The sequence below is a fragment of the Streptomyces sp. CNH189 genome (assembly GCF_000527195.1).
The window spans coordinates 56,332-110,131 of the sequence record NZ_AZUS01000019.1 but is presented as its reverse complement, the minus strand read 5'-3'; the positions used below and the strand labels follow the sequence as shown (position 1 = coordinate 110,131).

At 72.9% G+C, this 53,800-nt stretch carries 63 protein-coding genes and 1 pseudogene (1 of these 64 cut by a window edge); 33 read left to right on the top strand and 31 right to left on the bottom strand.

All coding sequences use genetic code 11. The features are described 5' to 3' along the window. Positions 1-1,322, bottom strand: partial view of a DUF4139 domain-containing protein gene (locus B100_RS0124560; protein ID WP_051490052.1) — the 5' portion only. It extends 748 nt beyond the left edge of the window; only the first 1,322 of its 2,070 coding nucleotides appear in the window; it begins with the start codon at positions 1,320-1,322; the stop codon falls past the left edge of the window. Positions 1,323-1,385: 63 nt separating this feature from the next. Then, on the bottom strand, positions 1,386-1,571 hold the full coding sequence (locus B100_RS37020) for a hypothetical protein (protein WP_158686750.1): 186 nt from the start codon (positions 1,569-1,571) through the stop codon (positions 1,386-1,388). Positions 1,572-2,744: 1,173 nt separating this feature from the next. Between B100_RS37020 and B100_RS0124550 the strand changes: the two genes are divergently transcribed. Then, a complete protein-coding gene (locus B100_RS0124550; protein WP_024887062.1) occupies positions 2,745-3,095 on the top strand; it encodes a DUF1330 domain-containing protein in 351 nt (116 codons plus the stop codon). A gap of 151 nt (positions 3,096-3,246) precedes the next feature. Beyond that, complete coding sequence (locus B100_RS0124545) at positions 3,247-3,696, top strand: SRPBCC family protein (RefSeq protein WP_024887061.1); 450 nt, start codon at positions 3,247-3,249, stop codon at positions 3,694-3,696. Positions 3,697-3,755: 59 nt separating this feature from the next. On the opposite strand, the gene B100_RS37015 is transcribed toward B100_RS0124545, so the two are convergent. Continuing rightward, entirely contained in the window at positions 3,756-3,920 is a 165-nt protein-coding gene (locus B100_RS37015; RefSeq protein ID WP_158686749.1) for a hypothetical protein, read from the bottom strand. Between the two features lie 144 nt (positions 3,921-4,064). On the opposite strand from B100_RS37015, the gene B100_RS0124535 reads away from it, so the two are divergent. Then, positions 4,065-4,442, top strand: a complete 378-nt coding sequence (locus B100_RS0124535; RefSeq protein WP_024887060.1) for a transglycosylase family protein — start codon at positions 4,065-4,067, stop codon at positions 4,440-4,442. A 163-nt stretch (positions 4,443-4,605) separates the two neighbouring features. Here the strand turns inward: B100_RS0124535 and B100_RS0124530 are convergent, their stop codons facing one another. Continuing rightward, complete coding sequence (locus B100_RS0124530; RefSeq protein WP_106967081.1) at positions 4,606-5,310, bottom strand: DUF4328 domain-containing protein; 705 nt, start codon at positions 5,308-5,310, stop codon at positions 4,606-4,608. Between the two features lie 205 nt (positions 5,311-5,515). Between B100_RS0124530 and B100_RS0124525 the strand changes: the two genes are divergently transcribed. The 4 genes from B100_RS0124525 to B100_RS0124510 all read left to right on the top strand — a co-directional run bounded on the left by B100_RS0124525 (position 5,516) and on the right by B100_RS0124510 (position 8,263). Further along, positions 5,516-6,289: an SDR family oxidoreductase gene (locus tag B100_RS0124525; RefSeq protein ID WP_024887058.1), complete on the top strand. Its 774-nt coding sequence runs from the start codon at positions 5,516-5,518 to the stop codon at positions 6,287-6,289. A 66-nt stretch (positions 6,290-6,355) separates the two neighbouring features. Next, positions 6,356-6,727: a nuclear transport factor 2 family protein gene (locus B100_RS0124520; protein ID WP_024887057.1), complete on the top strand. Its 372-nt coding sequence runs from the start codon at positions 6,356-6,358 to the stop codon at positions 6,725-6,727. Between the two features lie 193 nt (positions 6,728-6,920). Continuing rightward, positions 6,921-7,760, top strand: coding sequence for a MerR family transcriptional regulator (locus B100_RS0124515; RefSeq protein WP_024887056.1), 840 nt, complete (start codon positions 6,921-6,923; stop codon positions 7,758-7,760). Positions 7,761-7,855: 95 nt separating this feature from the next. Continuing rightward, positions 7,856-8,263 carry a cytidine deaminase gene (locus B100_RS0124510; RefSeq protein ID WP_024887055.1) on the top strand — a complete coding sequence of 136 codons (408 nt, stop codon included), beginning with the start codon at positions 7,856-7,858 and terminating at the stop codon, positions 8,261-8,263. Positions 8,264-8,336: 73 nt separating this feature from the next. Here B100_RS0124510 and B100_RS0124505 read toward each other — a convergent pair whose 3' ends face one another. Together B100_RS0124505 and B100_RS0124500 are read right to left on the bottom strand one after the other, a co-directional pair. After that, entirely contained in the window at positions 8,337-8,765 is a 429-nt protein-coding gene (locus B100_RS0124505) for a glutaredoxin domain-containing protein (protein WP_024887054.1), read from the bottom strand. 16 nt (positions 8,766-8,781) lie between these two features. Continuing rightward, complete coding sequence (locus B100_RS0124500) at positions 8,782-9,795, bottom strand: LacI family DNA-binding transcriptional regulator (protein ID WP_024887053.1); 1,014 nt, start codon at positions 9,793-9,795, stop codon at positions 8,782-8,784. A 300-nt stretch (positions 9,796-10,095) separates the two neighbouring features. Here B100_RS0124500 and B100_RS0124495 point away from each other — a divergent pair, with 300 nt between their 5' ends. The 4 genes from B100_RS0124495 (at position 10,096) to B100_RS0124480 (ending at position 14,952) form a co-directional block, all read left to right on the top strand. Next, positions 10,096-11,403 carry an extracellular solute-binding protein gene (locus B100_RS0124495; protein ID WP_024887052.1) on the top strand — a complete coding sequence of 436 codons (1,308 nt, stop codon included), beginning with the start codon at positions 10,096-10,098 and terminating at the stop codon, positions 11,401-11,403. Positions 11,404-11,492: 89 nt separating this feature from the next. Continuing rightward, positions 11,493-12,488 (top strand): carbohydrate ABC transporter permease, encoded by a 996-nt coding sequence (locus B100_RS0124490; RefSeq protein WP_024887051.1) that lies wholly within the window; start codon positions 11,493-11,495, stop codon positions 12,486-12,488. 12 nt (positions 12,489-12,500) lie between these two features. Beyond that, positions 12,501-13,424: a carbohydrate ABC transporter permease gene (locus tag B100_RS0124485; RefSeq protein WP_024887050.1), complete on the top strand. Its 924-nt coding sequence runs from the start codon at positions 12,501-12,503 to the stop codon at positions 13,422-13,424. A gap of 88 nt (positions 13,425-13,512) precedes the next feature. Continuing rightward, on the top strand, positions 13,513-14,952 hold the full coding sequence (locus B100_RS0124480) for a GH1 family beta-glucosidase (protein ID WP_024887049.1): 1,440 nt from the start codon (positions 13,513-13,515) through the stop codon (positions 14,950-14,952). Positions 14,953-15,012: 60 nt separating this feature from the next. Here the strand turns inward: B100_RS0124480 and B100_RS0124475 are convergent, their stop codons facing one another. Then, positions 15,013-15,681 carry a maleylpyruvate isomerase family mycothiol-dependent enzyme gene (locus B100_RS0124475; protein ID WP_024887048.1) on the bottom strand — a complete coding sequence of 223 codons (669 nt, stop codon included), beginning with the start codon at positions 15,679-15,681 and terminating at the stop codon, positions 15,013-15,015. A gap of 199 nt (positions 15,682-15,880) precedes the next feature. Continuing rightward, a complete protein-coding gene (locus tag B100_RS0124470; protein ID WP_024887047.1) occupies positions 15,881-16,621 on the bottom strand; it encodes a class I SAM-dependent methyltransferase in 741 nt (246 codons plus the stop codon). A gap of 183 nt (positions 16,622-16,804) precedes the next feature. Here B100_RS0124470 and B100_RS0124465 point away from each other — a divergent pair, with 183 nt between their 5' ends. Continuing rightward, the gene (locus tag B100_RS0124465) at positions 16,805-17,452 is read left to right on the top strand and encodes a hypothetical protein (protein WP_024887046.1); all 648 of its coding nucleotides are present in this window, start codon (positions 16,805-16,807) and stop codon (positions 17,450-17,452) included. Here the strand turns inward: B100_RS0124465 and B100_RS0124460 are convergent. Further along, positions 17,368-17,757, bottom strand: a complete 390-nt coding sequence (locus tag B100_RS0124460) for a hypothetical protein (RefSeq protein WP_024887045.1) — start codon at positions 17,755-17,757, stop codon at positions 17,368-17,370. The genes B100_RS0124465 and B100_RS0124460 overlap by 85 nt on opposite strands. A 188-nt stretch (positions 17,758-17,945) precedes the next feature. Between B100_RS0124460 and B100_RS0124455 the strand changes: the two genes are divergently transcribed. Then, entirely contained in the window at positions 17,946-19,340 is a 1,395-nt protein-coding gene (locus B100_RS0124455; protein ID WP_024887044.1) for an amidohydrolase family protein, read from the top strand. Positions 19,341-19,476: 136 nt separating this feature from the next. Beyond that, positions 19,477-20,370 (top strand): MmyB family transcriptional regulator, encoded by an 894-nt coding sequence (locus tag B100_RS0124450; RefSeq protein WP_106967079.1) that lies wholly within the window; start codon positions 19,477-19,479, stop codon positions 20,368-20,370. 112 nt (positions 20,371-20,482) lie between these two features. Here the strand turns inward: B100_RS0124450 and B100_RS0124445 are convergent, their stop codons facing one another. Beyond that, positions 20,483-20,782: an Atu4866 domain-containing protein gene (locus B100_RS0124445; RefSeq protein ID WP_024887042.1), complete on the bottom strand. Its 300-nt coding sequence runs from the start codon at positions 20,780-20,782 to the stop codon at positions 20,483-20,485. Between the two features lie 227 nt (positions 20,783-21,009). Here B100_RS0124445 and B100_RS0124440 point away from each other — a divergent pair, with 227 nt between their 5' ends. Continuing rightward, positions 21,010-21,759 (top strand): Atu4866 domain-containing protein, encoded by a 750-nt coding sequence (locus B100_RS0124440; RefSeq protein ID WP_024887041.1) that lies wholly within the window; start codon positions 21,010-21,012, stop codon positions 21,757-21,759. Positions 21,760-21,891: 132 nt separating this feature from the next. On the opposite strand, the gene B100_RS0124435 is transcribed toward B100_RS0124440, so the two are convergent. The 5 genes from B100_RS0124435 to B100_RS0124415 all read right to left on the bottom strand — a co-directional run bounded on the left by B100_RS0124435 (position 21,892) and on the right by B100_RS0124415 (position 24,441). Beyond that, the gene (locus tag B100_RS0124435; protein WP_024887040.1) at positions 21,892-22,347 is read right to left on the bottom strand and encodes a hypothetical protein; all 456 of its coding nucleotides are present in this window, start codon (positions 22,345-22,347) and stop codon (positions 21,892-21,894) included. Next, positions 22,331-22,822 (bottom strand): RNA polymerase sigma factor, encoded by a 492-nt coding sequence (locus tag B100_RS0124430; RefSeq protein WP_024887039.1) that lies wholly within the window; start codon positions 22,820-22,822, stop codon positions 22,331-22,333. Before B100_RS0124430 ends, B100_RS0124435 begins: the two co-directional genes overlap by 17 nt. 91 nt (positions 22,823-22,913) lie before the next feature. Continuing rightward, complete coding sequence (locus tag B100_RS0124425; protein WP_024887038.1) at positions 22,914-23,540, bottom strand: class F sortase; 627 nt, start codon at positions 23,538-23,540, stop codon at positions 22,914-22,916. Next, a complete protein-coding gene (locus B100_RS0124420) occupies positions 23,537-23,899 on the bottom strand; it encodes a hypothetical protein (RefSeq protein WP_024887037.1) in 363 nt (120 codons plus the stop codon). Before B100_RS0124420 ends, B100_RS0124425 begins: the two co-directional genes overlap by 4 nt. A 131-nt stretch (positions 23,900-24,030) precedes the next feature. Then, a complete protein-coding gene (locus tag B100_RS0124415; RefSeq protein ID WP_024887036.1) occupies positions 24,031-24,441 on the bottom strand; it encodes a RidA family protein in 411 nt (136 codons plus the stop codon). 127 nt (positions 24,442-24,568) lie between these two features. Here B100_RS0124415 and B100_RS0124410 point away from each other — a divergent pair, with 127 nt between their 5' ends. After that, positions 24,569-24,895 carry a winged helix-turn-helix transcriptional regulator gene (locus tag B100_RS0124410; protein ID WP_051490056.1) on the top strand — a complete coding sequence of 109 codons (327 nt, stop codon included), beginning with the start codon at positions 24,569-24,571 and terminating at the stop codon, positions 24,893-24,895. 204 nt (positions 24,896-25,099) lie between these two features. Beyond that, positions 25,100-25,585, top strand: coding sequence for a VOC family protein (locus B100_RS0124405; RefSeq protein WP_024887034.1), 486 nt, complete (start codon positions 25,100-25,102; stop codon positions 25,583-25,585). A 90-nt stretch (positions 25,586-25,675) separates the two neighbouring features. On the opposite strand, the gene B100_RS0124400 is transcribed toward B100_RS0124405, so the two are convergent. From B100_RS0124400 to B100_RS0124390, 3 genes are all read right to left on the bottom strand, one after another. Next, the gene (locus B100_RS0124400; RefSeq protein WP_024887033.1) at positions 25,676-26,572 is read right to left on the bottom strand and encodes an NAD-dependent protein deacetylase; all 897 of its coding nucleotides are present in this window, start codon (positions 26,570-26,572) and stop codon (positions 25,676-25,678) included. 154 nt (positions 26,573-26,726) lie between these two features. Further along, on the bottom strand, positions 26,727-27,890 hold the full coding sequence (locus B100_RS0124395) for an AI-2E family transporter (protein ID WP_024887032.1): 1,164 nt from the start codon (positions 27,888-27,890) through the stop codon (positions 26,727-26,729). Positions 27,891-27,998: 108 nt separating this feature from the next. After that, complete coding sequence (locus B100_RS0124390; protein ID WP_078541161.1) at positions 27,999-28,634, bottom strand: TetR/AcrR family transcriptional regulator; 636 nt, start codon at positions 28,632-28,634, stop codon at positions 27,999-28,001. Positions 28,635-28,734: 100 nt separating this feature from the next. On the opposite strand from B100_RS0124390, the gene B100_RS0124385 reads away from it, so the two are divergent. Further along, entirely contained in the window at positions 28,735-29,610 is an 876-nt protein-coding gene (locus tag B100_RS0124385) for an alpha/beta fold hydrolase (RefSeq protein WP_486585697.1), read from the top strand. A gap of 3 nt (positions 29,611-29,613) precedes the next feature. On the opposite strand, the gene B100_RS0124380 is transcribed toward B100_RS0124385, so the two are convergent. Together B100_RS0124380 and B100_RS0124375 are read right to left on the bottom strand one after the other, a co-directional pair. After that, positions 29,614-30,132 carry a DinB family protein gene (locus tag B100_RS0124380; RefSeq protein WP_106967078.1) on the bottom strand — a complete coding sequence of 173 codons (519 nt, stop codon included), beginning with the start codon at positions 30,130-30,132 and terminating at the stop codon, positions 29,614-29,616. 7 nt (positions 30,133-30,139) lie between these two features. Further along, on the bottom strand, positions 30,140-30,766 hold the full coding sequence (locus B100_RS0124375) for a class I SAM-dependent methyltransferase (RefSeq protein ID WP_024887028.1): 627 nt from the start codon (positions 30,764-30,766) through the stop codon (positions 30,140-30,142). 88 nt (positions 30,767-30,854) lie between these two features. Here B100_RS0124375 and B100_RS0124370 point away from each other — a divergent pair, with 88 nt between their 5' ends. Next, on the top strand, positions 30,855-31,454 hold the full coding sequence (locus tag B100_RS0124370) for a helix-turn-helix domain-containing protein (protein WP_024887027.1): 600 nt from the start codon (positions 30,855-30,857) through the stop codon (positions 31,452-31,454). A 91-nt stretch (positions 31,455-31,545) separates the two neighbouring features. On the opposite strand, the gene B100_RS0124365 is transcribed toward B100_RS0124370, so the two are convergent. From B100_RS0124365 to B100_RS0124355, 3 genes are all read right to left on the bottom strand, one after another. Continuing rightward, positions 31,546-31,830 (bottom strand): GlsB/YeaQ/YmgE family stress response membrane protein, encoded by a 285-nt coding sequence (locus tag B100_RS0124365; RefSeq protein ID WP_024887026.1) that lies wholly within the window; start codon positions 31,828-31,830, stop codon positions 31,546-31,548. A gap of 64 nt (positions 31,831-31,894) precedes the next feature. Next, positions 31,895-32,731 (bottom strand): endonuclease/exonuclease/phosphatase family protein, encoded by an 837-nt coding sequence (locus B100_RS0124360; protein ID WP_078541168.1) that lies wholly within the window; start codon positions 32,729-32,731, stop codon positions 31,895-31,897. A gap of 166 nt (positions 32,732-32,897) precedes the next feature. Further along, on the bottom strand, positions 32,898-34,022 hold the full coding sequence (locus B100_RS0124355) for a serine hydrolase domain-containing protein (RefSeq protein WP_024887024.1): 1,125 nt from the start codon (positions 34,020-34,022) through the stop codon (positions 32,898-32,900). A 150-nt stretch (positions 34,023-34,172) separates the two neighbouring features. Here B100_RS0124355 and B100_RS0124350 point away from each other — a divergent pair, with 150 nt between their 5' ends. Next, positions 34,173-34,832 carry a TetR/AcrR family transcriptional regulator gene (locus tag B100_RS0124350; RefSeq protein ID WP_024887023.1) on the top strand — a complete coding sequence of 220 codons (660 nt, stop codon included), beginning with the start codon at positions 34,173-34,175 and terminating at the stop codon, positions 34,830-34,832. Positions 34,833-34,877: 45 nt separating this feature from the next. Here B100_RS0124350 and B100_RS0124345 read toward each other — a convergent pair whose 3' ends face one another. After that, positions 34,878-36,023: a DUF6596 domain-containing protein gene (locus tag B100_RS0124345; protein WP_024887022.1), complete on the bottom strand. Its 1,146-nt coding sequence runs from the start codon at positions 36,021-36,023 to the stop codon at positions 34,878-34,880. 8 nt (positions 36,024-36,031) lie between these two features. Further along, the gene (locus B100_RS0124340) at positions 36,032-36,439 is read right to left on the bottom strand and encodes a YciI family protein (protein WP_024887021.1); all 408 of its coding nucleotides are present in this window, start codon (positions 36,437-36,439) and stop codon (positions 36,032-36,034) included. A 1-nt stretch (position 36,440) separates the two neighbouring features. Between B100_RS0124340 and B100_RS36595 the strand changes: the two genes are divergently transcribed. The 4 genes from B100_RS36595 to B100_RS0124320 are packed head-to-tail and all read left to right on the top strand — an operon-like array spanning position 36,441 to position 38,755. Then, a complete protein-coding gene (locus B100_RS36595; protein WP_486585700.1) occupies positions 36,441-37,100 on the top strand; it encodes a cation:proton antiporter domain-containing protein in 660 nt (219 codons plus the stop codon). Positions 37,101-37,138: 38 nt separating this feature from the next. Beyond that, on the top strand, positions 37,139-37,738 hold the full coding sequence (locus tag B100_RS0124330) for a sulfite oxidase-like oxidoreductase (RefSeq protein WP_024887019.1): 600 nt from the start codon (positions 37,139-37,141) through the stop codon (positions 37,736-37,738). Further along, positions 37,708-38,463 (top strand): ferredoxin reductase, encoded by a 756-nt coding sequence (locus B100_RS0124325; protein ID WP_024887018.1) that lies wholly within the window; start codon positions 37,708-37,710, stop codon positions 38,461-38,463. Before B100_RS0124330 ends, B100_RS0124325 begins: the two co-directional genes overlap by 31 nt. Before the next feature lie 19 nt (positions 38,464-38,482). Next, positions 38,483-38,755: a DUF6510 family protein gene (locus tag B100_RS0124320; protein ID WP_024887017.1), complete on the top strand. Its 273-nt coding sequence runs from the start codon at positions 38,483-38,485 to the stop codon at positions 38,753-38,755. 124 nt (positions 38,756-38,879) lie between these two features. On the opposite strand, the gene B100_RS0124315 is transcribed toward B100_RS0124320, so the two are convergent. Next, entirely contained in the window at positions 38,880-39,356 is a 477-nt protein-coding gene (locus tag B100_RS0124315) for a VOC family protein (RefSeq protein ID WP_024887016.1), read from the bottom strand. Between the two features lie 132 nt (positions 39,357-39,488). Continuing rightward, entirely contained in the window at positions 39,489-40,406 is a 918-nt protein-coding gene (locus B100_RS0124310) for an NADP-dependent oxidoreductase (protein WP_024887015.1), read from the bottom strand. A gap of 553 nt (positions 40,407-40,959) precedes the next feature. Here B100_RS0124310 and B100_RS0124305 point away from each other — a divergent pair. From B100_RS0124305 to B100_RS0124290, 4 genes are all read left to right on the top strand, one after another. Beyond that, positions 40,960-41,529 carry an ABATE domain-containing protein gene (locus B100_RS0124305; RefSeq protein ID WP_024887014.1) on the top strand — a complete coding sequence of 190 codons (570 nt, stop codon included), beginning with the start codon at positions 40,960-40,962 and terminating at the stop codon, positions 41,527-41,529. 263 nt (positions 41,530-41,792) lie between these two features. Continuing rightward, complete coding sequence (locus tag B100_RS0124300; RefSeq protein ID WP_024887013.1) at positions 41,793-42,722, top strand: NmrA family NAD(P)-binding protein; 930 nt, start codon at positions 41,793-41,795, stop codon at positions 42,720-42,722. A gap of 155 nt (positions 42,723-42,877) precedes the next feature. Beyond that, a complete protein-coding gene (locus B100_RS0124295) occupies positions 42,878-43,351 on the top strand; it encodes a VOC family protein (protein ID WP_024887012.1) in 474 nt (157 codons plus the stop codon). Positions 43,352-43,439: 88 nt separating this feature from the next. Then, positions 43,440-44,903 carry a dihydrolipoyl dehydrogenase family protein gene (locus B100_RS0124290; protein WP_024887011.1) on the top strand — a complete coding sequence of 488 codons (1,464 nt, stop codon included), beginning with the start codon at positions 43,440-43,442 and terminating at the stop codon, positions 44,901-44,903. On the opposite strand, the gene B100_RS0124285 is transcribed toward B100_RS0124290, so the two are convergent. Continuing rightward, positions 44,888-46,201, bottom strand: a complete 1,314-nt coding sequence (locus B100_RS0124285; RefSeq protein ID WP_024887010.1) for a DUF2254 domain-containing protein — start codon at positions 46,199-46,201, stop codon at positions 44,888-44,890. The two genes, B100_RS0124290 and B100_RS0124285, sit on opposite strands and share 16 nt — an antisense overlap. Before the next feature lie 168 nt (positions 46,202-46,369). Here B100_RS0124285 and B100_RS0124280 point away from each other — a divergent pair, with 168 nt between their 5' ends. The 3 genes from B100_RS0124280 to B100_RS0124270 all read left to right on the top strand — a co-directional run bounded on the left by B100_RS0124280 (position 46,370) and on the right by B100_RS0124270 (position 48,946). Then, on the top strand, positions 46,370-46,549 hold the full coding sequence (locus B100_RS0124280; RefSeq protein WP_024887009.1) for a hypothetical protein: 180 nt from the start codon (positions 46,370-46,372) through the stop codon (positions 46,547-46,549). 197 nt (positions 46,550-46,746) lie between these two features. Further along, positions 46,747-48,168, top strand: a complete 1,422-nt coding sequence (locus tag B100_RS0124275) for an amino acid permease (protein WP_024887008.1) — start codon at positions 46,747-46,749, stop codon at positions 48,166-48,168. Positions 48,169-48,415: 247 nt separating this feature from the next. Continuing rightward, complete coding sequence (locus tag B100_RS0124270) at positions 48,416-48,946, top strand: hypothetical protein (protein WP_024887007.1); 531 nt, start codon at positions 48,416-48,418, stop codon at positions 48,944-48,946. A gap of 48 nt (positions 48,947-48,994) precedes the next feature. Here B100_RS0124270 and B100_RS0124265 read toward each other — a convergent pair whose 3' ends face one another. Then, positions 48,995-49,513, bottom strand: a complete 519-nt coding sequence (locus B100_RS0124265) for a hypothetical protein (protein WP_024887006.1) — start codon at positions 49,511-49,513, stop codon at positions 48,995-48,997. A 275-nt stretch (positions 49,514-49,788) separates the two neighbouring features. Then, positions 49,789-51,099: pseudogene (locus tag B100_RS34240) on the bottom strand (hypothetical protein). Between the two features lie 235 nt (positions 51,100-51,334). On the opposite strand from B100_RS34240, the gene B100_RS0124255 reads away from it, so the two are divergent. Then, complete coding sequence (locus tag B100_RS0124255) at positions 51,335-51,577, top strand: DUF6411 family protein (RefSeq protein WP_024887005.1); 243 nt, start codon at positions 51,335-51,337, stop codon at positions 51,575-51,577. 18 nt (positions 51,578-51,595) lie between these two features. On the opposite strand, the gene B100_RS34235 is transcribed toward B100_RS0124255, so the two are convergent. Further along, entirely contained in the window at positions 51,596-52,219 is a 624-nt protein-coding gene (locus tag B100_RS34235; RefSeq protein ID WP_158686748.1) for a dihydrofolate reductase family protein, read from the bottom strand. A 205-nt stretch (positions 52,220-52,424) separates the two neighbouring features. Here B100_RS34235 and B100_RS0124245 point away from each other — a divergent pair, with 205 nt between their 5' ends. Continuing rightward, positions 52,425-53,666, top strand: coding sequence for a SpoIIE family protein phosphatase (locus tag B100_RS0124245; RefSeq protein WP_024887004.1), 1,242 nt, complete (start codon positions 52,425-52,427; stop codon positions 53,664-53,666). The last annotated feature ends 134 nt before the right edge of the window (positions 53,667-53,800 follow it).

Genomic DNA, 53,800 nt, shown 5'->3' with positions numbered 1-53,800 from the left:
AAGAGCCGGCCCCGGCGGTCCACCGGTTCGTCCGGACCGCTCAACACGAGAGCCGTGTAGTCGAGTTCGGCGTCGTCCGGCTGGGGCGGGCCCGGTACGGGCGGGGGCGGGGGAGCGGCCGGGGCCGCACCGGCGGCCGGCGGTGCGGGCGCCTTGGGCGCCGCTGCCGCGCGGGCGGCGGAGGGCCCCGCGCCGGGACGCGCCCGCCCACGCGGCCGGTTCGGGGCGGCGGACTGGGCGTAATCGGCGAAGCCCAGGGGAGCGGCGCCGTACGCGGCGCCGGGGGCGGGCAGCGCGGAGGGCGCCGGAGGCGGCGGGGGAGGCGGGGAAGGCGCGTCGTACGCGGCACCCACCGCCATGGCGCCCGTCGGGAGTTCGGTCCGCGGTCCGGGACCCGCCGTGTCGTACCCGGAGAACAAGTCGGTGAGCCCCGCCGGTGGTTCACGCCAGCCGGACGGCGCGGGGGCGGGCTGGCTGCGTCCGATGCGGACCGACCGCAGCCGGGGCAGGTCGGTACGGCGGCGCAGGTCGGCCGTGGCGAAGGCGACGCGCACGCCGGTCCAGTCCTCGCCGCTGCGCTGGGCGACCGAGGCGCGCAGCACCAGCCGCCCGCCGTCCTCGCCCTGACGGTGGGCCAGACGGTACGTCGGCACCCACACGGCGCCGGGAACGCCGTACTCGATCTCCACCTCCACCTCGGACTCGCCCTGCTCCTCGCCGGCGCCGGCCAGCGTCAGTACGGCGCGGTACGAGGAGGCGACCCCTGACCGCGGGGCGTCGGTGCCGGCCCGGTCCAGCCGGTCGTGGGCGACGTCGACCTCGTGGCCGGCGCGCCGCAGTTCCTCCTCCAGCTCGCGAAGCGTCGCGTGCAGACCGGTCAGGCGCTCGTCGACGAAGTCGGCCAGCTCCAGCCAGGCGTCCACCGGGGTGCGGCGGTGCGGATCGTCCCGCTTGCGGCCGGGCGGGACCGGGCGCAGGCCGGCGACCTCCTCGATCCGCTTCAACTGCCGGTCACGACGGGCCTCCACGGCCTTGTACGCGTCCACCAGCCGGTCGACCTCACGCCGGGCCTCGTCGACCGCGTCCGCGTCGACGACCTCCGCCTCGGCCTCCGCCCGCGCCTCGGTGACCCGGACGCCCGGCGCGGAGAGGACGCGGGCGCGCACCGAGTGGGGGTCCAGCGAGCGCGGCAGTCCCGTCACCCGGACCCGGCCGTCCGCCGGGACGGTGCCACGGGCGACGCGGCGGCAGAGCGCGCCCTGCGCGTAGACCACCACAGATTCCAGTGCCGACGCCCATGTCGGTGCCGTGCCAGCCGTCATGTCTTCCCCCGAGCAGCCGTGTCCGTGCCGAGGGCAGCCTACGCCGTGACGGTCCGCACCGGATCACCAGACAAGACACCAGTAGGTGCCGTGGTGGCCGATGCCGATCCGGCTCTCCCACGGCACCAGCGCCGGGTCGGGCCGGCCCACGGCGGACATCGTGCAGGCCGGGTCGCCGACCGTCCCAGCGGCGGCCATGCGCTGCGCGGCGGCCGTCGCCGCGGGGGAGGTGTACCACCTGGTGGTCACTTGCGCGTGCGTACCGGACGGCTCGGGCTTCGGCGTCGCGGGCGGCTTGGGCTCGGGTGTGGCGGTGGATGTCTTGGGGGGCTTCGGCGGCGTGGACGTGGAGGTGGCTGTGGACGCGGGTGCCTTGGTCGGCTCGGCGGTGGGCGCGGTGGGCGCGGTGGTGCGGGTCGGCGCGGGCGGCGCGGTTGTCGGGGTCGGCTTCGGTTCCGGCGTCCGGGCGGTGGCGGAGGGCGGCAGGTGCGGCCCGGGAGAGGCGGCCGGCGGAAGCGCCGGGGCGGGCGGCTTGGGCACGCGCGTCCGCGACCCGGGTGGCGGGGGGATGCGCGGTCCCGGCTGCGTCGCCCCCGGGGGCACCGCCGGTGCGGTGCGGGGGACCTGCGGGGTGCCCGCGTCGGCCCCGCCGGTCGCTGCGGGCGGCTGCGGCGCCGGAACCTGACCGGACGGCGCGGCCTCGGACGGGGGCCGCTCCTCCTGAGGTGCCGGTGGCCGGCTGCCCGCGCCGCCGTCCGGAACGGCCGGCCCGGTCCCCGTGCCCTGGTCCGGGGCGCCCGGCGACGCGGTCCGCCCCTGACCCGGCGGCACCGGCCCCGGCGGCACCGGCCCCGGCGGCACCGGCCCCGGCGTCGAACCGCGGCTCGGTTCGGCCGGCCGGCCGGGGCGGGACGCAGTCGGCACGGGCGCCCTGGTGCCCGTGGGCGTCGGTTCCGCCGTGCCCGACGGAGAGGTCTCGGACGTCAGCGTCGGCAGCGGGCCCAGGGTCGGCAGGGTCAGATCGTGCGAGGCGGACGGCGTGGGACTGGGCGTGCCGTCGTCCTGCGCCACCCACGCCCACACACCGGCGCCGCCCAGGAGCAGCACAGCGGCACCGCCGGCGATCCACGGGGCGCGCCGGGGCGGGCGTCGGTGACGGTTCATGGACCCACTGTGCTACGCGCCCCGACAGGCCGCCTGTCGCATCGTCCGCCTGCTGTGCCACCTGTCCGGTCAGTGCGCTCGTCCGGGTGACGGACCCCGTTCCCCGGTCGCCGCCCAGGGCCCCACCCGGCAGGGTGCGCCGCCCGCGCCCTTACCTCTCAGGTCATCGACCCGGCCCCCGTCCAAGTGCCACGATCACCGCGTACCCGACCGACGCACCCCGCGCGTCACCCGCACCGACGCACCGTGGAGGACACCATGCCCGCCTACGCCATCGCCCACCTGCGCCCGGCCGCCCCGCACCCCGACATCGCGGAGTACATCGAGCGCATCCCCGCCACGTTCGAGCCGTTCGGAGGCCGCTTCCTGGTGCACGTCACCCAGCACGAGGTGAAGGAGGGCACCTGGCCCGGGAGCCTGGTGGTGATCGGCTTCCCGGGCATCGACCAGGCACGGCAGTGGTGGGACTCGCCCGCCTACCGGGAGATAGCGCCGCTGCGCTCCCGGCACATCGAGGGCGACATCGTCCTCGTCGACGGCGTCCCCGACGGCTACGACCCCACCGCCACCGCGGACGCCATGCGGAGGGAACTCGCCGCCGCCGACTGATCTCCGCCCGCACTCACCGGTTACCGCCGGAGCCGAGCCCGGCGGCGGCGGGATCCCGCCGCCTGGGCAGGTCCTGCACGTCCGGTTACCGTGGGAATGACCCCTTTGTCCGGGGCCCTTCCCCGGAGCACCTGGGAGTGGGAGAGAGACCATGAGTAATCAGTTCGAGGTCGTCGTGGACATCGACCGGCCCATAGAGGACGTCTTCGGCTATCTCGCCGACGGCCGGCACGACCCCGAGTTCAGCCCGCGCGTCCTGACGATCGAGAAGAGCCCGGACGGCGACACCCATGTGGGCACCGTGTTCCACAGCACCGTCAAGGACGCCGGAATGCGTTCCCAACGGGATTTCGAAATCAGCGAGTTGACCGCGCCCACTCGGTTGCGCTGGCATGAGGTGTCGCACAACTCCATCACCGCGAAGGAGGGCGGGTACGACCTCGAGCCCACGGCGGACGGCGGGACCCGGCTGCGCCTGTTCAACGTGCTCGAAGGACACGGCGTGGGAAAGCTGCTGCTCCCGCTGGCGGCCGGTGCGTCCCGCAAGGACGCCCCCGCCTTCGGCCGCCGTATCAAGGAAGCCGTCGAATCCTCCACCTGACCGACTGGCCCACCGTGACCCGCCGGGGAGTCATGTGTCCGGCGGATCTCGGACCGGGGTCAGGAGCCGTCCGAGACCAGCACCCAGACGGCCATCATCAGCAGGAACGTGAACACCGCCAGGGCCGGGAGCCCGAGGATCGCGGTGACCACACCCCAGCGGGTCCGGCCCTGCGGCGCCTCCGCTCCGTCCGGCCCCGCCATGTCGCCCTGTGTCGCAGCCACGAACTCACCTCTCGCATAAGGGAATGAGAGGCAGGCTAGACCAAGCGGGGCCCGCCCGGAGGGCGGACGCCTCCTACTCCGACCGGCGTAAGGAGCCGTCGGCCGGCATGCCGACACACCCTTCGGTGACGTAACAGTGGGCGTATGACATCGAGACGAAACGCCTCTCAGGTCACCGGGCGCCGTGCGCGCGGATTCCGCGCGGGGGCCGCCGTGATGGTTCTGGCCGCCGCGACCGCCCTCGGCACGGCCTCGGAGGCGGCCGCCTCCGTGGCGGGCCGCTCCGGACCGGACTGGGACGCCATCGCCCGGTGCGAGTCGGGCGGCAACTGGAAGGCCAACACGGGCAACGGCCACTACGGCGGTCTGCAGTTCTCGCAGTCCAGCTGGGTCGCGGCCGGCGGGCTCAAGTATGCCTCGCGCGCGGACCTGGCCACCCGCAAGGAACAGATCGCCGTGGCCGAACGTCTCGCCGAGCTGCAGGGGATGTCGGCCTGGACGTGCGCGTACGCGGGACGCTAGGCGTCCCCTCCCGAGGTGGAGCGCCGTCGTCCCTCGCCCGACACCCGACGCCGTGACCGGCCGCGAAACACCCTCGCCGGACGCCGGCGTCCCGGTGCGGGTGCCGGCCGCCCGGCGAGGTGGCGTTCCGCGGTCGAGGTGGCGTTCGTGCGGGTGAGGTGGTTCAGCCGACCGGCAGGCCCGGCCCCGTCAGTGCCTTGGCGTTCTGAGCGGCCGTCAGCCTGCGGACGAACAGCACGGCCAGCACGGCTGCGCCGATGTCGAGGAGCGATCCGGTGATCAGCCACCCCGTGGCGTCATGGACCGCCTGGGGGCTCCCGGCGTCGTCGTACCGCTGGCTCGCCAGACGGTCGAACAGTTTCGACGCGATCCACACCCCCCACCAGGAGTTGAGCAGGCTCTGATGGCGCACCGTGCCGCTGTAGGGGTTGGGCTCGCCGGCCCGCAGCACGTCGAGGGCGATGCCGCGCGGGATCCACAGGTTGGCGAACGGGATGAACCAGCCGCCGATCGCCCAGCCCGCCGACCGGCGCTGCGTGTCGGGAGCGAACACCTCCGCGTTCTGGCGCACCCGGTGGAACCAGATGATGAACACCGTGGCCGTCGCCAGCATTGCCAGCAGGTAGAACATGCTGGTGCCGGCCATCGCGGTATCGGCCCGGTCGACGGCCGTCAGGTCGACGTCCCCGGCGCCGGAGGTGATCCGGTCCATCTGTGACCGCATGAAGAACGCCGCCGCCATGTTCAGCACGTCGGCGAGTATCACCACGCCGAGCAGCGCGGTCACGGCGTGCGAGAGACCCACGGGCGAGCGCAGGAACGGACCGGACACAGGCATCGGCGCCATGGGCATGGGTGGATGAGCCATGGAGGACCCCCCTGAAAAGGTGATGGAAATGTGGCGCACCCTCCCCAGGACGCCACGCGACGATCACAAACGAGTGATCAGCTTCCGAACCTTATCCCCACACCCGTGCCGCGTGTCCATGACTATTCCCGCAGGTCCCGTCCCCGGTGCCGTCGACGAGGGGACGCTTGAGTCTCCCCCGGGGAGAGGGTCCAGGGTGGCGGACATGAACGACACCGATCTCGAAGGGCGCGTCGCCGTGGTGGCCGGCGGCAGCAAGGGCACCGGACTGGCGACCGCGCGGCGGCTGCGGCAGGCGGGCGCGAAGGTCGTCACCATCGCCCGTACGGCACCCCGGGCGGGCGACGCGATATTCGTCCAGGGCGACCTGGGGACCGCCGAGGGCGTGGCCGCGTCGGCCGCCAAGGTCACCGAACGCGTCGGCGCCCCGGACGTCCTCGTCCACATCGTGGGCGGATCCGACGCACCGGCCGGAGGCTACGCGGCCCTCGACGACGCGTTGTGGGCACGGGAGCTGGAACTCAACCTGCTGTCCGCCGTCCGGCTCGACCGCGCCCTGCTTCCCGGCATGGTGGCCCGCGGCTCCGGCGCCGTCGTGCACGTGACCTCCATCCAACGCCGGATGCCGCTGCACGACTCGACCCTGGCGTACGCGGCGGCCAAGGCCGCCCTCACCACGTACAGCAAGGGACTCGCCAACGAAGTGGCGCCGGCGGGGGTGCGGGTCAACTCGGTCGCCCCGGGCTTCATCCGCACCGACGGCGCCGAGGGCATGCTCACCCGCCGCATGAAGGAGGGCGGCATCAGCCGCGAGGCCGCCCTCGACGAGCTGATGCGCGTCCTCGGCGGCATCCCGCTCGGGCAGCCCGCCGAGCCCGAGGAGGTCGCCGAGGTGATCGCCTTCCTGGTCTCGGACCGGGCTGCGGCGGTGGCCGGCGCCGAGTACACCGTCGACGGCGGCACCGTCCGCGCCGTCTGAGCCATGCACACCGCACCGGCCCCGCGGCTCCGCACCGCACGGCCGGCGGACATCGGAGAGAGAACCATGCAGACCGACCACACCCACCGCACGGGCGCCGAGGCGCCGAGCCGCCCCACCGAGGAGGCTCGTGCCTTCGTCGCGGAGTACGTCGCCGCGGCCAGCGCCGGCGACCGCGAGCGCCACCTCGCCCTCTTCGACGACAATGTCGTCGTACGCGACGAGGGCCGCACCCGCCGCGGGCTCGCCGAGGTCGCTCGCTGGCGCGACCAGGTGCCGCCCGTGGAGTACGACGTCCGTGAGGTGACCGGCACGGCCGCCGCCTGCCGCGCCCTCGCGGACGTGTCGGGGGACTTCCCCGGCAGCCCCGTGACGCTCCACTTCACCTTCGAACGCGACGCACGGGGCAGGATCACCCGGCTGGAGATCACGCCCTGACCACGTACCTAGGGGGTGTCGTTCGGATCAGGTCGGCTCCGAGCCGCGGTGCCTTGTGGCCGGACCCCGCGTCCCCCGGCGTGATCCGAACGGCACCCCCAGCTCCCCCGGGACCGGCCCGCACGGAGGCCGGTCCCGGGGGAGGCCCGCACACGACGACACCGGCCACCGGGGCGGACAGGAGGAGGACTCCATGACGGAGCGTCTGACGATCGGGGAGTTCTCCCGCATCACCCACCTGAGCATTCGCACGCTGCGCCGCTACCACGAGCAGGACCTGCTGGTTCCCGCCGAGGTCGACCCCGTGACCGGCTACCGCTACTACGCGCCCGCCCAGGTACGGCCCGCCCAGACCGTCCGGCGGTTCCGCGACCTCGACCTCCCGCTGGCGGACCTGCGGCGCTTCCTGGCGGCGGAGGAGGAGGCCGACCGGGGTGACGAGGCGGACCGTGACACGGCCCGGCAGGTCGTGGCCGCCCATCTGCGCCGCCTGGAGGACCGGCTCGGCCGCACCCAGCGAGCCGTCGAAGCCCTCCGAGAGCTCCTCGACCCCGGCGCCGAGCGGACGGTGACCCTGGAGGTCCTCCCGCCGCAGCGCGTGTACGCGGTGTCCCTCGACGTCCCCGAGGGGGCCGGCCTGGACTGGTACGACGCGGCGATGCGCGACCTCGACGCGGCCGCCGGACACCGCCCGGTGCTGCCGCCCGGGGGCCGTTACGCACACGAACTGTTCACCGAGGGGCACGGTCACGCCACCGTCTACCTCCCCGCAGAGGCGCCGCTGCCCCCGGACGCACCGGACACCGTGCGTGAACTCCTCCTGCCCGGCCGGACCGCCGCCGTCGCGACCCACCAGGGCCCGCACGACGACCTCGACCTCACCTACGGCGCCGTGGGCTCCTACGCCGCCCGCCACGGTCTTCGCTCACGGGACCTCGTCGAAGAGGTGTACCTGGTCGGCCCCCGCGACACCGACCAGCCCGAACGCTGGCGCACCCTCGTCGCCTGGCTCACCGCCCCCGACGGCGACTGACCCCGTCCGATATCCGCTTGCACACCGCATGTCGCCCGGGCCACCGTTCGTCGGGAAACCGATCACGACGACCAGGAAGGAAGGCACCGCCGATCATGCAGACGCGCGACGTCGACCAGGAACTCGTGGCGGCCGCGACCGCTGTCGCGCGCACCCGCTGCCGGGGCGACAACCACACCATGGCCGCGGCGGCCCGCGCCGCGGACGGCCGGATCATCACGGCGGTGAACGCCTACCACTTCACCGGAGGTCCCTGCGCGGAACTCGTCCTCATCGGCACGGCCGCCGCTCAGGGCGCCTACGACCTCAGGGCGATCGTCGCCGTGGGCGACAGGGACCGGGGCGTCGTGCCACCCTGCGGCCGCTGCCGCCAGGTCCTGCTCGACTACTTCCCGCACCTCGACGTCATCGTCGGTCCGGGCACCCACCCCCGCACCGTCCCTGTCACCGACCTCCTGCCGGAGACCTACATCTGGGCCGACCACCAACTCGACGCCCCGTAGCCCGCCGACGAAGGCGAACGCCAGGAGTTTCCCGCATGGGGCCGGGTTTCCCGCACGGGAAAGGGCAGGAGGGTCAGAGCCGTTCGCGTACCCACTCCGGGTCGGGGTTGACGTACCCCCGACCGTCCGTCAGGACCACGGTCGGCACCGTCTCGTTCCCGTCCGCGAAGGAACGCACGACCGCCGCACCGGCCGGGTCGCGCCAGATGTCGACCCAGTGTGCCCGGCGGGCGTCCCGGCCCAGACGGAACCGCAGTCGCCTGCAGTAGCGGCACCCCGGCCGCCAGTAGACGACGGGCCGGCCGTCCAGCTCGCTGCGGCGCTGCGCCTCCAGCGCGCCGGACGGTTTCGGGAAGACAAGGGACGAGTTCACCGCCGCGAACGCCACGAACGCCAGTATGACCAACACCGCCCCGCCCTCGTTCCGGTCGGCGTGCAGCCCGGCCGCGGCGGCGACGCCGGCGACCACGAACAGCAACGGCAGGACCCAGCCCCGCATCATGACGTCCTCCCCGGACCTACGACGACTCGCGCACGACCAGCTCCGTGGGGAGCGTGATCTGCCGACGAGGGGCGTCGTTCAACGTGATGTCGGTGAGGATACGTGCCATCGTGCGGCCGAGCTCCTCCACGGGCTGACGCACCGTGGTCAGCGGGGGATTGGTGTGCCGGGCCAGCACCGAGTCCTCGAAGCCCACCACGGCGACGTCGTCCGGCACACGGCGCTTCTGGCGGCGCAATTCGGCCAGGGCACCCACCGCCATGAGGTCGGAGGCGGCGAAGACGGCGTCCAGGTCCGGCGCGCGTTCAAGAAGCAAACGCATGGCCCGGCCGCCGCTGTCCTCGGAGAAGTCCCCTGTTTCGAGCAGCAGTTCGTCCGCAGGGACGCCTGCCTCCTGGTGCGCGGCGCGCCACCCCGCGAGGCGGGCGCGGCCCACGTCCATGTCCTGCGGGCCGCTGATCGTGGCGATCCTGCGCCTGCCGCTGCCGAGCAGATGCCGTACGGCCTCGGCTGCGCCTGCGGCGTTGTCGGAGTTGACGTAGCTGAGCTGTTCGCCCGTGTCGCGGCGGCCCGCGAGCACGGTGGGCAGGCCCATCTCCTCCAGGATGCCGGGCAGCCGGTCCTCGGAGTGGACGGAGACCAGCAGCACGCCGTCCACCCGGCGGGTGGCCACCGACTCGGTGAGCTGGTCGCGTTCGGCCTGGTCACGCACCAGCATGAGCTGCAGCTGGGTGCCGCTCTCGGCGAGTGCGCCGCTCACCCCCCGGATGAGCGCGGCGAAGAACGGCTCCGAACCGAGCCGGCTCTCCGATTCCGGGATGACCAGGGCAACGGCGTTGGTGCGGTTGGTGACCAGGCCGCGGGCGACCGAGTTGGGGACGTAGTTCAGTTCTTTGATCGCCGCCAGGACCCTGGCCCGCGCGTCGGCGCTGACCAGATCCGAACCGTTGACGACACGGGAGACCGTGGTGCGACCCACGCCGGCGCGGGCGGCGACGGTTTTGATCGTGGGACGGCGGTTGCCGGTCATGCACTCCCCCCTCGGCGGCCGCGGCGGCGTTCTCTGCCGCGGAGGTGACCTGCGGCAATTCTTGCAGACGTCCGCGTCGGCACAGCACCCCCAGGGTCCGGAAGGCGAACGCGCGGGCCACTTCGCATGCGGAAGTTGCTTTCAAGTTATTGACAGATTGCGCCGCTGCTACGAGTCTTCGTTGCGCGGTGGGAACGTGCCCACCCAGAGTTGGGCACGTTCCCACTCGATTCAGAGCCGCTGTAGTCATCGCAGAACTCGTCACTCCGATGTGTCAGCGCCGTCGCTAGGAGGAGATCCATGGGCACTCTCGGTTCGATGCGCAGGAAGGCGGTGGCGTCAGCCGCGGCCGTCGGCGCGCTCGCGCTCGTCGTCGGCTGCAGCGGCGACGGCGACTCGGTCACCGGTGGCAGCAAGGACGGCGACAAGGTCACCATCACCATGGGCCTGTTCGGCGTCATGGGAATCAAGGAGACCGGTCTCCTCGAGGAGTACGAGAAGCAGAACCCCGGCGTCACGATCAAGGCCGAGATAGCCGGTGACGAGCAGACCTACTACACCGCGCTGCAGACCAAGCTCGCCGCCGGCAAGGGCCTGAAGGACATCCAGGGCATCGAGATCGGCCGGGCCAAGGAGATCACCGAGACCCGGGCGAAGATGTTCGCCGACTTCAAGGGCGTGGCGGGCACCGACCACTTCCTGCCCTGGAAGCAGTCGCAGATCACCACCCAGGACGGCAAGGTGCTGGGCCTCGGCACCGACATCGGCCCGATGGCCGTCTGTTACCGCAAGGACTACTTCGAGAAGGCCGGCCTGCCCACCGACCGCGAGCAGGTCGCCAAGCTGTGGGAAGGCGACTGGAAGAAGTACGTCGAGGTCGGCCGCACCTTCAAGAAGAACTACAAGGGCGGTGACGTCGCCTACACGGACTCGGCCAGCGGCCTGTTCAACGCCATGGTCTACGGCTACCCCGAGCAGTACTACAACGAGCAGGGCGACCTGATCTACGAGACGAACCCGGCCGTCAAGGAGGCCTGGGAGCTGGCGTCGGACGCGGCCGAGGAGGATCTGACCGCCAAGCTGCGCCAGTTCCAGCCCGGCTGGGACCCCGGTCTGTCCAACGGTACCTTCGCCACCGCCGTGTGCCCCGCCTGGATGCTGAGCCACATCAGCGAGAAGGCCGGTGACGCCAACAAGGGCAAGTGGGACGTGGCCCGCGCGCCCAAGGGCGCCAACTGGGGCGGTTCCTTCCTCGGCGTGATCGAGGAGAGCCCGGTGAAGGAGGAGGCCCAGAAGCTCGTCGCCTGGCTGACCGCGCCCGAGCAGCAGGCCCGCATCTTCAAGGACCTCGGCAACATCCCGTCCTCGCAGAAGGCCCTCGAGGACCCGACCGTGAAGGCCGTGAAGAACGACTACTTCAGCGGCGCGCCGCTCGGTGAGATCTTCGGCGCCGCGGCGCAGGAGATCCCGGACAAGCAGGTCCTCGGCCGCAAGGACGGCACCATCAAGGACACCTTCTCCCAGGGCCTGGCCCTGGTCGAGCAGGGGACGCCGCGTGACGAGGCCTGGAAGACCACCGCGACCCGCATCCAGAAGGCGGTCCGCTGACCGTCGCACAGCGGCCGTCCCGGGCCCGCCCGCCCTTCGGGGCAGCGGGCCCGGGGCGGCTTCCCATCCGCTCTGAGGAAGGAAGTCCGGTGGCCACCTCCACCACCAAGGCCCTGGCCGGCGAGGAGCCGCCGGGCCCGTCCCGCACGGGAGACGGGAAGGAGAACGCGCGGTCGCGCGGCGCCTGGCTGCACCGCCTCGACGTCAAGGGCACGCCGTACGCGTTCGTCGCTCCGTTCTTCGTCGTCTTCGCCGCGTTCAGTTTCTACCCGCTCATCTACACCTCGTGGATCTCCCTGCACGACGTGGAACTGGCCACGCTCGACATCATGGAGTGGGTGGCGTTCGACAACTACGTCGAGCTGTGGGGCGACTCGCGGTTCTGGAACGCACTGCAGAACACCATCACCATCGGCATCATCTCCACGGTGCCGCAGCTGCTGATGGCCCTGGGCATGGCGCACCTGCTCAACTACCGCATGCGCGCCTCGCTGTTCTTCCGCGTCGCGTCGCTGGTCCCGTACGCCACGTCCGTCGGCGCCGCCGCGCTCGTCTTCACCATGATCTACGAGCGCGACTTCGGCATGATCAACTGGGCGCTCGGCACGGTCGGCATCGACCCGGTGAACTGGGAGGCCGACAAGTGGCCCGCCCAGGCCGCGATCTCCACCATCGTCATCTGGCGCTGGACCGGGTACAACGCCCTGCTGTACCTCGCGGCCATGCAGGCCATCCCCGCCGACCGGTACGAGGCCGCCTCCCTGGACGGCGCCTCCCGCTGGCAGCAGTTCACGCACGTCACCGTGCCCGGTATCCGGTCCACCATCGTCTTCACCATCGTGCTCTCCACGATCGGCGCCACCCAGCTGTTCGGTGAGCCGCTGATCTTCGGTCAGGGTCCCAACGGCGTCACCGGCGGCGCGAACAACCAGTACCAGACGCTCGGCCTGCTGCTGTACGAAGAGGGCTGGAAGAACTACCAGATGGGCCGCTCGGCGACCGTCGCCTGGGCGATGTTCATGCTGCTCGTCCTCGCGTTCGTGGCGCAGTACCTGATCAAGCGCCTGCGCTCCCGTAAGTCCTGACCTGGAGACGCCATGACCACCGACAGCCTCCCGGTCCGGACGGACACCCCGGTCCGGACCGCACCCGACAAGCCGGCCCGCCGCGGCGGACGCCGTCTCTTGCGCGAACGCGCCGGGCGCACCCACCACGCGGGACCGCTCGCCTACATCCTGCTCGCCATCATGGCGATCCTGTCCATCTTCCCGCTGTACTGGACGATGGTGGCGGCCTCCACCGACAACACCCGGGTCAGCCAGACCCCGCCGCCCTTCCTGCCCGGCCCCAACCTGTTCAGCAACCTCGCCCGCGCCTGGGACGAGGCCGCGATGGGCAAGGCCATGATCAACAGCACGATCGTGGCCGGGGTGATCGCCCTGTCCACCGTGTTCTTCGCGACGCTCGCCGGTTTCGCCTTCGCCAAACTGCGGTTCAAGGGCCGCAACATCCTGCTCATGCTGGTGATCGGCACCATGATGGTGCCGCCGCAGCTCGGCGTCGTACCGCTGTTCATGATGATGTCGGAGCTCGGCTGGTCGCAGCAGCTGCCCGCTGTCATCTTCCCCACGCTGGTCAGCGCCGTCGGCGTGTTCTTCATGCGGCAGTACCTCTCCGAGGCGCTGCCCGACGAACTCGTCGAGGCGGGCCGGGTGGACGGGGCGCACTCGCTGCGCATCTTCTGGAGCATCGTGCTGCCCGTGGCGCGGCCCGCCATGGCCGTCTTGTTCATGATCACGTTCGTGCACGCGTGGAACGACTTCTTCTGGCCGTTCGTGGTGCTCGACATGACCAACCCGACCGTCCCCGTCGCCCTCACCCAGCTCAGCGCGGGTTACGTCCGCGACCAGTCGCTCATCATGGCCGGCGCGCTGCTCGGCACCCTGCCGCTGCTGGCGATGTTCATCGTCTTCGGACGCCAGATCGTCAGCGGCATCATGGCCGGCGCCGTCAAGGGCTGACCGCCCCTCCGCAGCCCCGAACCGACACCCCCACCGGGCCGGTTCGCCAACCCCCGCGAACCGGGCCCACCACCTCGAAAGGACTTAAGTGGTCACCGCAGCACACCAGACCGCGTCCGCCCCGGACGCCGCCCGCGCCTTCCCCAAGGGCTTCCTCTGGGGTTCCGCCACCGCCTCCTACCAGATCGAGGGGGCCGCCTCCGAGGACGGACGCACGCCGTCCATCTGGGACACCTACGCCCGCACCCCCGGCCGGGTCCGCAACGGCGACACCGGTGACGTGGCCACCGACCACTACCACCGCTGGCGCGAGGACGTCGCCCTCATGGCCGAACTCGGCCTGGTCGCCTACCGGTTCTCGCTCGCCTGGCCCCGTATCCAGCCCACCGGCCGCGGCCCCGCCGTGCAGAAGGGCCTGGACTTCTACCGGCGCCTGGTCGACGAGCTGCTGGAGAAGGGCATCCAGCCCGTCGCCACCCTCTACCACTGGGACCTGCCCCAGGAGCTGGAGGACGCCGGCGGCTGGCCCGAGCGCGCCACCGCCGAGCGCTTCGCCGAGTACGCCGCCATCGCCGCGGACGCCCTCGGCGACAGGGTGAAGACCTGGACCACCCTCAACGAGCCCTGGTGCAGCTCCTTCCTCGGCTACGGCTCCGGCGTGCACGCCCCCGGCCGCACCGACCCGGTCGCCGCCCTGCGCGCCGCCCACCACCTCAACCTCGGCCACGGGCTCGCCGTCCAGGCCCTGCGCGACCGCCTCCCGGCCGCCGCCCAGTGCTCGGTCACCCTCAACATCCACCACGTCCGCCCGCTCACCGACAGCGAGGGCGACGCGGACGCCGTGCGCCGCATCGACGCCCTGGCCAACCGGGTCTTCACCGGCCCGATGCTGCAGGGCGCCTACCCGGAGGACCTCCTCAAGGACACGGCCGGCCTGACCGACTGGTCCTTCGTGAAGGACGGCGACCTGGAACAGATCAACCAGCCGCTGGACTTCCTCGGCGTCAACTACTACACGCCCACCGTCGTCTCCGAGACGGACGGCACCGGCGCCCACACCTCCGACGGACACGGCAACAGCCCGCACAGCCCGTGGCCGGCCGCCGACCGGGTCGCCTTCCACCAGCCGCCCGGCGAGCGCACCGCCATGGGCTGGGCCGTCGACGCCACCGGCCTGTACGACCTGCTGCGCCGGCTGTCCGACGACTTCCCGAAGCTGCCGCTGGTCATCACCGAGAACGGCGCCGCGTTCGACGACTACGCCGACCCGTCCGGCAACGTCAACGACCCGGCCCGCATCTCCTACGTCCGCGAGCACCTGGCCGCCGTCCACCGGGCCATCCTGGACGGCTCCGACGTCCGGGGCTACTTCCTGTGGTCCCTGCTGGACAACTTCGAGTGGGCGCACGGCTACAGCAAGCGCTTCGGCGCGGTGTACGTCGACTACCCCACGGGCACCCGCATTCCCAAGGCCAGCGCCCGCTGGTACGCGGAGGTCGCCCGCACGGGCGTCCTGGCGGGGGCCTGACCCCTGAACCGTGAGCCCGACTCCCCGCCCGTGGGGGGACGGGGAGTCGGGCTCACGCCCTCACCCGGGTGTTCCGCACCGACTCCGCAGAAACTCCGCCCCGTCGCCGTGGAGTTCGTCGCAGTAGGCGGCACGCCCCGTCATCGCCATGATCAGGGCAACGGTGCGCCCGGACACGAGCGGCCCGGACCCGGTGGCGAAGGGGCCGTCGCCGGCGACGAGTCGCAGCCCGCCGATACGCCCCTTGGCGACGACGACGAGGTCCGTGCCGCTGTAGTACTCGGCCAGGGCCGTGACGGTCGCGGTCGGATACGCGCGCCGTATGCCGAGCGGACGCCGGATGTCCTCCCCGTGCACGACGGTCTCACCCAGCATGGCGATGACGGGCAGCGGGGGCTTGGTCGTACTCGGCACGGCCCGCCGGAAACGGTCGAGGGTCTCGCCGGGACCGGCCCCGAGCTGCTCGGCCAGCCGCAGGGACACCTGCTTGTCGAAGTCGAACCGGCAGCGGACGACGCCCGCGAGCCACCTGACGGTGCCGAGACTCGCCCCCGCGGTCAGATGCGCCAGCACCTGGCGCACGGTCAGCCCCTCGCAGAGCGAGGGCGTCGCCCACTGATCATCCGTGAGCTCACGGAGATCGTCGGCCAAGGCCGCCCGCTCGGCGTGAACCAAGCCCCATACTTCGGCGTCACGTGTGCGTCGTGCTGCCGATACCGAACGACTCATAAGCCCCTGCGCTCCTGTCTCTGACTGCGCTGTCCAGGGGTCAGACCCCCACCTGGCAGCAAAGTCATCGCCGGCGGCGCGACGGGAATCTGCGCGGAACTCCTGACCACGCGTGGGGCGCTGTCCGTGACTTCACCCGGACGGGGAGCTTGGAGTCACCGGATGCATGGCAGGCGGCGTAGGGGTGGGCGGGCCGGGCTCAGGTCGGCTTGCGCCATACCGAGATGTGTTTGGGGGAGTCCTGGGCGAACGGCGACCCGTCCCAGTCCGCTACGCGGCGTTCCAGTTCGAGACCGGCGATCCGCGCCATGAGGTCGAGTTCCGCCGGCCAGGCGTAGCGGTGCCGGGAGGCGTCGCGGCGGTAGCGGCCGTCGTCCTGGTCGCGGGTGAAGTGGTGCGAGACGAGCACCTGCTCGACGAGGTCGAACGTGTCGAAGCCGAGATGCTGTTCGCCGACCTCGAACGGCACGGCGACCTGCCCGAGCGGCAGCGAACGCAACGGAGGCACGCCCAGCTCGATGACGAACCGGCCGCCGGGCTCCAGGTGACGCGCGGCGTTACGGAAGCACTCGACCTGCTCGTCCTGCGTGAGCAGGTTGGAGATGGTGTTGTAGACGAGATAGACGAGGGTGAAGGTGCCGGGCACGACGGTGGTGGCCATGTCCCCGATGACGACGGGGAGTGTGTCCTCGTCGACCTTGCGCCGCAGTACGGCCGCCATCGGCTCGGACAGTTCGATGCCCGCCACCGGCACACCACGTTCGCGGAGAGGAACTCCCACGCGCCCGGTCCCGATGGCGAACTCCAACGCCCGGCCGCCCCCGGCCAGTTCCGCGAGGAAGTCCACGGTCGGCCCGAGGACGGCGGCCGAGAACATCTCGCTGTCCTCAGTGTCGTAGCGTTCGGCGGCCGCATGGCTCCACAGCTCACTGGTAGTCACGGACGGCCACTCTGCCGCCCACGGAGAGTCGCTGTCGACCCATTTACCGGGGCGACCCGGCCGGCGGCTACAGCACGCCATGCCGTGGTCAGCGCGGTGTGGGCCTGAGACGCGGCCGCGTGCCGGGCACAGTTATTTCCGGTACGGCCGGAACATTCAGTCCGGGTGGCCCAGGATCGGGGCATGGACATTCCCCAGCTGCTGGAAGCCGCTTCCCTGCTCGTTCCCGAGGAGAGGGCCACCGAGAACGACATCACGGTGGCGGACGTCTGGGAGTACCTCACCCATGACGAGTGGGAAGTGGCTCTCGAGCTGCTGGAGGAACTAGGAGACGTCCGAGCACTTCCCCTCACCTTCTGGGAAGCTCTGGCCACTGCAGCCGAGCAGATGCGGATGGAGAAGAGCGCGGCCTGGTGCCGCTGGCGCTGCCACGAGGCCCGCAACGGCATCATCCGGGCCGACCTCACCTTGCGCCCGGCCGCCGAGGCCCGACGGCAGACGCCCATCTCCGGCGCCGGCGTCCTGCGACCGATGTGGAACATCGGAAACCGCACCCCGACCGGCGAACCTGATCTCCACATCGCCATGCTCTGGGTCGAAGGCATGCCCTTCCTCGCACCGGGCGGGCGTGCTTCGGTGCGACTCGCTCCCCTCGACCCTCGGCGATGGCAGCACCTCGGACCTGGCGACGTGATCACCATGCACGAGGACCGATCCGTGGCCGGAACAGCGACCATCCTGGAAGTTCAGCCGTCTGTGGACACCTCCACGGCCAGGGAGGGCGTGGACGACTTCAGCAGGATCGTGCCCCAGTCGCCCCGCAGTTCGTAGGCGTCCCCATCGCGCGTCAGGGAGTCGACCGAACCGAAGTCGGGCGTGCCGCTCGCGTCGATCGCGGGTCTGACGACGCCCTGGCCCGTCCAGTGCAGCTCACGCACGGAGGAGAGGGCGATCGTGGCCCTCCGGAAACAGTCACGGTCTCCGGGCGACGGCGGCCCGTACTCCGGGTGGCGCGGCGACAGCAGCAGGTCGAGCCGGAGGCTCAGGGCGCCTGGGCGGACCGTGATGTCCAGGACGTAGCTGTCCTCCAGACAGACGGACTCGAACCCGGGTATGGACGGGTAGTTGTCACGCACGAGCGGATCCCTCCCGTCGGCCGGCTGCGAAACCCTGATCATGGCACCCACGGCATCCCCGCCCGCTCCCGCCGCCACCCAGGGTGCCCGGCACCTGGGACGACGGCGGTCTGGTTGCCGTGGTGGGGGCGGTCGAGGCTGAGGGCCGAGCGGTGACCACGCCGCAGCCCACCGGAGAAGGATCAGTCATGCACGTCAACGTCAACGACACCACCAGCGCCGCCGTCCTCGAACAGCTCCGGCGTCGCCCCGCCGCGGAACGCCGCGTGCTGTTCCGCGGCGCGACCCTCGTCACCATGGACCCCGATCTCGGCGTCATCGAACGCGGTGACCTGCTCGTCGAGGGTGACACCATCACCGCCGTCGGGACCGACCTCGGCGCCGGGGACGCCGTCGTCGTCGACGTCACCGGCAGCATCCTCAGCCCCGGGTTCGTCGACACCCACCGGCACGCCTGGGAGGCCCAGCTGCGGCGGATCATGCCGGACGTCGACGACCTCGGCGGCTACGTCATGTCCACGCTGGCCGGCTACGCCACCGTCTACCGGCCCGAGGACATGTACACCGGCACCAAGCTCGCCGCCCTCACCGCGATCGACAGCGGCATCACCACCATGCTCGACTTCTCCCACAACTCCCGTTCGCGCGCGCACTCCGACGCCGCCGTCGAGGCGCTCCGCGACACCGGCATCCGGGGCGTGCACGCTTCCATGGGCCCGCACTTCGGGGACTGGGACCGGCAGTGGCCCGGCGACCTCACGCGTCTCAAGGACCAGTACTTCAGCAGCGACGACCAACTGCTGACCCTCCGCCTGGCGGCCCTCGCCACCGACGAGGTCGCCGGACGGGCTCTCGCCTACGGTCCCCGGCTCGCGCGCGTCGCGGACGACCTCGGCATCGGAGTCAGCGTGGACGCCGTGTTCGGCGCCGCCTCCTCCGAGGCGATCCTGCGCTGGGCCGAGGACGGCCTCCTCGGCCCCGACGTGACGTTGATCCACGCCACCGGACTGACCCCGCAGGCGTGGAAGACGATGGGGGAGACCGGCACCACCGTGGCGCTCGCCCCCACCTCCGACGCCCAGATCGGCCTGGAGACCGCGGTCCCCGCCGTCGACGAGGCACTGTCCGCCGGCATCCGCCCCGGACTGAGCATCGACGTCGAGGTGGCCCTGGCCGGAGACATGTTCACGCAGATGCGGGCCCTGCACACCATCCAGCGGATGCGCGCCGTCAACGCCACGTACGGCACCGACGAGGCGCCCCGCCGCATCACCACCGGTGACGTCCTGGACTTCGCCACCCTCCAGGGTCGCACCAACGGCCTCGCGGGCGTCACCGGCTCGCTCACCCCGGGCAAGAAGGCCGACCTGCTGGTGATCGGGGCCGAGGACATCAACAACATGCCGCTGAATGATCCGATCGGCACCGTCGTCCTGGGCTCCGACGCACGCAACATCAGCGCCGTCCTCGTCGACGGCGAGCCGCGCAAGTGGGACGGCCGCGTGCTCGACGTCGACCTCACCGCCCTGCACGACGAGGTCCACGCCTCCCGCGCGCACGTGCTGACCACACCGGCCGCCTGAGCGCCCACACCCCGGGACAGGAGGTCCGGCCGCCTGAGCGACCGGCTCCCTGCCCCCGGGGGGTGAGCGGATCCTGGGTGAAGCACACCCCCCTTCAGCCCTCCAACCTGGCACTTCGAGGCTTTAGCCTCGACACATGCACACAGACATGGACCCCACCGCCGAGAACGCGATGGGAGACTTCCTCCGCGCACGGCGCGGCCGGCTGCGCCCCGAGGACGTGGGCGTCGCCTCGACCGGCCGCCGCAGGGTGCCCGGTCTGCGCCGCGAGGAGGTCGCCATGCTCGCCGGAGTGAGCACCGACTACTACACGCGCCTGGAACAGGGCCGTGAACGTCACCCCTCGCAGCAGATACTCGAAGCCGTCGCGCGGGTCCTGCGGCTGGACGACGAGGCGGTGGCCCACCTCCACCGCGTCGCCGGCCCGGCCCCCCGGCGTATGCGCCGGGCGCAGCGCACCGAACGCGTCGCGCCGCCCCTGCGACGGCTCCTGGACACGTGGAACGACACACCCGCCTTCGTCCTGGGCCCCGCCCTGGACGTCCTGGCCCGCAACCGGCTCGCGGACGCCCTGTTCGCCGACTTCAGCCACGCCGACAACCTGCTGCGCATGGCGTTCCTGGACCCGGCGGCAGCGCACTTCCACCGCGACTGGGAGCGGGCCGCAGAGGCGACCGTGGCGACACTGCGGAAGGCGGCCGGCACCGACCCCGACAACGAGCGGCTGTGCCTGCTCGTGGGTGAACTGTCCATGAAGAGCGCGGACTTCCGCGTGCTGTGGGCGCGCCACGACGTACGCGGAAAGACCCGCGACGCCAAGCTGCTCCATCACAGCCAGGTCGGCGACCTGGAACTTCACTACGAGACGTTCACCGTCAACAGTGCCCCGGCCCAGCAGCTCGTCGTCTACCAGGCCGAACCGGGCACCCCGTCCGCCGACGCCCTCGCGCTGCTCGGCTCCCTCAGCGCCGTGCCCAGCACCGCCTCCGTACCCGCACCGGACCCCGCGACGGACTCCACCCGCGACTGAACACTCACCGGCCTGGCACGGGGGCGATCGGGCGATCACCCCGAGTTCACGGCGAACGCCGGCCGCGGGGGCACCGGAAGTGCCCCCGCAGCCGGCGTTCTCACGCGCCCGGTCAGCCGCGCGACCCGCGCCGTCCCTCCCGGGCGCGCTGGTCGTCCTCGCGGTACAGCACCAGATGTTCGTGGTACAGGATGCCGTCGCGGACGTCGCCGGTGGCGGTGAAGCCGGTGTCGTCCACGTAGTCGATGTGGTCACCGGTGACGGTGTAGCGGCCGGTGTAGGCGCTTCGGCGGTCTCCGCGGGCCTCGTCGTAGCGGCCGTCCGGCAGCAGCTCCTGGCGGACGTGTCCGTCCGCGGTCACCCACATTCCGACGTGCGGATGCGGGGCGCGAAGTGTGTTGTCGCTGGTCATGACGCCATGGTCGGCCCGGCGGGCACAGGGCTACCAGGCCGCCGTTCCCCTGGGTGCCGCACACCCCGGCACACGGCGGCCTGGTCCCGGTCCCGCACCGCGACGAACCTGGGAGTCACGCGGCGCCCCGCCGGCGTCGAGCCGCTGCGCCTCGCGGCCGCCCACCGCTCGCCCCGTGCGACGGTGCCGCGCATCGAAGAGCCGAACCGACCCGAGGATCACCAACCATGACCATCACCGACACCGTGAGCTGGAACCGTACGGCTCTCGACGAGATCGTCGCGAACGACGGCGGCCGTCCCGTCCTGTTCACCAACGCCCGCATCGTGACGGCGGACCCGCTGATCGGGACCATGACCGGCGCCGACATCCTGCTCGTCGGCGACCTGATCGTGGGCGTCGGCCCCGGCATCGTCACCGCGGCGGAGGACGACGACGCCGTGGTCGTCGACTGCACGGGCATGAGCGTCGTCCCGGCCGTCGTGGACACCGTCGCGCTGGCCGGCGGACGCGGCCACCGCTCGGAGCACGTCGCGACGCTCACCCCGGGCAACACCGCCGACTTCCTGGTGGTGCCCGACGCGTTCGCCGCCGACGTGCCCGGCGCGGTGGCCATCCTCCTGTCCCGGCGGGAGGAGGTCCGAGCCCTGGTCGCGGCCGGCCGCCCCGTCCTGTGGGCGGGCGTGGACGTCCCGGGCCGGTCCCCCGCCCCCCGGACCGGCGTCCCCGCCGCACCGGACCTGACCGGCAGCCCGCGCGTCGGCGTCTGGATCGACGTCAAGGACTTCCTCCACCAGGAGCTCGGCGCCGACGGCCGCTACGACGAGACCCGCGGCGGCCGGCCGCACGCCTACCAGGGCCGGTTCTGGATCGACGGCGACCGCATCGACTACCTCGACGACCTCGGCTTCTGGGCCTACGGCGAGTTCAAGGGCGACGAACTCCATCACGCGGGCTACGTCATGAAGCGGGGCTGACCCCGAGCGGCCCGCCGGCCACCCGGCCCAAGCCGCCCGCCGCCCCTGAGCCGACCCTAGCCGCTTCCGACCCGCCGCCCTCCCAACCAACCCGAGCCGCCCCCGGCCCCGGACACCCCCCTCGACCGCGCGTCAGCGCCCTCGCCGATCCTCCGGGGCCGTGTCCGACACCACCGGCCGGGCGGGCGTGGGCACGACGAGACCACGGGTCCGGGGCTCCGATGCACGTGATCGCGGAGCGCTCGCGCTGGGGTGGTCGTCGACGGGGGGCTCGGTCGGCCGGGGCAACACCGTGGGCCCCGTCGTGGGGGAAGGCGTGGTGGTCGCCGGCGGGGCCAGCGGCACGGTCGGGGTGACGGGCCGGTCGGAGGTCGCCGCGTTCTGCAACGGCAGGGCGACGAGCAGGGCGACGGCGCACGTGACCCCGGCGCCGACCGCCGTGCGGACCAGCCGCCGCCGGGCCGCCCGGCGCCGGATCGTCCCGAACCGGCCCGGCGGCGGCCCGAGATGGTCCGACGTGGGCCGCAACAGCACGGCCAGCGGGTCGTCCGGCTCGAACTCCGGGTCCTCGTCAGCGTGTGTGATCAAGGTTTCTCCTCAGGTGGGCACGGAGCAGCTCCCTGGCCGCGTGAAGATCGGCCTTGATGGTTCCTTCCTTGCGTCCGGTCACCGCGGACACCTCACGGACCGGCAGGTCAGCGTAGTAGTGCAGGAGGATCGGTACCCGCAGGCGTTCCGGCAGCGACTGCACCAGCAACCGCACCGAGGGGTCGGAGGGTTCGCTGTGCGGCCGTACCGCCGCCTCGGTGCCCACCCGGCGCACGGTCTTCCGCTCGCGTTCGAGGCGACGCCAGTGGTCCCGGACCAGGTTGGCCGCGGTGACGTACAGGAAGCCCCGGGGTTCCGTCACGGAAGTCCAGCGTGACCACAGCCGGGTGAACGCCTCCGAGGCGATCTCGTGGGCCGTCTCGTCGTCGTCGACCAGCCGACGGCACCAGCCGGCGAGGCGCGGGTAGAGAGCAGCGAAGAGTTCGGACGCTGCCTGCTCGCGGGACCGTTTCAATGCTCTCCATGGTCGGGGCGACCCCGGTGACGGGGTACCGCTCGGGACGGATGCCGGGCCGCCGGAACGACGGCCCGGCACAGGGGGCGGGTCAGGGCGTGGTGGCGCTCAGCGCCGCGAAGACGATCACGTTGTCGCGGTACTCGTCGCCCTCCAGCGGCCCGCCGCACGTGATGAGCCGCAGCTCGGGCCGGTCGACGTCGCCGTAGACCGCCTCCGTGGGGAAGTCGGCCTTGGCGACCGTCCGCACGGAGGTGACGGCGAACCGGGCCACCGTGCCGTTCTCCAGACGCACCGTGATCCCGTCACCCGGGCGCAGCCGCGCCAGGTGACGGAACACGCCGTCCCCGTAGGTACCGACCGTGACGTGGCCGAGGACGACCGAAGGCCCGCGCTGCCCCGGCGTGGGGGAGTGCCGGTACCAGCCGGCCTGGTCGTCGGCCGTGATCGGGGGGACCTCGACCGTGCGGTCGGGGGCCAGCCCCAGCCGCATGACCGGGGTGTCGACCCCGATGGCCGGGATCTCCAGGCCGACCGGCGCCGAACGCCCCAGGGGACGTGGCCCGTCGACGGAGGACCCCACGGCCGGGGCCCGGGTCCCCGGCGGCCCGGTCGCCCCGGACCGCTGCGGGTCCGGGGCGTCGTGTCCGCCGCCGCAGCCGGCGACCACGCAGGCCGCCACCGCGGTGACGAAGGCACGCCTGGAGAACGACGTCATGCCCCGGACGCCCGCCGGCGCACGACGAGGAACACCGCACCGCCCGCGGCGGCCACCGCGGCGGCGCCCCCGCCGAGCAGCAGGCCGTCGCCGCCCGCCTGCGCGGAGGCCGGCGCGTCACCGGTGTCCGGCGCCCCCCGGGGCACGACGCTGACGCCGCCGGTGTCCTCCGCCGGGGCCGCCGCACCGGGCTCGGCCGGGACCGGGCTGGGAGCGGTCTCGGCCGCCTGGTCCCGGGGCTGCTCGGTGGACACCGCGGTGTCGGGGACGGGGGAGGGGTCGTCGGCGAACGCCGGCATGGCACTCGCCAGCACGGCGGTGCAGGCAAGGGCCGCCGCGCTCAACACGTTTCGGCGCATGTAACGCTCTCTTCCTGGTCCGCCCGCACGGTCGCCCGGCGGGCTGGGTGATGGATCGTGCGGAGAGACGAGGGAGCGGCGGCCCGCGTTGCAAAGAGAGGGTAAAGACGTCGGCGGCGGTGCCGCGGGGGTCAGTCCAGGACGGCCGTCGCCTCCACCTCGACCAGGACGTCGGGCTCGAAGAGGTGGTCGACCCCGATGAGGGAGGAGGGCGGAAGCGGCACCCGCAGCCCGATCTCCTCCGCGACCTCCTCGACGCCGGCCATGAACGGCCCGATCTTCTCGGGCGCCCAGTCGGTGACGTAGAACGTCAGGCGCAGTACGTCGTCGAAGGAGGCGCCCGCGCCCCGCAGGCCGCGCGCCGTGGCCCGGAGGGAGTGGGCGACCTGCCCGGCAAGGTCCCCCGGCGCGAGCGGAACGCCGTCCGCGGTCCGGGCGACCTGGCCGCTGACGTGCACGTGCCGCGTGCCCGTCCCCACGGCGACGTGCTCGTACGGGGTGGGCTGCAGCATGCCTTCGGGCGTGAAACGGCGGACGGCCACGGGGGTCTCCTCGTGTCGAAGCGGTAGGTATACCTTTGATACTTGGTGCACGAAGGACACTTCAAGGAGACCAGGTATCGTGCCGGAAACCGAAGGCGGCCGTGAGGGCCGCGAGCTGCGGATCGAGATGGCGCACCGCGAGCTGCTCGACCAGGTGCTGGACAAGTGGTCGCTGAGCGTCCTCAACGAACTCTGCGAACGGCCCTGCCGGTTCAACGACCTGCGCCGCGCCGTTCCCGCGGTGACCCAGAAGTCGCTCACCGCGACGCTGCGCCGGCTCGAACGCAACGGCATCGTGGACCGGCAGGTCGTCAGTTCCCGCCCGGTCGCCGTCGAGTACCGGATCACCCCGCTGGGCAAGACCATGCGGCGCCCGGTCGACGCCTTGCTGGAGTGGGCCACGACCCACATGCCCGAGATCGAACGGGCCCGCCACGCCTTCGACCTGGAGTGACCTCCCCCCCCGGACCTCAGGGGGCGCGACTACCGGCTCTGCGGCCTCCGGAACCTTGCGGGGCATCATCGTCGCCGTGGCCGAAGAGCCGACTCACGCGAGGGCCGGCCACCCGCGGGATCTTGACCTCAACCGGACTTGAGTTTCTACGTTCGTCCTCGAGAGCCGCGGCACCGGGCCGCGGCGTCCACGAGGAGATGCGTCATGGACGAGCACACTGCCCCGGCCGAGATCCCCGACCGCTACCACTACGCGGTGGTGCCGCACATCATGGTCGACGACGCGGCAGCGGCGATCGACTTCTACCGGCGGGCGTTCGGCGCGCGCGAGGACTTCCGCGTCGACGCGCCGGGCGGGGGAGTGCTGCACGCGGAGATCACCGTCGGCCGGTCGACGCTGATGCTGGGCGACGTGAGCGTCGAGGAGGCGGAGAGCGCGTCCTTCGCCGCGCCCGCCTCGCTCGGCGGCGGCACCTCCGTCACGCTGCACGTCTTCGTCCCGGATGTCGACGGCCTGGCCGCACGCGCGGAGGCGGAGGGCGCGGAGATCCTCCAGCCGCCGACCGACATGTTCCACGGGGACCGCACGGTGATCCTCCGGGACCCCTCGGGGCACCTGTGGGTGTTCCTCACCCACATCGAGGACGTCACCGAGGACGAACTCAGGCGCCGCCTGGCCGCGGCCGTCTGACGAGGTACGCCCACCCTGTGACATCACGTAGGCCCGGGCACCCGTCCGCAGGTGACATGAGGCCCCGCCTGCCACCCCACAGCACCGCGCTCAGGCCGCCGCGTCCTCGACGGTGACGCCCAGCCGGCCGGCCACGGTGGTGAGGGCGGGACCGAGCGGCAGCTCGACCCGGGTCACGGCGTGCCGGTCGCCCCGGGTGGGGTCCCGGTTGACGATCAGTACGGGCTTGCCGGTCCCCGCCGCCAGCCGGACGAACCGCAGACCGGACATCACCGTCAGCGACGACCCCAGGACCAGCAGCGAGGACGCCTGCTGGACAAGCCCCCGGCACAGCTCGACCCGCGGCGGCGGCACGGTCTCCCCGAAGAAGACCACGTCCGGCTTGAGGATCCCGCCGCAGACCGTGCAGGGCACCACGCGGAAGTCCCCGACCTGCTCGTCGGTGAGGTCGGCGTCGCCGTCGGGGTTGATGCCCGCGGCGACCGGTGAGAAGCCCGGGTTGGCCTCCTCCAGCCGCTCCGCGAGCTCACGGCGCGGGCTGACCGTCCCGCAGGACAGGCAGATCACCCGCTCCAGGCTGCCGTGCAGCTCCACGACCCCCACGCTGCCGGCGGCCTGGTGCAGGCCGTCGACGTTCTGGGTGATCACGCCGGAGACCAGGCCGTGACGGGCGAACGCGGCCACGGCCCGGTGCCCGGCGTTGGGCAGGGCACGCCCGAAGGTGCGCCAGCCGAGATGACTGCGAGCCCAGTAACGCCGTCGTGCGGCGGCCTCGGCGACGAACTCCTGGTACGTCATCGGGGTGTGCCGGCTCAGGCTCCCGCCCTCGCCGCGGTAGTCGGGTATCCCGGACTCCGTGGAGATGCCGGCCCCACTGAGCACGAGCACACCGCCCGCGCGCAGCGCGTCGGCGACGGGTTCCAGGTCCGTGGTGCCCGGCGGCAGGTCGTCGGCCGGGGTCCAGCTCAAAGTGGGGCGCACACGCATGTCCACCAGGGTACGGAACGGCCGCAAGCGCCCGGCGATCTTGTGATCCGGTAGCGCGCGGGCGCGTACGGAAGGCCCGGTCGGCGGACGCGAGCCGAGGAATTGCCTTCGCCGGCTGAAGCCGGCCGGCGGCGTGAGACTTCGCCGGCTCTCCTTACCCCGTCCGACGTCCCGCGCCCGGGCCGCCCGCCTCCCCGGCCGTTTCCTCCCCGCCCCCGTCCCCGCCCCCGTCCCCGTTCCGCAGCGCCTGGCGGACCGACCACACCGTCGCCACCAGCGGCACGGCCACCACCGCGCCCACGACGCCCGCCGCGACCGCGCCCGCCACCACCGACAGGGCCACGACGACGGGATGCAGACGCACGGCCCAGCTCAGCACGAGCGGGTGCAGCACGTGCCCCTCCAACTGGCCGATGACCACGATCAGCGCCAGCACGATCAGGGCGGTCACCGGCCCCTTGGCCGCGAGCGCGACGACGGAGGCGACCGCCAGCGCCACGGGGGAGCCGATCAGCGGGACGAAGGCGGCGGCGAACTCCAGCACCGCCAGCGGCACGGCGAGCGGCACCCCGAGGGCGAACAGCGCCAGACCCACCAGGACCGCGTTGGTCACGGCCACCAACAGGATGCCGTGGGTGTAGCCGGTGAACGTCCGCCAGGCCGCGGCGCCCGCGACCGACCAGGGCCGCCGCGCCGACGGGGGCAGCTGATCGCAGAACCACCGCCAGTGCCGGTCCCCGGAGTGGATGAAGAACACCGCGCAGAACAGCGCGAGGGCGAGCACCGTGAGCACCTCCACCACCCGCCCCACACCGCTGAGCGCCGTGCTCACCACGGTGGCGCGATGGCTGGAGAGCAGATCACCGACACGGGACTGGAGGTCGTCGAACACGGTCGGGGACAGGCGGAACGGCGGCTGCTCCAGCCACCGCTCGACCCGGTCCACACCGGACACGAACTCTTCCTTCAGCGTGGTGCGTTGACCGGCGATGGTCTCGGCCACCAGGGCGAGCCCGCCGAGCACCAGCACCAACCCGCCGACGACCGCCGCCGCCACGGCGAGCGCCCGCGGCAGGAACCGGGCGAACAGGCCGGCCACGGGACGGAGCACCGCGGTGAACACCAGGCCGAGGAAGACGGCGACCGCGATGCGATGGAACTGCCCCAGCACCGAGAACGCGGCCCGTACGACGACCCCGACCGCGATGAGCCGCCACGCGTACGCGGCAGCGGTCCGCAGCACGACCGGCACCCGCGCGGCGACGGTGCCGTGCGCGCGAGGGCCGGGCGGGGCGGCCGGATCGGGGGGCGTGGACATCTCCAGCCACGTACCACTGGGCGCCCCCGGGCCAACGCGGGCGGCCCGGGATTCGCCCGCATGGGCACCGCGAGAGGACCGCACGCGCGCACCGCACCCGGCGTACGGTCACACCCGCTCCAGCAGATCCTCCGCCATCGCGCGGGCGTCCCGCAGGCACCGGCTGTCGCCCTCCAGGCCCGCCCGGACCATCGCCCCTTCCAGCAGGAACGCCACATGCCGCGCCGTCGTCCGGGCGGTGCCGGGCCGGTCGGGCAACAGCGCCGCGAGGTGCTCCCCGATCAGCCGCTCCACCTCCTCCTTGTGCACGCGCACCTGGGTTCGGCCCTCGTGTCCGGCGGGCATCTCCCCAGCGGCGTTGAGCAGCCCGCACCCGCGGAAGTCCTCCCCGTCCCCGGTGCCGGCGCCGTCGATGTAGGTGTCGAAGACGGCCAGCACGCCGTCGCGGGGATCCGGCGACGCCCCCACTCGCGAGCGGTACCGCTCCAGCCAGTCCTCGTGCCGTCCGTCCAGGTAGGCCCGTACGAGATCGGACTTGGAGGAGAAGTTGTTGTAGAGGCTCATCTTCGCCACGCCCGCCTCGGCGGTGATGGTGTCGATGCCGGTGGCCGTCACGCCGTCGCGGTAGAAGCGCCGCCCCGCGGCCACCAGGATCCGCTCACGCGCCGGCCGCCGCCTCCCCCTTCGTCCCGGTGTCTCCGCCGCTGTTTCCGGTGTCTCCGCCGTCCGCTGCCGTTCGGTCATGACTCCCCCCTCGCTGAGTAGACTGGTCTACCTAGTCTACGGGACGCGGCGCGGCCAGCCGGCCGGCACCGTCCCTCCGCCCCCGGCCCCCGAGGAAGGCATGATGACGACCCTGACCGACCACCTCATCGTCGACGGAGTGCGTGTGGCCTACCGGGAGGGCGGCAGCGGCGAGCCGGTGGTCTTCATCCACGGCACGCCCTCCCACTCCCACGAGTGGCGCGACGTCGTCCCTCACGTGGAGGCGGCCGGTCACCGCACCCTCACCTACGACCTGCTGGGCTACGGCCTCTCCGAGCGCCCGGCGCACCGCGACACCTCGGTCGCCGCCCAGACCGATCTCCTGGGCCACCTCCTCGACGTCCTCGGTCTCGACCGGGTCAGCCTCGTCGCGCACGACATCGGCGGCGCCGTCGCCCTGCGCTTCGCCCTCGCGCACCCCGGCCGGGTGCGGCGCCTGATGGTCATGGACTCGGTGAGCTACGACTCGTGGCCCTCCGCCACCTGGCGACGGATCATCGACGAGGAGCTGGACGACCACGCGGCCATGTCGCAGGAGGCGTTCGACGACCTGCTGACCCGACAGCTGACGATGACGGTCGCCGACAAGTCGCTGATGAGCGGTGACGTCCTGCGGGCCTACCTGGCGCCCCACGCGTCCCGGCTGGGCCGCGCCTCCTTCTTCGAGCACCAGGTGCGCCACTACGACTCCCGGTACACCGAGGAGATCACCGACCGGCTCGGCCGGCTCACCCTGCCCGTCCGCATCCTGTGGGGCGCGGAGGACGAGTGGCAGCCCGTGCGCTACGCCGAGCGTCTGCGCGACGACATCCCCGGCGCCGACCTCGTCGTGATCCCCGGCGCCGGCCACTTCGTCATGGAGGACGCCCCCGAGCGCGTCGTGCGCGAGATCGTCGACTTCCTCGGCTCCGGCCGGAAGGAGGACACGACGGGATCGCCCGGACGCGCGCGGTGAGCGTCAGCGGCCGGTCGCGCCGTCGAGGAGTTCGCGCAGGATGTCCGCGTGTCCCGCGTGCCGCCCGGTCTCCTCGATCATGTGGGTGAGGGCCCACCGGACGCTGGGGGCCGGGCGGCCCTGAGGGGGCCGGGGGAGAGGGGCGCCGAGGTCGGTGCACCGGTCGAGGACGCCGTCGGCCAGGCCGACCGCCTCCCGGTACCGGGCCACGACGTCGGCGACGCCGTCCCCGGGCGCGGCGCGGAACGTCGACGGCCAGTCCGTCACCGCCTGCCCGAGGAACAGCGAGCGTTCCACCCACGTCAGATGGTTGAGCAGACCGAGCAGGTTCGTCCCCGACGGCACCAGGGCGGTGCGCACCCGCGGCTCGGGCGCGCCCTCGACCTTCGCGGCGACGGACGCCCGCAGGTAGTCGAGGAAGGCGCGCAGGACCTCGGCCTCGCCGCCGCCCGTCCGGGGCGGCGGGGTGTCGCGACGCCGGCGAGGGCGTTCGGTGCCGGGCACGGTGGTCTCCTCCCTCATCCGCGGTTCAGGCGGTGCGGCGGACGAGCAGCACATGGTCGGTCACCTCGGCGGTGCGGCCGTCCGGACCGGTCGCGACGCGGCGGGACGCGTCCGCCCGCTCCACCGTCCAGACCGACGGGTCGAGGTCCATCTCCGCCGCGACCTCCCGCGCACTCGGATGACGGATCGCGGGGTTCTGGTCCCACGACCATGGGGCGGTCGAGCCGTGGTCCACCACCAGCAGGCGCCCGCCCGGCCGCAGCGCGCGGGCGGCCGAGCGCAGGACGGCCGACCGCTCCAGGCCGTACGGCGTATGCAGGTAGTGCGCGGTGACCAGGTCGAACGCGCCGGACGGGAACGACGCGCGCAGGTCCAGCCGTACGGCCGTGACCCGGTCGTGCAGGCCGAGCGAGCGGGCCAGGGCCGTGAGCCGCTCGACCGCGACGGCCGAGATGTCCGCCGCCGTGACCCGCCAGCCCCGGCGGGCCAGCCACAGCGCGTCGCCGCCGGAGCCGCAGCCCAGGTCCAGGGCATCGCCGGGACGCAGCCCCGTCACCGTCTCCGTCAGGCGGGCATTGGGGGAGGGGCGGTCCGCGGCCGGCCGGGCCGCGTGGACGCCGTCCCAGAAGGTGACCGCATCGGTCGCGCTCATCGAGACTCCTCAGGTCGTCGGGAGCCCCAGTCTCGGCAGCCGAACACCGATCCGGCACGGAATCTTGCCGTTGTGGCAAGCTGGCCCGATGGACCGGGTGACGGACGACGACGTGCTCGACGCCGTGGGGCCACGGCTCCGCGCGCTGCGCCGGGACCGCGGACTCACCCTCGCGGACGTGGCGGCGACGACCGGCGTGTCCGAGAGCACCCTGTCCCGGCTGGAGAGCGGACAGCGCCGGGCGACCCTGGAACTGCTGCTGCCGCTGTCCCGCACCTACGACGTCCCGCTGGACGACCTCGTGGGCGCACCCAGCACCGGCGACCCGCGGATCCACTTGAAGCCGGTCACCCGGTTCGGGATGACCTTCGTCCCGCTGTCCCGCCGCCCGGGCGGGGTTCACGCGTTCAAGCTGATCATCCCCGCCCGGCCGAACCTCGCAGAACCGACGCCCCAGACCCACGAGGGCTTCGAGTGGCTCTACGTCCTCAACGGCCGGCTGCGGCTCCTCGTCGGTGAGCGCGACCTGACGCTGTCACCCGGCGAGGCGGCCGAGTTCGACACCTCCCTGCCGCACTGGCTGGGCAGCGCGGACGGCAACACGGTCGAACTGCTCGTCCTGTTCGGCCTCCAGGGCGTACGCGCCCACCTCCGTACCGACCCCCGCGCCGGACACGACCGGCCGTGAGCATGCGGAAGGCCCCCGTCCGAGGACGGGGGCCTTCCGCATGGCAGGCGGCCGCCTGCGGTGGTGTCACCTCACAGCGGCGAACGCGCGGTTACGCGTGCGCGTGACCGCCCCGGTGGCCGCGGCCCGCGAACACCCGGTACAGGGCGAGGAGAATGACGGAGCCGATGATGGCCGCGATCCACGTCGACAGATCGAAGAAGCCGTCGATGGAGTCCACCCCGAAGATCACCTTGCCGAGGAAGCCGCCCAGCAGACCTCCCGCGATACCGATGAGCATGGTGATGATGATGCCGCCCGGGTCCTTGCCCGGCATGAGCGCCTTGGCGATGGCGCCGGCAATCAGACCGATGAAAATCCAAGCGATGATGCCCATCAAAAGACTCCCTTGTAGTCGGTTCGTCGAACGTGTTTCCACGATTCGCGCCTTCTAACAGGAGTCAGCTCGCCGTGACGTCGGTGTGCAGCAGATGGTGGTCGGAGTACTCGCTGTCCAGCACCTCGTGCCCCAGGGCCGAAACGCCCCGCAGGAACACGTAGTCGAACTTGCTCTGCCAGTCGGTCGTCGCCTCGCAGTCGCCGGCGGAGGAGGGCCGGCAGCCGGCGTCCGTGTCCTCGGCGAGCGCCCACATCGGGGCGAGTTCGGGGGATTCCGGTACGGCGTTGAAGTCGCCGAGCACGATGGCGCGGTCGTACCGCGCGACCTGCGGCGCGAGCACCCGGATCTGCTCCTCGCGCACCGACTCCTGACGCCGCTGCGCCAGGTGCGTGTTGAAGACCCGCACCGGCTGTCCGGCCACCTCGGTGGTGACGGCGAGGTAGCCGCGGTCCTCCGACCCGCCGTTCGGGTACTCCTCGAGGACGACGTCGGTCATCGGGGCCGCCGACAGCAGCGCCTGCCCGTAGCCCCCCGGCTTCCACGGAGCTCCCCCGCAGCGGCTCCAGTTGCGCAGCACCGGCCCGTACTCGACGTGGTAGACCAGCCCGTGCAGGTTGGCCAGGTGGTCCCTGATCCGCTCGACGTCCCGTACGCACGCCTCCTGCAGACCGACTATCTGGGGGGCGTACCTGGCGATCTCCGCCGCCCGGTCGACGTTGTCCTGGTCGCAGGGGTTGCAGAGGTTCCACGTCATGACCCGGTTCGGCACCACGTCCTTGGCGGCGTCGGCCGGCACCGTCCTGGCGAACGGGAGGCCGACGGGTGTGCTGGGACCCAGCACCAGCATGCCGGTCACCGCCACGGCGCCCGCGAGCAACCACGCACCCCTACCGAACACCCCCGCCTCCTCGACGTGGACCCTCACCGCACCCGGTGTCTCCTGCGACGAGGGTAGGCGACAAGGGTGTCAGCACCGCGTGAGGGCCGCCCGTCCGTCCGCGGAAAGGGAGTTGACGCCACTTGAGAGTGCCGGCGCGGGGGAGCGGTCCGTGACCGGACCGCCGTCAGCCGTGCATCGCCAGGCGGTGGAAGGCCGCCAGCGCCGCGTCGACGGCGTGGGGCCGGGGGCGGCCGGAGGCGTCGAGTTCGTTCCAGCGCTGGAGGTTGACCGCGACGCACCACTGACGGCCGCCGTCGGCGCGGGCCATGGCCAGCGCCCCGCCGCCCCAGACGGTGCCGCCGTGACCCCAGTACGTCTCCCGTCCCGGGCCCGGCGTCTCCATCGGATGCAGACCGAGGCCGTAGTCGATCGTCCTCCCCTCCTGCGAGACGACGGGCACGGTGCGCCGCATCTCCGCCAGTGAGGACGGGCCGACGATCTCACCGGCCGACAGCAGGGCGTGGAAGCGGTTGAGGTCCGAGACGGTGGAGATCAGCGACGCCGAGGGGCCCACCCACGACATGTCGTGGACGCTGTGGTCGCGCGGCGGGTCGATCATGCCGAACCACGACTCGTAGAGGCACGAGTGCGGCCCGTCGACGTGTGCCCCGACGGCGAGTTCGGTGTCCCGCAGTCCGGCGGGCCCGATGACGTCACGCGCGACGCACCGCTCGGCGGGCAGTCCGGTCACCTTCTCCAACAGCTGCCCCAGCAGCAGGTAGTTGGTGTTGGAGTACACCCCCGGGGTGCCGCCCGGAACGCCGACGGCCGGCGCGGCGACCCCCATGCCGATCAGCTCCACGGGGTCGAACCGCGTGAACCGCTCCTCCTCCAGGCTCTCCGGTCCCGTCTCCGCGAGCGCCGGGAACGCCTTCAGTGACGGATAGGCGTACGGGAGATACTCGGCGAGACCACTGGTGTGGTTCATCAGCATCCGCACCGTGACGGCGTCCCCGCGCGCACCCGGGACCAGCTCCGGCAGATACCGCGAGACCGTGGCGTCCAGCCCGATCAGCCCGGCCTCGACCTGCCGCAGCACGGCGGCGGCGGTGAAGGTCTTGGTGATGCTGCCGACGCGGTGCCGCATCCCGGCGGTGACGGGCCGGCCCGTCGTCACGTCGGCCACCCCGGCGGCGCCCCGCCAGACCTGCTCGCCGTCCCGCACCTCGGCGAACAGCCCCGGCATCCCGGCGCGGTGGACGGCCTCGAGGGCCGCGTCCAGCGCGTCCGTGTCCAGGCGGTTTCCCATGACGTGCCTCCTTTCGGCTCCGGGCCGGGCCCCGCAAGGGGCGACGCCGGGCCCGCTCATGCACCCATTATGCACGCGGTGCGTGCAACACCAAGTGCATAAGCTAGGGTGGACCCGGTCACCCCGGACGATGACGGCGGAAGGAACGCGATGGCAGGCCGCAGGCGCTGGTCGACCGAGGAGATCCTGGACGCGGCGGCGGACCTGCTGCGCACGAGCGACGCCGAGTCGTTCAGCGTGCGCAAGCTGGCGGCGGTGCTCGGCACCGACTCCTCCAGCCTCTACCGGCACTTCCGCAGCAAGACCGAACTGCTGCGCGCGGTCGCCGACCGCACCCTCCTCGCCGCCCTGGACGGCTACCGCCCCGAGGGCGACTGGCGCCGGCGCATCACGTCCCTGGCCCTGCGGATCAGGGAGGCCTTCGGCCGGCAGCCGCAGCTCGCGGCGGTGTGGGGCCGCTACGCCTCGAGCGGCACCGGCTCCCGGCTGATCATGGAGGAAGTGCTTCAGGCGCTGCGCGCGTCGGGCCTGCCGGACGAGGAGATCCCGGCGCGCTACCACCGTCTGGCGGTGCTCATCGCCGCGCTGATCGCCTCCGACGCCGGCATCGGCACGGTCACCGCCGAGGAGCGGGAACAGGGCCTGGAACTGTTCCGCGTCGCGGTCCTGGGCGCCGACCCCGAGCGCTTCCCGGCGCTGGCCCACTTCGCCCGTGACGTCCGCCCGCTCGGCGCGGACCGCTCCGCCGCCTTCGAGGAGATCCTCGCCGCCCACCTCGACCACATCGAGGCCGCCGTCGAGCGCGGCTGACGGCTCGCCCCCTCGGGGAGGACGAGCGCCTCCCGGTCGACGTGCTCAGCGGCGTCCGCGGGTGTTCAGCCGGGCCGCCTGACGCGTCAGGTGGTCGCGCTCGGCGAGGTTCGGGGCCTTCAGCGCGGCCTCGGCGTACAGCGCCGCCGCCTTCTCCAAGTCCCCGTCGCGCTCATGGAGGTACGCCGCGACCGCCGCGTACCGGGGCAGCGAGTCGTCCAGTGCCGCGAGTTCCGCCAGCCCGGCGCGCGGCCCGTCGGCCTCGCCGACGGCCACCGCGCGGTTGAGCCGCACCACAGGGCTGCCGGTCAGCCGGACGAGTTCGTCGTACCACTCGACGATCTGCACCCAGTCCGTCTCCTCGGCGCTGCGCGCGTCGGCGTGCAGCGCCGCGACGGCGGCCTGCGCCTGGAACTCGCCCAGCCGGTCACGGGCCAGGGCTGCCTGGAGGATGCCGATGCCCTCGGCGATCAGGGTCGTGTCCCACCGGCCACGATCCTGCTCGGCGAGCGGCACCAGGCTCCCGTCGGGCGCGGTACGGGCCGCCCGCCGCGCGTGGTGGAGCAGCATGAGTGAGAGCAGCCCCGCCACCTCCGGGTGGTCGATCACGGCCGCGAGCTGCCGGGTGAGCCGGATCGCCTCGGCCGCCAGGTCGACATCGCCCGAATAGCCCTCGTTGAACACCAGGTACAGGACCCGCAGCACCGTGGACACGTCGCCGGGCCTGTCGAACCGCACACCGGAGACGGTGCGCTTGGCGCGGCTGATGCGCTGCGCCATGGTCGCCTCCGGTACCACGTACGCCTGCGCGATCTGCCGCGTGGTCAGTCCGCCGACGGCTCGCAGGGTGAGCGCGACCGCGGACGCCGGCGTCAGCGACGGGTGGGCGCACAGGAAGTACAGCTGGAGCGTGTCGTCCACCGAGGGCGCGGGCCCCGGCGGCGGCTCCTCCACGACCCGGTCCTCACGCCTGCGGCGCGCGGTGTCGGCCCGGGTCGCGTCGAGGAACCGGCGCCAGGCCACGGTGACCAGCCAGCCCTGCGGATCGCGCGGCGGGTCCTGCGGCCAGACGCGGACCGCCTCCACCAGCGCCTCCTGCACGGCGTCCTCGGCCGCCGCGAAGTCCGCTCCGCGGCGGACGAGGATCCCGAGCACACGCGGGGTGAGCGCCCTCAGCAGCGCCTCGTCCATCGGCGAGGTCACTCGGTGACGGTGGGGTGCGCGGTGAGGAAGGGACGCACCTCGAGCCACTCGTGGATCGGCCGGCCGCCCGCACCGGGCGCGGCCGACAGCTCCCCGGCCAGTTCGACGGCGCGCTCATGGCTGTCGACGTCGATCACCATCCACCCGGCGATGAGGTCCTTGGTCTCGGCGAACGGCCCGTCGGTCACCGGCGGCCGCCCCTCGCCGTCGTACCGGACCCACGACCCCTCGGGCGCCAGCGCCTGGCCGTCGACGAACTCGCCGGTCTTCTCCAGCCGGGCGGCGAAGTCGTTCATGTAGCCCACGTGCGCGGAGATCTCCTCCGGGGTCCACCGGTCCATCGGAACGTTGTTCACCGGGTCCGGGGCGCCGCGGTAGTGCTTCAGCAGCAGGTACTTGGCCATCGTGGTTCTCTCCTCGGTGCTGGTGCGACCCATTGTCGTCGCGTTCACAGCGGGGACGGAGCCGGACGGCGGTTCTCGACATCACCGGCGAAGATTCTTTCCAGGCGTCCGGACGGGATGCGTGGCCCGCGTCGCGTGTGCATGGTGGGAGGGTCCGAGGCCACGGGAGCCACCATGTCGTACGACAACCTGGTCATCGTGCTCGCCGTGGCCGCGGCCGTTCCGTTCCTCCTCGCCCTGGTGCCCCGCCTGCCACTGCGTCGCCCCCATCTTCTTCGTCGTCACCAGCGGCATCCAGTTCGACCTGGTGGCGCTGTTCGCCGACGCCGGCACCGTCCTGCGGGTGCCGCTGTTCCTCGCGGCCCTGCTGCTCGTGCGCGGACTGCCCGCACTGCTCTACCGCAGGGCGGGCCTCTCCCGGGCGGAACTCGTCGCCGCCGGACTCCTGCAGGCCACGTCCCTGCCGCTGATCGTGGCGGCCGCGACGATCGGGGTGCGGCTCGACGCCATCCGGCCGGAGAACGCGGCGGCGCTGGTGGCGGCGGGACTGCTGTCCTGCATCGTCTTTCCCCTGGTGGCCCTGCCTCTGCTCGGCCGCTCGGGCACCGCACCCGGGCGGGGCGACGGTCCCGCCGAGATGCCGGGCCGCCCCGACTCCTGAAAAATGGGGACTGCCCGCTCGGAGAATGGGGATGCGACATGGCCGTCATTTCACGCGGGTTCCACGGTCGGGAGCGGGACAAGGGGCACGAACTGCCTCCCGGGCAGTACGAGACCACCGGATTCCCCGTGCTGTCCGCGGGCCCCACGCCGGAAGTCAGCCTCGACGACTGGGAGTTCACCATCCGCACCGAGACGGGTGTGCGACACCTGTGGAACTGGGAAGAGCTGATGGCGCTGCCCTCCCAGGCCCCGACCGTCGACCTGCACTGCGTGACCAAGTGGTCGAAGTTCGGCACGCGATGGCAGGGCGTCTCCCTGGACGTCCTGCTGGAGGACGTCGAGTCCGGCGCCGAGTACGCCCTCGTCCGCTCCTACGGCGACTACACCACCAACATCCCGGTGGAGGACCTCCTCGACGGGCGGGCGTGGATCGCCTACCGCTACGACGACGACGAGATCCCCCCGGAACACGGAGGTCCGGCGCGCCTGCTCGTCCCGCACCTGTACTTCTGGAAGTCCGCGAAGTGGGTGCGCGGCATCCAGCTGCTCGACGAGGAGGAACGCGGCTTCTGGGAGACCGTCGGCTACCACGATTACGGTGACCCATGGCGCGAGCAGCGGTATCAGGGCGACTAGGCGGGCGGCTGCTCTGGCTGCCGGCCCGCCTGACCGAGCGGCGGGACGAGTCGGACAACGCCCGCACCCTCGTCTTCGACGTACCCGGCTGGCCGGGCCATCTTGCGGGGCAGCACGTCGACGTGCGGCTCACGGCGGAGGACGGCTACAGCACCCAGCGCAGCTACTCCATCGCCTCGGCGTCCGACGGCGAACGCGTCGAGCTGACCGTCGAGCGGGTCGACGACGGTGAGGTGTCGCCGTACCTGGTGGACGACCTGGCGGTCGGGGACCTGGTGGAGCTGCGCGGGCCGGTGGGCGGCTGGTTCGTCTGGCGGCCCGACGTCCAGCGCGAGCCCGTCCTCCTCGTCGGCGGTGGCTCGGGCCTGGTCCCGCTCATGGCCATGATCCGCACCCGGCGCGCCGCCGGCAGCCGCGTCCCCTTCCGGCTGCTGTACAGCCTGCGCGGCCCTGAGTCGCAGCTGTTCGTGAGCGACCTGCGGACGGACGACCCGGGGCTCGACAAGACCTTCCTCTACAGCCGCTCCGCTCCGGAGCGCTGGCCGCGGCCACCCGGGCGTATCACCGCGAACGATCTCACCGCCGCGGGATGGCCGCCGGACTTCGAACCGACCTGTTACGTCTGCGGATCCACCGGATTCGTCGAAACGGCGGCCGGCTTGCTCGTGGCACTCGGACACGACCCCGGCCGCATCCGAACCGAACGTTTCGGACCCACCGGGTAAGCGAAGGAACGGGATTCCCATGACCGTCACGCAAGGCTTCCTCGACGGCAACGCCGCCGCCGGGGACCTGGAGTCGCTGTTCGGCACCGACATGACCATGGCCTCGGGGCAGTGCCAGGGCTGCGGCCGGCGGATGATGCTGGCCGAGACGCACGCCTACCTCGGGGGCCCCGGTACGGTGCTGCGCTGTCCCGGCTGCGGGGACGTGCTGCTGCGCATGGTCCGCTCCCCGCAGCACATGTGGTTCGACGCGAGCGGCCTGAACTACCTGCGGGTGCCCGCGTCCGCCTGACGACGGACTCATGCGTCAGCGCCGGCCCGCGAAGGCAGAAGGAGAGCGGCTGTCGACGGGCACGGCCGCCGGCCCGCGCGAAACGGGCGGCGGCCGTGGGGAGTTGCGGCGGGCCGGCGGCTCGTCAGCGGCCCGGGAGCCGCTGCTGCACCTCCTGCAGCACCCAGCCGTTGCCGTCCGGGTCGCTGAAGGTGGCGAAGGAGCCGTAGGACATCCGGTCCGGGTGGAGACCCGGCAGCCGGCCCTGGCCCTGGCCGGGGTCGTGGGTGATGTCCCCGCCGCCGTGGCCGTGGTAGACGACGGCGCCGGCGTCGTGGAAGACCTCGCTCACCTCGACACCGCGGTCGACGAGTTCCGCGCGGCTCTTCTCGATGTCGGTGACGACGAGGTACATGCCCTGCGCGGAGCCCGGCGGCACGGACGTGATGCCCTTGCCGAAGATGACCGAGCACTCCGAACCGGGCGGCGTGAAGTGCACGGCACGCCAGTCCTCGCTGGCCGCCTTGTCGAGGTCCAGGCGGAATCCCAGGCCCTCGTAGAAGGCCTTGGCCCGGTCGACGTCCGAGACGGGCAGCACGATGAGTTCGAGCTTCAGATCCATGAGAGTGTCTGCTTTCCGTGGACGGGAGTCCCGTTCCGCCGACCGGAGTCCGGCACGACGCCGTCGGCCGGGAGGCCGCACGGCCGCCCGTGGGCGGCACATGGGCCCCGGTCCCCGGCGGCCGTGCGTGACTCAGGCGACGGCGACGACCGTCTTGCCGGCCGTCCCGGACTTGGTGCGGAACGCGTCCGGCGCCTCGGGAAGCGTGCGCACGCTTCCCACCAGGGGCCGCAGCCGGCCCTGCCGGCACCGGTCGACGACCTGCGCGAGGTGGTCACGACCGGGCTCGACGATGAAGTACAGGGCCCGGCCGTCCACGGGCCGTACGGTCGGAGGGCGGGAGATACTGATCAGTGTGCCGCCCGGTCTGAGGACGGCGGCCGAGCGGTCGAGCACCGTCCCACCGACGGCGTCGAAGACGAGGTCGACGGAGCCCACGGCTTGCTCCCACGCCGGCTGTTCCAGGTCGACGAACTCCTCGGCGCCCAGTTCCAGCACCCGCTCCCTGCTCTTCGCGCGGCCCGATCCCAGCACACGCGCGCCGGCGTCCCGGGCGAGCTGTGTGGCTGCCATTCCCACCCCCCCTCCCGCTCCGTGCACCAGCACGCTCTGCCCGGTCTCGATCCGGCCGTGCACGAACAGCCCCTGCCAGGCGGTGAGGCCCGGCATCGGCAGGGCCGCCGCATGCACGTGATCGATGCCCGCGGGAAGTGGCGCGAGATTACGTGCCTCCACCGCCACGTACTCGGCGAGGGTGCCGTCCCGGTTCCAGTCGGTCAGGCCCACCACCCGCTGTCCCACGGACAGTCCGGTGGTGCCGGCCGACACCTCCGCGACTTCCCCCGACACCTCGTGCCCCGGTACGACGGGGGCCCGCTCCCTGCCGCCCCGGTCGACCCACGAGGCGGGCCAGGTGAGTTCACCGGGGGTGAAGCAGGCCGCGTGCACCTTGACGACGACGTCACCCTCGCCCGCGTACGGATACGGGGCCTCCTCCGCGACCAGACCGGCCACGGGTGCGTCGCGATCATGAGCTCGTATCGCTCTCATCGAGGCCCCCTGACGGGTGTGGAAGACCTCCTCCTTCCAGCATGAGGGTGGAACGCCCCCAGGTCGAACGGAGCGGCGAAGTTTCGCACGCGCCCCTGTGCGCCGCCATCGCACGACCGGAGGCCGCCGGCCCTGCGGTGCGCCCGCCGGCGCGGGCGGTCCGGCGGGTGGCTCCTCACTCCATCGGCGCAACCCCACCCGCACCGGCAGGAGCCGCGGCACGGCTGTACGTCCCCTGTCACGGGGCATGCCCGTCATTACGTAAGGAACAGTGGCATGCCGGTAATTGGGGCGATGCCACGTTCGGTCCGCGAAAGGAGAAGGGAACCCTCGCCACCGGCCGGAGCAGGCCCCCGACGCGCTGCTCGCGGCCCTGACCGAGTTCCTGCGCACCGGCAGCGCCGACGCCTCGCCGATGCCGGCCGGGAAGTAGGCACCGGGACCGCCCTGCGGCCGCGCGGACCGCGCCGATCGGCACCGGTCCGCGCGGCACGCCGTTGCCGCGAGCAACGACGTGCTTGCGTTCCGATGCGTCACCGTTCAGACTGGTGATATGAGGCATGCGTTCCCCGGCGGCACCCCGGCACTCGACTTCCCGGGCACACTGCGTTTCCGGCACCGCTCCGAACCGCGGGAGGACCTGGACTCCCCGGCGAGCCTCGGGGCGTGGTTCCGCGAGGCGGGCATCACCGTGGACGACGTCCCCGCCGGGCCGGACGACCTGCGCGAGGCGCTGACCCTCCGGGAGGCGGCCCACCTGCTGGTGCGGGCCGCCATCGCGGGCGAGGACTACGACCCGGACGCGCTGACACTGGTGAACGCGTATGCGCGCAAGCCCACGCCCGTGCCCCAACTCACCCCCGAGGGGCGGCAGGTGGACGCCACCGTCGAGCAGGGGCTCGCCCACGTCGCCCGCGACGTCGTCGTGACGCTGAGCGGTCCGGACGTGCCGTTGCTCAAGGAGTGCGGCAACCCCGAATGCTCGCAGGTCTTCATCGACCGGTCCCGCGGCGCGCGCCGTGAGTGGTGTGCCATGGACCCCTGCGGCAACAAGATCAAGGCCGCTGCCTACCGCGCCCGCAAGCGGGCGAACGGGCTGCTCACGGCCCGGCGGTCCGGCTAGCGCCCGGCCCCCGCGCACCCGCACCCTCACTCGTACCATCACGGTCCGCCGTCCACGCGAGGCGCGCACGGCGACCTCGACGGCCTTGATGGCCCGCGCCCGCCGCCCGCCCCTCGCCGCGAAGGCCCGCGCCGCCTGTGCGAAGCTGGTCACATCCTCGAGACCGGGTCCGCCGACGCCGCGCCGTGCGCCGGGCTGCTTCCCGCACCGGACGGATGCCGAGGGGCGCGCGGCGGGCCGGCCGGGCCGGAGGGAGGCCGACCATGCCTTCTCGTCAGTCCGTCCTCGTCACCGGCGCCGGCGGTGTGGGCCGCGCGGTGATCCAGCACCTTCGCGCGGACGACGTACCGGTACGCGTCCTGGTCCGTCGCGACGACGAGCGGGCGGCCGAACTCCGCCGGCTCGGCGCGGAAGTGGTCCTCGGTGACCTCACCCGGCCCGAGACCGTCGCCGCCGGCCTGTGGGACATCAACCGCATGTACTTCGCCATGCCGGTCTCCCGTGATCACCTGCTGGCCGCGGCCGTCGTGGCGAGCGTGGCCCGCGAGTACGGCGAGCTGGACGTCCTGGTCGGCATGTCCCAGATGACGGTGTCGCAGATGACCGCCACCAGCACCGACGAGTCCCACCAGCAGCGCCTGCACTGGCTGGCCGAGCGGGTGCTCGACTGGTCCGGTCTGCCCGTGGTGCACGTCCGGCCCACGTCGTTCCTGGACAACCCGCTGTTCACGACGCTCGCCGCCCGGTCGATCACGGCGGACGGGACGCTCGCCCTGCCCTTCGGCGGCGGACGCACGTCCCCCGTCGCGGTCGCCGACGTCGCCCGGGTCGTGGCCGGCCTGCTGGCCGGCCGGCGGCGGCACTTGGCCCACGTCTACGAGCTGACCGGCCCGCAGGCGATGGACATGACGGAGATGGCCGGGGCGTACTCCCGGGCGCTCGGCCGGTCCGTCGTCTACGCGGACGTGCCCCTGGAGCGGTGGCGGGAGGAGGTCCTCTCCCGGGCGGGGCTGCCCCCGCACATCGAGGACCACATCGTCACCATGTGCCGGCTGCACCAGGAGAACCGCTACGACCGGGTCACCGACGACGTGGAGCGGGTGACGGGCGTACCGGCCCAGACCGTCGAGGAGTTCGTGGCCGCCCGCCGGGACCAGTACCTCGCCCCCGAGCCCGCCGACCACCTCGGCTGAGCGTTCCGACCCGCCGGCCGTCCCAGCTGCTGAGCGCGCCACCCAACGCGTCACCTGTTTGACAGGTGACGAGACATGCCGCATCCTCGTCACCATCCCAGCCGGTGACGCATTCGGCGTCCCGGTCACCTCTCCCGAAGTGGATGCGTCACCGCATGAACCTCAAGCTGGAACTCGTCGTCCTGCCCGTCTCCGACGTCGACCGGGCCAAGGCCTTCTACGAGCGGGCGGGCTTCCGCCTGGACGTGGACAAGGCCCCCGTCGAGGGATGGCGCGCCGTACACCTCACGCCCCCCGGCTCCGAGGCGTCGATCCTCTTCGGCGAGGGACTGACCACCGCCGAGCCCGGCTCGGCGCAGGGCCTGTACCTGATCGTCACCGACATCGAGGCGGCCCGTGCCGAGCTCCTGGAGCGCGGCATAGCGGTCAGCGAGGTCTTCCACGACGGCGGAGGCGTGCTCTTCCACGGCCACGCCGACGGCACCGCCACCCACGACCTGCCCGCCCAGCAGCGCCTGTCCGGCCGCCACCCCGAGGGGCTCTCCTACGCCTCCTACGCCACGTTCAGCGACCCGGACGGCAACGGCTGGGTCCTGCAGGAGATCACCGAGCGCTTCCCCGGCCGGTAGGGGAGTCCGTGCGGGGCGGCGGCCGGCACCGGCCGCCGCCCCGCCGCGGGCACAGGCCCGCACCACCGCCACGACCTCAGGATCAGTGATGAACGAAGCAACGACGGGCCGAGGCGTCCGTGAGTACGACGTGGTCGTCGTCGGCGGGGGCCCCGTCGGCGAGAACGTGGCCGAGCGGGTCCGCTCCGCGGGTCTGACCGCCGTGATCGTCGAGCGCGAAATGCTCGGCGGGGAGTGCTCCTACTGGGCGTGCGAACCGAGCAAGGCGCTGCTGCGCCCGGTCGTCGCGCGCGCCGACGCGCTGCGCGTCCCCGGTCTGCGCCGAGCGGTCGAGGGGCCGTTGGACGTCGAGGCCGTCCTCGCCCACCGCGACGCGACGGCCTTCCACTGGAAGGACGACGGCCAGGCCGACTGGCTGGACTCGGTCGCGGTCGACCTCGTACGGGGCCACGGCCGGCTCGACGGCCCCCGGCGCGTGACGGTGACGGCCCCGGACGGCGACACCGTGCGCCTCGCAGCACGGCACGCCGTGGTCCTCGGCACCGGCAGCGTCCCCTCCCTGCCGCCCGTGCCCGGCCTCGACGGGGTCCGCCCCTGGACCAGCCGCGAGGCCACGGGCGCCCGACGCGTCCCCGGGTCCCTGGCCGTGGTCGGCGGCGGTGTGGTCGCCGTCGAGATGGCCACCGCCTGGCAGGCCCTCGGCTCGCAGGTGACCATGCTGGTGATCGAGGACCATCTCCTCGGGCGGATGGAGCCGTTCGCGGGCGAGATGGCCGAGGACGGTCTGCGCGAGGCGGGTGTCGACATACGCTTCGGAACGGCCGTGGAGTCCCTGCGGCGGGACGAGGGGTCAGGGAGCCAGGGTCCGGTGCGGATCACCCTGACCGGTGGTGAGGAACTGACCGCCGACGAGATCCTGTTCGCCACCGGCCGCATTCCGCGGACCCGCGACGTGGGGCTCGACACCGTCGGACTGACCCCGGGCGACCGGCTCGCCGTGGACGACACCTACCGCGTCACCGCCGTCCCGGACGGCTGGCTCTACGCGGTCGGCGACGTCAACGGGCGGGCGCTGCTCACCCACCAGGGCAAGTACCAGGCGCGGATCGCCGGTGCCGTCATAGCGGCCCGGGCGGCGGCACGGCGCGTCGACGACGCGCCCTGGGGCGCCCACGCCGGTACGGCCGACACCGCGGCCGTGCCCCAGGTGGTCTTCGGCGTGCCCGAGATCGCCGCGGTCGGCCTCACCACCATGGAGGCCGAACGCACCGGCCGCCGGGTCGAGGTCGTCGACCACGACATGACGGGCGTCGCCGGAGCACGCCAGTACGGCGAGGGCTACCGAGGCCGGGCCCGGATGCTGGTGGACCCGGACCGCGGCACCGTCGTCGGCGTCACGTTCGCCGGGCCCGGCGTGGCCGAGCTCGTCCACTCGGCGACCTTCGCGGTCGCCGGGGAGATCCCGGTCGAACGGCTCTGGCACGCCGTACCCGCCTTCCCCACCCTCGGCGAGGTGTGGCTGCGTCTGCTGGAGACCTACCGCGGACCGTGAGGCGGCGGGGCATCGGGGGAGGGGCTCCCGCCCCCGATGCCCTGACGGTCCGCGGCGCGGGCCAGCGAGCGGCGGAAGGTGTCGGGGAACTCCCGCTCGACGGCGGCGTCGAGCAGCGTGAGCTGGCGGCGCACCGCCGGACGCCGCTCCGCCGGCACACCCGGCAGCAGGCCCTCCAGCAGGGCCCGCAGGCGCCGGCACACCTGCAGCGAACCGACGCCGTACTCGCGCACCTCCGTCACGCCGAGCTCCAGGTACTCCTCCCAGCTCCGGCCCGGCACGACGGCCCGCGGCGCGCCGCCGGCGTCACCGAGCACGTGCCGGCCCTTCAGCTCGGACCTGCCCACCGCGTGCAGGAACGCGTCGACGTGATTGAGGACCTGGACGGCGGTGGTCGGGTCGTTCACCCCCGACGACAGCGCCCGGGCGGCGATGTCGACCAGCACGCGCAGCGCGAAGGCGGGGTCCTGTTCGACGGTCCGCTCGGCGCCCAGCGTCACCAGCCCGGTCAGCCGGCGCGCGTCGGGCGGGGTTCGGGGCGTCCCGTGGACCTCGATCAGCACGGCCCCCGGAGGTACGAAGTCACCCACGCGGTGCGCCACCACCAGCACGCAGTCGTGGCGCGCGGCGGCCCTCATCAACCCGCCCACGTCCAGCCCCTGGAGGGCCCCGCCGTCGGCGGAACGCACGACATCGGCCGGCGTGCCGTGTCCCGGGTGGGCCGCCTCGTCGAGGAGGATGCACCGCCCCTGGGCCTGCAGCGAGGTGCCCAGCACCCGCAGGCCGGTGCGGCGCACCCGGTCCGCGATGGCCACGGGGCGCAGGTCGTGCACGAACCGGTTGAGGTAGACCAGCAGCATCACCAGACTCACCGCGACGGCCAGGCCGGCCAGGGTGACGCCGAGATCGGGCACCGTGCCGGGGCCGATCCGGCGCAGCAGCGTGAACGCGAAGGCGAAGGTGCCCGCGAACAGGGACAGCACGGCCTTCTGGAGCCGGTTCCGGTACCACAGGCGCATGTACCGCGGCGACAGCGTGCTGGTGGCCTGCTGGACGACCAGCACACCGATCGTGACGACGAACCCCAGCAGGGCGACCATGGCGCCCACGATGGCGGTCAGCACGCCCGTCGCGGTGGTGGCCGTGTACCGCCAGCCGGTCGGGATCCCCACCATGTCGTCCAAGGCCAGCGCGCCTTCGCCCAGGAGAGCCCCCAGGGCCAGTCCGAGCACCGGCAGGATCCACAGGCTCGTCCTGACGTACTGCCCCAGCTGGAACCGGAACGACCAGGTAGGCATGGGAAGCCTCCGCAGTGCCCGGGAACGGGCCGTCGCCCCTCACGCTACCGCCGGGGCCCGGCCGACGCAGAGCGCCGTCGTCACCTGCTTGACAGGTGACGACGTCGCAACGCATACTCATCACGATCTGACCGGTCACACGGCAGCCCTCGGACAAGGAGCAGACGCATGGACCAGGTACGCGAACCCGGCAACGAGGCGGAGTCGCGGCGCCGCACGCGCTTCTCGCACCTGCCCGACAGGATCCGGATCGAGGACACCGTCGAGGAGCGGCCCGCCGCGCCCCACGCCTCGGCGGACGTCGCCGTCACCCCGGACTGGTGGCTCATGCGCATGGGCGGTGTCTGAGTGATGCACCGCCCCGGGTGGTGCGGCGCACCGCCGGACGATTGAGCGTCCCGAAGTCTTCACGGTGCACCTTTTCCGGAGCCGGACGGGCCCCCGCCGGACGATTGCGTCCGATTTGGCGGGATCCACGGTGATGTCCGACCATTGCTCCGGCCCGGCGATCCCGGGCGCCAGTTCGAAGAGAGGCGCACCACCCCATGCACGTCACCGGAACCGTCCCCCCACCGGCTCCGGCCCCGCAGGCCACCACCGACGGCCCCGCCCACTCCGGCGACACCCCTGACGGCACGGGACGGCGCACCCGCCGGTTCGGCCTGCCCGTCGCCACCGCCCTGGTCATGGGCAACATCATCGGCGGCGGCATCTTCCTGCTCCCGGCCTCCATCGCCCCGTACGGCACCATCAGCCTCGTCGCCTTCGGCGTGCTGACCGTCGGCGCCATCGCCCTGGCCCTGGTCTTCGGCCGGCTTGCCGAACGGGATCCCAGGACCGGCGGCCCGTACGTCTACGCCCGCGAGGCGTTCGGCGACTTCGCCGGCTTCCTCGCCGCCTGGGCGTACTGGATCACCACGTGGGTCTCCAACGCGGCCCTCGCCGTCGCCGCCGTCGGCTACCTGGACGTGCTGATCCCGGTGAACGAGCACCGCTGGACCGCCTGTCTTGCCGCCCTCGCCCTGCAATGGCTCCCCGCCCTCGCCAACGTCGCCGGCACCCGCTACGTCGGCGCCGTGCAGGTGGTCTCCACCGTGCTCAAGCTGGTGCCCCTGCTGCTCGTCGCCGTCGGCGGCCTGTTCGCCTTCGACGCGGACAACCTCGGACCGTTCCGCGCCGGCGGGGAGAGCGCGACGGGCGCGATCTCCGCGGCGGCCGCCATCCTCCTCTTCTCCTACCTCGGCGTGGAGTCCGCCGCCGTCAGCGCCGGCGAGGTGCGCGACCCCCGGCGCACCGTGGGACGCGCCACCGTGATCGGCACCGCCGGAGCGGCGGTCGTCTACCTGCTGGGCACGCTCGCCGTCTTCGGCACGGTCGCCCACAACCGGCTGGTCGACTCCACCGCGCCGTTCTCCGACGCGGTCAACGCCATGTTCGGCGGGGCCTGGGGCGGCTGGGCGGTGGCGCTCGCCGCGCTCGTGTCGATGACCGGCTGCCTCAACGGCTGGACCCTGATGAGCGCGCAGACCTCGTACGCCGCGGCCAAGGACGGACTCTTCCCCGCCGCCCTCGCCCGCAAGCGGCGCGGAGTGCCGACGTTCGGCGTCGGCGTCACCGTGCTCCTCGCCTCCCTGCTCACCGTGTGGAACTACGCCTCCGGCACGGCCCGGATCTTCGAGACGCTGGTCCTGGTCACCACCTTCACCGCGACCGTGCCCTACCTGCTCGCCACCGCCGCGCAACTGTTCCACCTCGTCTCCGGGCACCGGGAGCGGGTCGACCGGGGCCGCCTGGTCCGCGACGCGGTGGTCGCGTCCGTCGCCGCCGCGTTCTCGCTGTGGCTGGTCGCGGGCGCCGGCTACCAGGCTGTCTACCAGGGGGTGCTCTTCCTGTTCGCCGGTGTGCTGATCTTCGCGGTCATGGCGGCGCGCAAGCAGCGGGCGGAGGCCCGTACGGCCGAGGGGTGACCGGTGGGCCGGACGGTGATCCGCGGCCTGCGGACACCGGCCCGCCGTCCGGCGCCTGTGACCCGTTGCCCGCCGTCCGTCGCCTGCCCGGGGTCGGGCAAATGGGGCAGCTTCGGTGACAGGGCGTTGCCTCCGGGCGATCCAGCAGTTGATCCAAACACGGCGCACGTGAGGCGGCCGGTCGCTCCGGCCGCCTCACGTGCTGCCGTGTGCCCCTGTCCCGCCCCTCCCGCCGGAGGCCGCAGCGATGCACGAACCCGCCCAGCCGTCCCCCCGCCCCGCCGACCCATCGACAGCGGGGCGGCGACCCCCGGAACCGCGCCTGCTCAGCGGCGTGTACGGGTTGGTCCTGGCCAGCGCCCTGGCGGCCGCCCTCGACTCCCCGGACGAGCAGACCGACCCCGGTTCGGACGCCCTGTGGGTTCTGCTCACCGCCCTCGCCGCCGCGGCCGCGCACGGCTACGCGCACGTCCTCTCCCACCGCATGTCCGCGGAGCCCGGGGGGCTGACGGCCGGACTGCGCGCCATGATCGCGGAGTGGCCCGTCGTCGCCGCGGCGGTCCCCACGGTGATCCTGCTGCTGTTCGCCGTGCCGGACTGGTGGGCGGAGGCCGACGCGGTGGACGTCGCGCTGGTCCTCAACACCCTGATCCTCGCCGGATGGGGCGTCTGGACGGCCCGCCACGCGGGCCGTCGGTGGCCGGCCTCGCTGCGGGCCGGACTCGGCGACATGTTCATCGGCCTGGTGATCATCGGGGCCAACGCCGTGATCAAGTAGCGCCGGCCACGCGGCGGGTGGCCTCGGCCGTCGCGACCGGCCACGGCGTCAGCGGCGCGGGGCGGACGGGGCGGGCTCCGACAGGATGGCGAACCGCGCGGGCCCGACGGCCAGGACGCCGTCGTCGAGCGGGGTGCACCGGACCCCGCCCTTGTCCCTGAGCGCGCGCTGCGCGCCCGGGCCGACGGTGACGTTCATCCAGGCGCACGGCCGCGCGGGCCGGTTCACGGAGAAGCGCACCGGCCCCGGCCCGCAGTCCAGACTGATCGTCGCGCCCACGTACGCGTCGATGTCGACCCCGCGCAGCAGGACGTTCCGCCGGGTCTGCCGCAGGTCGACGGCGGGATCGATGTCCGTGGGCAGATTCTCCACGGACATGATCGTCACGGAGGCGTCGCGATGGGCGGGCTGCGCGTAGTAGCGGTCGCCCACCAGCCCCAGCCTCGCCCGCACCTCGGCGCGCGGGACACGCTCGTCGTCGGGGCCGGGCGCGGGCCCGTCCGAGGGCCGCCCGTCGAGCCGGTGGGAGGGCGACACCAGAAGCTGGACCACCTCGACTTCGATCATGCGCTTCCTCGTCGACTCCGGCGGGCACACCGGAATCGACCCTACCCGTCCCCCTCCACCTGCGCGGAAGCGGAACCGAAGCCCGCCGGCACCCGGCACCCGGCACCCGCCCGCCGGCCCGCCCGCCCGCCCGGCCGGGCGGGCCGGGGCCGGCGGCAGCGTCAGGGGCGTTCGCCGAGCTGGGACCCGGTAGGTGGCCGGATCGGGACCACCCGCCCGCCGAGCCGGGGGCGTTCGCCGAGCCCGTACGTCCGCCGAGTTGGGACCCCCGCCCTTCAGGCGGCGCCCGCCGGGCCGGGGTCTTGCGCCGGGCTGGGACCATCCGCCGGGGCGGGGCGGTCCGCCGGGCCGGGCGCCTGCGGACTGCCCGCGACAGAGCCGCCCGCGGCGCTGGGAGCGTACGCCGGGCCGGTAACGCCCTGCGGGCCGGGACCGTCCGCCGGGCCGAGGGCAGGCGACGCAGGGCCCCCCGAGCCTGGCGTCGCCATCCCCCTCCCGGACGCCCTCAGTGTCACCGCCGCCGCGACGCCCGCCAGCGTGCCCCACAGCATCGCGGCGCTCGTCCCGTCGCCGAGTCCGGACGCCGCCTGCAGCAGACCCCGGTAGTTCCACGACCCGTCGACCACCGCCACACGCACCAGATGCCGGGCCAGCAGCCCGAGGACGACCGCACAGACCGCGCCCGCCGCCATCGCCGGCACGGAGACACGGGTGAGTACGCCGGGCAGCCACCGCAGCGCGCACCAGACCACGGCCAGCAGCAGGACGTCCCCCAGCCGCACCAGCAGCCAGTCGCCGAAAGGGCCCCCGGCCGGGCCGGACCACGCGCTCAGCACCAGCCACTGGCGCAGCAGATCGCCCGGTTCGCCGAGGAACCCTCCACCCGTGAACGCCGTCTGGATCCGCGCCGCGTTCTCCTGGTACGACAGCACGACCACCGACACCGCGACCACGGCCGTTCCCACGGTGGCGGCCACGAGGGCGGCCCGCGCCGGTACGTCCCCGCGGGGCTGCGGCTCCGCGTGCTTCAGCGCCAGCCGGGTCACGAACACCGTCCACACCGCCGCGGCCAGCGCCAGCGGCACCAGAACCGTCCGCCCGGAAGAGGACAGCCCGGCCAGCTGCGGCAGGAAACGGTAACTGCCGCGTCCCCCGGCCGCGATGAGCCAGGGGGACGACACCGTCACCGCCAGCGTGCCCGCCACCAGGCCCTAGGCCCACAACGCCAGCAGGGCCGGCCGGACCCGCCCGCGCTCCGCGGGGATCCGCCGGACGAGCAGCAGGGCCCCGGCCGCGTAGAACACGAACACGGCGACGAAGCGGATCTGCATCGCCGTGTGGTGCAGGCCGAGGTAGTGGGAGCCGTCGGGCGTCGACACGGCGGACCCGTGCGAGAGAGCGCCGGCGTAGGGGTCGTACGCCCACGGGTACAGCCAGCTCCGCAGGGCGGCGTCCGTCTCGATGCCGAGCACCCCCGTCGCACCGTCCAACTGCAGGGCGTCGGCACTGGCCCCGGCCCACCACAGCAGCAGTGTCAGCATCAGCCCGCCCGCCACGGCCGGTATCGCCGCGTACCGGTACTCCATGTGCCGCCCCCGTCCCCCGAGTTCACCGTCGACGCCACGAAGGTGTCGTGGCCCGGGGGACCTTACGCGTCCATGATCACGTGGGGATCACGATGCCGCTGCGCACGCCTGAGGCGCGGGCGCGGCACCCGCCCCGGAAACGGACGCGTGTTCGCGCCGGAAGCGGGAACGAGTGGTCGCACGGACCGCCCGGTCCGCACGTCACAGCTCCACCGCAACACCCCAGGAGGCCTTCATGATGGTCGTCGGCATCGTCGCCGTCTGCGTGGTCATCGCCGTGCTCGCGTTCTTCGTCCCGCGTCTGTCGCGACACCCGCAGAACGGCACGCAACGCACGCTCGGCCTCGGTTCCCGAGCCGGTTCCAAGGCGCCGGGACCGCTCGGGCGCCTGTTCAGCAAGCCCTTCAGCTCCAGCTCCCGCGCGGTCGGCCGCAGCGGCTCCGCCGGCCGTCGGGCACGGGGCAAGATGCCGTTCTGACCCGCGTGCGCGGACCCGTCACGACGCGGCGGCCGGTGTGTCCGTCGCGTACCGGGGACGGCCGGCGGGCCGGTGGACCTGGATCGTCACCCCGCCCGGTGTGGACCGGCAGCCGACGTCGAGGGCGCTGTCCGGGCCGTCCTCCGGGAACAGCCGCGTCCCCTGGCCCACGATCACCGGACAGGTGAGCAGGACGAACTCGTCGACCAGGCCGTGGGCCGCCAGCCACCGCACCAGCTGCCCGCTGCCGTGCACCTGCGGCTCGCCGGGCGTCCGCTCCTTGAGCTCGCGGACGGCGGTGGCGAGGTCACCGGAGAGGACGGTCGTGCCCGCCCATCGCGGGCCGGTGAGCGTCGACGAGACGACGTACTTCGGCCGGGCGTGCGGGGGGCGCCGCGACCGGGTTGCTCTCCGGGTCGGGGCGTGACGCCCCAGGAGCCCGCGAAGATCACGTACGTCCGGCGCCCGAACAGGAACGCGCCGACGCGCCCTACACCTCGCCGAGGTAGGCCATCGCCTCCTCGTCGACCAGCGGCAGGACCCACCGCCGCGCTCGAAGCCGCCCCTGCGGTCCTCCTCCGAACCGCCAAGACCTTGCATGACCCCGTCGACGGAGACGTTGGTGATGGTCGTCAGCTTCATGGTGTCCGCTCCTGGCCGCCGGTGCGGCGTCGTGCGGCGCCCGGTAAGGGTTCGTGATGGGGGAACTCGTCCGGTCACGCGAACTCGTCGCGGCCGGTCCGTGCGCTGCCCGCGCGGGCCCGGCCGCCGGGCGAGCCGAGGGACGTCGTTCCCCTCCACGGCGCATACTGTCCGTAACGCGCCGGCGCGGGACGGGAGACCGGACATGAGCACACCGAGGGTCGACTACCAGGCCTTGTTCTCGGTCATGCCCAGCCCGTACCTGGTGCTGGACCCCGATCTCGTGGTGGTCGAGGTCAACGAGATGTACCTCAGCGTGACCGGCCGTGCCCGCCACGAGCTGATCGGCCAGTACGTGTTCGACGTCTACCCGGACAACCCGGACGACCCGGCGGCGGACGGCATCCGCAACCTGAGCGCTTCCTTCCGGCGGGTCCTCGCAACCGGGGAACCGGACTCCCTGGCCGTGCAGCGGTACGACCTGGCGGTGCCCGGCCGCCCCGGAGAGTTCCAGGAACGCTGGTGGTCGCCGGTCAACACACCCGTCCTCGGACCCGACGGTGAGATCGCGTGGATCGTGCACCGCGTCGAGGACATGACCGAGTTCCTGCTGTCCCGCACGGCGCACGACGTGCCGGCGGGCCGGGGCAGGACCCGGGCCGTGACGGAGGCCGAGCTGTACGCGCGGGCACGCGAACTGCAGGAGACCAACGAGAAGCTCCGCGCCGCGCACGACTGGGAACGCAGGACCGCCCTGGCCCTGCAGGAGGTCATGCTGCACGCCCCGGACCTGGCCTCCCACCGCGGCATCGCCGTGCGTTACATGCCGGCCACCCGGTCCCTCAACGTGTGCGGCGACTGGTACGACGTGGTGGACCTGGCGGACGACAGCTTCACCGTCGCGGTGGGCGACGTCGTCGGCCACGGCCTGGAGGCGGCCGCCGTCATGGGCATGCTCCGCAGCGCCCTGTCCGCCGCCGTACGCGCCATCCAGGAGCCCGGCGGGGCGATGGACCTCCTCAGCCGCTACGCCCGCACCTTCGAGGGCGCGCTCGCGACCACCGCGGCCAAGGCCGTCGTCGACACCCGCGAGCGGCGCATCACCTACACCTGCGCCGGCCACCCTCCGCCGGTCCTGGGCAGTCCGGACGGCACGGTGCTCCTGCTCGACCAGGCCACCGACCCGCCGCTCGGCATCCTCACCGAACGGACCCCGCGCCCCCAGGCCACGGTCGACTACCAGCCGGGCGACACCTTGGTGCTGTACACCGACGGGCTGATCGAACGCCGGGGCGAGGACATCGACGCGGGCCTGCTCCGCCTCACCGACGCGCTCGCCGGCCACGCGCAACTGGACCCTGAGCCCTTGGCCGACACCCTGCTCACCCGCTTGGGCGTGGCCGACGGAGGCCGCGACGACATCGCCCTGATCGTGGTACGCCTCTGACCGCTCGTCGGAACGTCGGCGGCGCCGGGAAGAGCCGGTCGGCCTCCGCCTTCGCCGCCGCTCCTCCCGCTCACGGCCGCCCAGGCATCCCTCAACCTGATCGAGCGCGCCTTTGACCGCGACCACGCGGGCGC

Bases quoted from the DNA above. Each gene is read 5' to 3' on its own strand.
- B100_RS0124350 (WP_024887023.1), top strand. From the start codon at position 34,173: ATGGCAGGCCGCAGGCGCTGGTCGACCGAGGAGATCCTGGACGCGGCG.
- B100_RS34235 (WP_158686748.1), bottom strand. From the start codon at position 52,219: ATGAAGCTGACGACCATCACCAACGTCTCCGTCGACGGGGTCATGCAA.
- B100_RS0124265 (WP_024887006.1), bottom strand. From the start codon at position 49,513: ATGATCGAAGTCGAGGTGGTCCAGCTTCTGGTGTCGCCCTCCCACCGG.
- B100_RS0124270 (WP_024887007.1), top strand. From the start codon at position 48,416: ATGCACGAACCCGCCCAGCCGTCCCCCCGCCCCGCCGACCCATCGACA.
- B100_RS0124370 (WP_024887027.1), top strand. From the start codon at position 30,855: ATGGACCGGGTGACGGACGACGACGTGCTCGACGCCGTGGGGCCACGG.
- B100_RS0124245 (WP_024887004.1), top strand. From the start codon at position 52,425: ATGAGCACACCGAGGGTCGACTACCAGGCCTTGTTCTCGGTCATGCCC.
- B100_RS0124330 (WP_024887019.1), top strand. From the start codon at position 37,139: ATGGCCGTCATTTCACGCGGGTTCCACGGTCGGGAGCGGGACAAGGGG.
- B100_RS0124315 (WP_024887016.1), bottom strand. From the start codon at position 39,356: ATGGATCTGAAGCTCGAACTCATCGTGCTGCCCGTCTCGGACGTCGAC.
- B100_RS0124505 (WP_024887054.1), bottom strand. From the start codon at position 8,765: ATGATGCGGGGCTGGGTCCTGCCGTTGCTGTTCGTGGTCGCCGGCGTC.
- B100_RS0124525 (WP_024887058.1), top strand. From the start codon at position 5,516: ATGAACGACACCGATCTCGAAGGGCGCGTCGCCGTGGTGGCCGGCGGC.
- B100_RS0124285 (WP_024887010.1), bottom strand. From the start codon at position 46,201: ATGCCTACCTGGTCGTTCCGGTTCCAGCTGGGGCAGTACGTCAGGACG.
- B100_RS0124495 (WP_024887052.1), top strand. From the start codon at position 10,096: ATGGGCACTCTCGGTTCGATGCGCAGGAAGGCGGTGGCGTCAGCCGCG.
- B100_RS0124320 (WP_024887017.1), top strand. From the start codon at position 38,483: ATGACCGTCACGCAAGGCTTCCTCGACGGCAACGCCGCCGCCGGGGAC.
- B100_RS0124375 (WP_024887028.1), bottom strand. From the start codon at position 30,766: ATGAGCGCGACCGATGCGGTCACCTTCTGGGACGGCGTCCACGCGGCC.
- B100_RS0124280 (WP_024887009.1), top strand. From the start codon at position 46,370: ATGGACCAGGTACGCGAACCCGGCAACGAGGCGGAGTCGCGGCGCCGC.
- B100_RS0124325 (WP_024887018.1), top strand. From the start codon at position 37,708: ATGGCGCGAGCAGCGGTATCAGGGCGACTAGGCGGGCGGCTGCTCTGG.
- B100_RS0124425 (WP_024887038.1), bottom strand. From the start codon at position 23,540: ATGACGTCGTTCTCCAGGCGTGCCTTCGTCACCGCGGTGGCGGCCTGC.
- B100_RS0124485 (WP_024887050.1), top strand. From the start codon at position 12,501: ATGACCACCGACAGCCTCCCGGTCCGGACGGACACCCCGGTCCGGACC.
- B100_RS0124450 (WP_106967079.1), top strand. From the start codon at position 19,477: ATGCACACAGACATGGACCCCACCGCCGAGAACGCGATGGGAGACTTC.
- B100_RS0124520 (WP_024887057.1), top strand. From the start codon at position 6,356: ATGCAGACCGACCACACCCACCGCACGGGCGCCGAGGCGCCGAGCCGC.
- B100_RS0124440 (WP_024887041.1), top strand. From the start codon at position 21,010: ATGACCATCACCGACACCGTGAGCTGGAACCGTACGGCTCTCGACGAG.
- B100_RS0124400 (WP_024887033.1), bottom strand. From the start codon at position 26,572: ATGCGTGTGCGCCCCACTTTGAGCTGGACCCCGGCCGACGACCTGCCG.
- B100_RS0124385 (WP_486585697.1), top strand. From the start codon at position 28,735: ATGATGACGACCCTGACCGACCACCTCATCGTCGACGGAGTGCGTGTG.
- B100_RS0124290 (WP_024887011.1), top strand. From the start codon at position 43,440: ATGAACGAAGCAACGACGGGCCGAGGCGTCCGTGAGTACGACGTGGTC.
- B100_RS0124355 (WP_024887024.1), bottom strand. From the start codon at position 34,022: ATGGGAAACCGCCTGGACACGGACGCGCTGGACGCGGCCCTCGAGGCC.
- B100_RS0124340 (WP_024887021.1), bottom strand. From the start codon at position 36,439: ATGGCCAAGTACCTGCTGCTGAAGCACTACCGCGGCGCCCCGGACCCG.
- B100_RS0124550 (WP_024887062.1), top strand. From the start codon at position 2,745: ATGCCCGCCTACGCCATCGCCCACCTGCGCCCGGCCGCCCCGCACCCC.
- B100_RS0124535 (WP_024887060.1), top strand. From the start codon at position 4,065: ATGACATCGAGACGAAACGCCTCTCAGGTCACCGGGCGCCGTGCGCGC.
- B100_RS0124300 (WP_024887013.1), top strand. From the start codon at position 41,793: ATGCCTTCTCGTCAGTCCGTCCTCGTCACCGGCGCCGGCGGTGTGGGC.
- B100_RS0124395 (WP_024887032.1), bottom strand. From the start codon at position 27,890: ATGTCCACGCCCCCCGATCCGGCCGCCCCGCCCGGCCCTCGCGCGCAC.
- B100_RS0124410 (WP_051490056.1), top strand. From the start codon at position 24,569: ATGGCGCACCGCGAGCTGCTCGACCAGGTGCTGGACAAGTGGTCGCTG.
- B100_RS0124405 (WP_024887034.1), top strand. From the start codon at position 25,100: ATGGACGAGCACACTGCCCCGGCCGAGATCCCCGACCGCTACCACTAC.
- B100_RS0124305 (WP_024887014.1), top strand. From the start codon at position 40,960: ATGAGGCATGCGTTCCCCGGCGGCACCCCGGCACTCGACTTCCCGGGC.
- B100_RS0124380 (WP_106967078.1), bottom strand. From the start codon at position 30,132: ATGAGGGAGGAGACCACCGTGCCCGGCACCGAACGCCCTCGCCGGCGT.
- B100_RS0124545 (WP_024887061.1), top strand. From the start codon at position 3,247: ATGAGTAATCAGTTCGAGGTCGTCGTGGACATCGACCGGCCCATAGAG.
- B100_RS0124275 (WP_024887008.1), top strand. From the start codon at position 46,747: ATGCACGTCACCGGAACCGTCCCCCCACCGGCTCCGGCCCCGCAGGCC.
- B100_RS0124295 (WP_024887012.1), top strand. From the start codon at position 42,878: ATGAACCTCAAGCTGGAACTCGTCGTCCTGCCCGTCTCCGACGTCGAC.
- B100_RS0124255 (WP_024887005.1), top strand. From the start codon at position 51,335: ATGATGGTCGTCGGCATCGTCGCCGTCTGCGTGGTCATCGCCGTGCTC.
- B100_RS0124455 (WP_024887044.1), top strand. From the start codon at position 17,946: ATGCACGTCAACGTCAACGACACCACCAGCGCCGCCGTCCTCGAACAG.
- B100_RS0124515 (WP_024887056.1), top strand. From the start codon at position 6,921: ATGACGGAGCGTCTGACGATCGGGGAGTTCTCCCGCATCACCCACCTG.
- B100_RS0124530 (WP_106967081.1), bottom strand. From the start codon at position 5,310: ATGGCTCATCCACCCATGCCCATGGCGCCGATGCCTGTGTCCGGTCCG.
- B100_RS0124445 (WP_024887042.1), bottom strand. From the start codon at position 20,782: ATGACCAGCGACAACACACTTCGCGCCCCGCATCCGCACGTCGGAATG.
- B100_RS0124420 (WP_024887037.1), bottom strand. From the start codon at position 23,899: ATGCGCCGAAACGTGTTGAGCGCGGCGGCCCTTGCCTGCACCGCCGTG.
- B100_RS0124390 (WP_078541161.1), bottom strand. From the start codon at position 28,634: ATGACCGAACGGCAGCGGACGGCGGAGACACCGGAAACAGCGGCGGAG.
- B100_RS0124510 (WP_024887055.1), top strand. From the start codon at position 7,856: ATGCAGACGCGCGACGTCGACCAGGAACTCGTGGCGGCCGCGACCGCT.
- B100_RS0124365 (WP_024887026.1), bottom strand. From the start codon at position 31,830: ATGGGCATCATCGCTTGGATTTTCATCGGTCTGATTGCCGGCGCCATC.
- B100_RS0124475 (WP_024887048.1), bottom strand. From the start codon at position 15,681: ATGAGTCGTTCGGTATCGGCAGCACGACGCACACGTGACGCCGAAGTA.
- B100_RS0124345 (WP_024887022.1), bottom strand. From the start codon at position 36,023: ATGGACGAGGCGCTGCTGAGGGCGCTCACCCCGCGTGTGCTCGGGATC.
- B100_RS0124465 (WP_024887046.1), top strand. From the start codon at position 16,805: ATGGACATTCCCCAGCTGCTGGAAGCCGCTTCCCTGCTCGTTCCCGAG.
- B100_RS0124310 (WP_024887015.1), bottom strand. From the start codon at position 40,406: ATGAGAGCGATACGAGCTCATGATCGCGACGCACCCGTGGCCGGTCTG.
- B100_RS0124500 (WP_024887053.1), bottom strand. From the start codon at position 9,795: ATGACCGGCAACCGCCGTCCCACGATCAAAACCGTCGCCGCCCGCGCC.